Source organism: Bacillus cereus group sp. BfR-BA-01522 (assembly GCF_022662635.1).
Lineage (GTDB): Bacteria > Bacillota > Bacilli > Bacillales > Bacillaceae_G > Bacillus_A > Bacillus_A cytotoxicus.
This window is the reverse complement of sequence record NZ_JAKUDY010000007.1, coordinates 172,355-215,005: the sequence shown is the minus strand read 5'-3', so window position 1 is coordinate 215,005 and position 42,651 is coordinate 172,355. Positions and strand designations below refer to the sequence as shown.

The following is a 42,651-nucleotide window of genomic DNA, read 5'->3' as shown; positions in this document are numbered from 1 at the left end:
GAGGGAAAAGGCTTCGCCATGGCTGGAGTAGGAAATGTCTCAGGGGGAGGACAGTATTCTCTGAAAGAGGCTTATCAGTATATGGAGAGTAAGGTTGTTAAGGGTACGGGTAAGGATACCCTAGAAGTAAAATTCACAAAGGAACAGCTTGCTACTAAACCATCATATTCACCTGTTCCAGAGAAGTGGATGAAAAAAGGTGGGACTGTGAAAATAGATGAGGATGGAACTTGGGTATATACAAATAAAAAAGGACAGACTGTAAGGTATCCTGATGGTTATCCGGATTTCACTGAATATGCGCATCCAACTGTTAAGCCGGTAGAAATTGAAATTGCAAGTCCAACGAATCGTCCATCTGATTATAAAAATGCTAATATAGAGGCGGGTTTGAATAAAAATTCTGATCCGCCGGTACCAGCGCTAGATAAGCCAACTGTAGGATATATATGGCATCACCATCAAGATGGAAAAACAATGATTCTTGTGGATAAAGATATTCATAGGGAATTTACTCATGCTGGCGGAGTATCAACTGTTAATGGAAAATAAATTAAGGGGAGGATATTAATATGGTGAAAATCGAAAGCTCACATAAGAAACTTTCTATAGAAGAGATTGAGAAGTTTGAAATAGAAAATGGAGTGAAATTAACGGAAAAATATAAGAAATTTTTACTTCAATGGAATGGCGGATACCCAGAACGTAGTATATTTAATATTTCTGATGAACTTGGGAAAAGTGTTTTGAATGTATTTAATGGAATTGGTGATATGTATGATAATTTAGAGAAAGTTATAGATATATATGAGTTTAGGCTTGCTAAGGGCTTTATTCCAATAGCAGATGATTCAGCTGGTAATGTTATATGCTTAGGTACTGAAGAGTCCTATTATGAAAAAATTTATTTTTGGGATCATGAGAAAGAACCAGAAGATCCTGATGATATGAGTAATATGTATTTTCTAGCAAATGATATTGATGAATTCTTGGATAATTTATATGAAGACGATGATGAATAATATAGAATTGTTAGTATAGATAGGTTTAATGTAATTAAGTTTTTAAGTTATATTTTATACACAAGAATGAAAAAGCTCGTGGTGTTAAAATAAATATACACAGGCATAAAAGACAAATGAACAAAAAAGAACTTATTTTTGAAGTGGAAAGAAAAATGTTATGAAAAGTACGGACTCATGATGGTTGTACCGTCATGGAGTACTGTGTGCAATGATAGAATAGAAAAAGAAGTACGAGCTTAGGCGAGATGACATTTTACTGTGCGACGAATATAAAGACATGGAATGTACATAAAACTAACGAACTCGTACAAACTCGTAAGTTTTAATATAGTATTTGTCATGATGTACAAAAGGTGTCATACTGTTACTACAAAACTTACAAATTTACGCAATTTAAAAACATATGAACTGAAAGCACTTGATTGTCAATTAAAGGAAACAAGTGCTTTTTTGCGTTTTAGCGTAGAAATTTAACAGAGCAATATAATTCTATAAGTGCATTAAGTGTTAAATTTTTATTGTTGTTTTATAGATTGTAATGGCTATCTACAGTGTACGACGATAGTAGAGGAAAAAATAAAGGGTTGTGTTACTTTTTGAAGTCATCGTAAAGTACGTTTTAACGGATGGAGGTTATGCACACGAACAGGTAAACGTTACGGGGATTTTAATTGCCGTAACGGGAAGGAATTGAATATGGAAGAGAAAGGAGTTGGTTATGTACGAGTTTCAACAGAAGAACAAGTACGTGACGGATACAGCTGGATGTATCAAGTAGAAGAAATTCAGCGGAGCGACAGTAGATAAAGATGGATTAACAGTTGAACGTGAAAGTTTACAAGAGCTATTGTCGGATATGACGTATCATCAAGTGAGCATGCCTATGGTGCCCCGCAAACCATTACGACAAAAAAGAAAAAATAACAGTAGATGACATTTTCAAAGACTCACTGGCCTTTGATCACGTACTTCGCGCGCAGTATAAAGAAGTCAAAAAGCAAAATCCAGATGCGAAACTAAACTACAAAGAATATCGTCAACTAATCCCATCTATGCGAGGATTCGAGTATACCTCTATAGAAGACGAACAGAAAAAATTAGAAGCATGGCGTGATGTAGCAATCAGCGGAGCGCTGATCATCACGACAATCTTCTGTCCACCGCTCGGAATCGCAGCTTCAGTTATATACGGTGGTCTCCAAGTAAAAAGTGCCATCGAAGGGGAGGACTGGGGAACGCGCCGAAAACTAAGCAAAGAAGAACAAGTAGAAGCTGGCTTCTTCGGAGCACTTGACCTTGTCCCAGGACTCGGTTCAGCAACAAAAGCATTCAAAGGAACACTCGACCTTGGATCCCTGGCAAAACTCACAAAATGGAAAGAGGGAATCGCTGACTTCCATCCAAATATGGGGAAAAATGTGGTACAATCGTTAAAGGAGAATGAGACGTTAAAGAGTGCATTACATACATGGAAAAAAACGAAGGTCCCCGTAGCAATCAGGTCAGCAGACACTGGAATGGGAATAAAAATTCCTCATATAGAACATGCAACTGTTGGAGAAATAGCAGAAAACTTTGCAAGAGTGCGAGCAACCGCTAAAGAGGATGCTTATCAACTTGCGAAGGGGAATGGTGGTTCGGGAGTTAAGGGTACGGGTAACGCTAGTAAGGCTGCTGATGATGTAGTTAAAGATGGTAGTCACTTTTTAGATGAATTTAAATTGAAACCTAATGTGAAATATGAAACGAATGGATATCTGTATCAAACGGATGAACTAGGAAGAATTGAGAGAGCTTCTGGAGAATTAACGTTAGAGATGGGAGAACGTAATAGTAAGCATCAGTTAGCTGCTGGGGGGGAAAATAGAGTTAAAGCTCCTAGTACTCAAGGAGATCATGGTGGACATTTAATCGGTACGCAATTTAATGGATCTCCACTAATTGATAATATAGTTGCAATGAATGGTAATGTTAATGTAAGTGCTTATAAAAAATTGGAATCTGCTTGGGCAAAAGCTTTAAGAGATGAGCGGAAAGTTATAGTTGATATTAGACCTGTATATGAAGGGAATTCTGTAAGGCCTGTTAGCTTTAACATAAAATATAGAATTGATGGAGAAAAATTTAAAGCCAGTTTGAAAAATGTATATGGAGGAAAGTAAATGAATACAGAGAACTTGGAAAGTATTTATCAAAAAGTAGCTATACAGTTAAACAATATTATTCCAGAACCATGGGAAAAAGTAATGGTATATTCAGAAGTTGATGAATATAGTGATTCGACGGTATTTTTCTACTATCCAAAAAATAAGCAGGAACCAATATACAGTTTAGATATTGAAGATATGGAAGGAATTGATGAAGATGAGATTGATCATCAATTAAATAATCTTGACAGCATCTTTAGAGAATTATGGGAAGAATTTAAAAGAAATAAGCAGGAACCTTGGACTAATTTAACATTTGAGTTATATTCTACTGGTAAGTTTGATATTGAGTTTGATTATACTATATTAGAGGAAGAAAATAATTATAATCATTATGAGAGATTAATTATATGGAAGTATAAGAATTTGGGTATTTTCCCTGATGAAAAAAGAGAAAGTGATGTGAAATTAATTAGAGAATATATTAATACACAAAAATGATCTCTACTAGGGTTATAGATATAAGGTGTTTGAAAATACATACTCCATGATGGTTGTACCATCATAGAGTATTATGTGCAATGATAGAATAGAAAAAGAAGTACGAGCTTAGGCGAGATGACATTTTACTGGGCGATGAATATAAACACATGGAATGTATATTAAATTAACGAACTCGTACAAACTCGTAAGTTTTAACGTAGTAGTTGTTATGACGTATAAAAGGTGTCATACTGTTACTACAAAACTTACAAATTTATGCTGCTTAAAAACAAATGAACTTAAAGCGCTTGATTGACTACTTGAGGCAACAAGTGCTTTTTTTGTTTTAGCGTAGAAATAATGTGGTACAATCGCTTAAGGAAAATAAGACTTTAAAGAATGCACTAGATGCTATGAAAAATACTCCTATTTCAGTAGCAGTTAGGATGGTGGATACTGGAATAGGAGTGAAGCTTCCTTATATAGAATCTTCAACTGTTGGAGAAGTAGCTGGAAAGTTTTCAAAGGCAAGTACGATAGCTAAGGATGACGCTTATCAACTTGCTAAGGGTACAGGTAATAGAGAGGCTGAAGTTCCACCTGCTTTTAGACAAACTGATTTTGCTAGTTCTTATGAGGCAAGGCTTAATCAGACACCTGCATTAGAGAATCCAAAGGTTGAATTTGAGGGAATACGGGGTGAATCTAAGTGCATACTTAAGCCACCACCAGACCGTCAATTAAAACAAATTTTAGATGAAGTTGGGATTGAGGGTATTCAATATAAAAATGCAGTTCCTGACTTTTCACCAACAGCAAAGGCACAAGTTGAAATCAACTATATGCTTGGAGGAAAAGGAACTTATGGAGGGAAAGCCAGACGAGCTAATTTTGTTCAATCAGACCAAAAATTAGCTGACCAGATTAATGGTTCACCTGAATTAGCAAGTCAATTTGGGATGGAATCTGGTAAAATCAGTGCAAGAGATATAAAAAAATATCGAGAAAAAAATAAATTAACATGGCATGAATTAAATGATGTTAAAACAATGCAACTCGTGCCAACAAAAATAAATAGTGAATTCGAACACTTTGGTGGTGTAGGGGAAATAAACGCAGGAGCTTTTAAACCTGGAGGGTTTGCTAATAAATAAAAAGAGGAGATTTTAAAATGACTATAAACGATCCGATTTTTGGTGAACTTGAGTATGAGTATGGTTGGACTAAGGATACCATTATTCGTTTTTTTGGAAAAGAATCTGAGATATCTTTGATGATAGATGGTGAAGAAGATGGGGAGTTTGATGAAGAGCAGTATATGGCATATCAAGCATTAATGCAGAATTGGGAGGATTTACAGCCAAGTTTATTGCAATCAATATTAGACTATTACAAACAAAAGCGACATGAACTAGGTTATGATATTGGATTAAATGAAAATTATCCATTAATTGAAACACCTGATCAAATACTAGAAATGATAACTTTAGATGGAATTGTTGTTCCATATGCGGATATTTTTGAAGGGCGAGATATTGGAATTACATTTAACTGTACATGGGATATAGAAAATGGATTAGGGCTTCGTCTATTAAATGAAAAAATAATTGAAGTAGGTTATCAGGATGTTGCAATTTAAAACAGGCTGTTAAAAAGTAAAGACTTATGATGGTTGTACCGTCATGGAGTACTGTGTGCAATGATAGAATAGAAAATAAAGTACGAGCTTAGGCGAGATGACATTTTACTGTGCGACGAATATAAAGACATGGAATGTACATAAAACTAACGAACTCGTACAAACTCGTAAGTTTTAACGTAGTAGTTGTCATGATATATAAAAGGTGTCATACTGTTACTACAAAACATACAAATTTCTGCTACTTAAAAACATATGAATTTAAAGCACTTGATTGTCAATTAAAGGCAACGAGTGCTTTTTTTGTGTTTTAGCATAGAAATAAGTTGGTATACGCATAATTTTATAAGTGTATTAAGTGTTAAATTTTATAGACTGTAATGGCTTTGTACAGTGTATGACACTATTAGAGAAAAAACGACTAAACAATTTAAGGGTTGTATTATTTTTTGAAGTCATCGTAAAGTACGTTTTAACGGATTTACGTTACGAACACGTTATCCGCAAAATACGGGTAAACGTTACAGGGACTCAAATTACTGTAACGGGAGGGGATTTATGATGGGTATAGTTTAGCGTATCAAGTAGAAGAGATTGAACGTTACTGTAACGAAAATAATTTAGAACTACTTCGTGTGTATGAAGATAGAGGATTAAGCGGAGCGACTGTTGATGAAGAGGGATTAACAGTTGAACGTGATGAACTACAAGAGCTATTGTCGGATATGGCGAAAGTATTGATACAACGAGAACTAAAGAAACATGAAGTAGATGTGAAGGCAATTGAACAATCAAGCTATAATATTTACACATATGATCCAAATGACTTTTTAGTAAATGGTATGTTAGAGCTATTAGATCAATATCAACGTCTTGAGATTGCATGAAAGCTAAGTAGAGGCAGAAAGAAGAAAGTGGAACACGGTGGATATGCAGGGGGGCGGTGTGATGTTTGGTTATAGAGTAAAGAAGGGACAGAAAGTGTTAGAAGTAGATGCTAATAAAGCAATTATTGTACGCAGACTATTTGAATTAAGACGCTTTTGTAGGCACTGGTCGTTAGCTCAATTGGCAGAACGACTGAATAGGGAAGGCTATCGTACAGAGAAAGGGAAGCGGTTTACGAAAGTACAAGTGAAACGCATGTTAAATAGAGAGAACTTTTATCGAGGGGTGTATACATACGGGCAAATACAAACAAATGGGAAACATCCGGCAATTATATAACAGTCGTACTTAAAAAAATCGCTCATTTTACTATACATACTTTAAGATCTGAGCAATAGCGAATCGAACGTTCTGATATTTTTACCACATTTTCATTCTTTTCTAGTTGTTTCCGTTGTTGATCATGAAAAATCATTTTACTCATGTTTTGTACCGCACTTATATCGTTGTATTCATTATAACGAGGTTTGCTTATAAACATACACAAAAAAAAACGAATCATGGACTTTTTTAAGTGTCCATGATTCGGGGTACAGTTCATTAGTAGAATAATGACCACTTATTTTTTAGCTTCAAAAAAATAAACAAACGGTTTTTCTTTATTTTTTTCTTTCACTATAACAGCTTCATCTTGTTGTTCGGATTTTATTGTAACTTGAATTTTAGCATCTTTAGGTAACTTTTCTAACATACTTTCAGAAACGACTTGTGTATAAGCAAGTAATTCTGATTTACCATTAAATTTAATTACAGTATCTAAAGTGAGCGTATCTAATTTCTCATTATTATAAGTTACAACAGCTTTAACAGGATAATAATCTTTTTTATAGAATTCACTTATGGCATCCTTAAATTCATCTAATTTTTTCTTATCGGTATCATGTGCTTTTTGAAACTCATCAGAAGGATAAATAAACTTTTGTTCGTGCATACTAGTCCATTGTGATATATTTTTTTCATTTTGTTGTACGGTTGTACTAGAAATAAACACACCTGGTTTTATAGATGTTGTTGGTTCTTGTTTGAATACAGCAAATGTGATAGGAACATTTTTGAAATTTTTATTACTATGAATAAGCTGTAAAACATGATTTGACATTTCGGTTGCTTTGGTCATAGCCTCCTCATTTGAATGATCAGCAGTCATAGCTAAACCTATTATGATGCCTGCTAAACTTAATTCTCCTGCATCTTTTCTTGTAAAATAATCATGCTCTATAATGTTAGATACATATGGAACTTCTTGCTTTTTAAGTAATTCATGTATCTTTTTTTGAGAAATAAATTCCCCTCTTTGTAGATAATGAGTTTCTCTATCGAATTGTTTCGATGCAATATGAAATAAACCTTCTTCAAAGGCAGTTACATCTAACTTGGAATTCGTAGCCTGGTTGATTTCTCCGCCTAAAATCTGTTCATTCAAAGGAATAACAGTTTTGAAGTAATTGTCAGAAACATTATACTTTGGAATGATTTTTTTTTCTTGATGCTTTTCAGTTACTACCTCTTCTTTTTTTGTACTTATACTACATCCGCCTATTGATAAGCTCAAAGAGACTAATAGTATTGGTAAAAATCTTTTCTGCATATTTTATAACCACCTTCAAAAATGTAACACTTTCTATATTATAAACTAAAATCTTAATGAAAGGATTAGAAAAAACAAATATTATTTCGTAAAGCTGATGTGAATATTTGAGGTTGTATAAATGAAGTAGTAAGAATCATATCATCATTTTAAAATGACATAGAGGAGGCAGGGGAGGAGATACATGAAGTATATACATATAAAACATGGTAACAAAATCATTAAAGTTAAAGGTATAGTCACTCGGAATGACGAAAACGATCTTTATAAGTAAGGAGAAAGAAAAAACCCTGTAAAGGGAACAGGGTTTTACAAAGATTTTTCAGTTAAGGGAACATATGACCTGGCAATGATATTATATCATGTGTCAGTATTATAGACTTGGAGATGTTTTGTCAATTTTAAGAACAAAAAGAATCGTTGCGGGATTTATTGGTTTTTATAGTTCTAAAGAGTTGAAATTAAGACCAAATCCAGCGGTCATCCTGTACATTTGATGTTTTCGTTTCATTGATTTTTTCCATATTTACTTCGTCCGTTTCAAACTGATCACTTCTGAACCATTCCATGATGTTTTTTACTTTTACTGTATCGCCAACGTTAAATTTATTATTCGATGTTAAGGAAACATGTACTGTCAAAGGTTTTCCTTCCTTGTTTGGGTATGTAACTACTACAAAATCTTGTGATTTATTTATATCATAAAGGAAGTTATAGTGTTTTGTAATTGTACCAATTATATATGCTGGTGTGCCTTGTTGATCGTAATGAATTCCTGGAGTGAATGAATCATCTTTGTTCACTTTTTCCACTGCGTTTGCTCTCATATATGTAGCCATATTTCTCCATAGTGTACCAGTTGCTTTTACTGTATCACCTACTTTAAATGTATGAGTCGGGTTGTCCAGTATAATTTGAATCATATAATCCATATGGTCATTATATTCTTTAGACTGAATATAAATTGTACCATCTACTACGTCGACAATCTGCCCTTGAATTGTATCCAATTCAACAGAAGCTGCACTAGCTTTTGGAATTTCTAAACTTGATACATTTACACCTGCAAGTGTTGTAAGTCCTAATGCACTAGCTAAAATCACTTTTTTAATATTCATTTTATAACCTCTCTATTCGTGTTGTATGTGAAGGTGGTTATGTATTTTCACCAACCTGTAATCATTATAGTTACAACGAAAAGGAATATCAACTATATTTTTTTATATCACTAAATTTGAAGGTCAAAATAAATTGTTACAAACGAGAGGATGCAGCTCCTTTTGATGATTCATTGTACTTTGTCAATATAGAGGTGAGCTTTAAATTTGCAAGATGTAAAGAGGACTACTTTTTAGGCTAACAGCGTATCTATATGGTCTTTTTAGTACGATTATGAGTAAATATCCTACATGTTTTTACTCAAAATAAATTTAATAAAAAATAAGCAAGTTTTGTAATTTTTTACATATATTTTAGTGAAAGGCCTTTCACCATTTTATCACCTAGGGGGCAATCATAATGAAATTTTTGTCTTACCTTACAGCGGTTTTGGTGATTTTAGGCGGTTTAAATTGGCTAGGTGTGGCTTTGGATTATAATGTAATTGAGAATTGGTTTGGCTCTATGCCAGCCCTTGTTGATACAATTTATTGGTTATTTGGTCTTTCTGCTCTTTATCAAATTTATGACCGGTTCTTTACGAATAGTTAGCAATTTTTATATAACTAGAGTGTTAGGTAGAAGGAATAGCCTAACACTCTTTTTGCATGTTTATAAAATCTTCTGCATCTGTAAACGATTCCAATGCGTCTTAAGTTATAATTAAGCAAAATGAATTGACTGAATATTCGATACGGGTTATAATTCAAAAAGTTTTAATAATATCGAATGTAAGGAAGTAGGAGGTCATCTAGGTGATGGAGCGGGGGTATAATTTTTCAGCGGGGCCGTCAATGCTCCCTTTGCCAGTGTTAGAAAAAGTGCAAGCGGAGCTTTTAAATTATAATGGGACAGGCATGTCTATAATGGAAATGAGTCACCGATCTTCATATTTTCAAGAGATTATCGAAGAAACAAGTAGTCTGCTTCGAGAATTAATGTATATTCCAGATTCATATGATGTTTTATTTTTACAAGGGGGAGCATCTTTGCAATTTTCAATGGTTCCACTGAATGTAATGAATAAGCATAAAAGAGCTGGATATGTATTAACAGGAACATGGGCTAAAAAGGCATTGCAAGAGGCGAAAAAAGTCGGCGAGGCTGTTATTGTAGCTTCTTCAGAGGAAGATAATTTTACGACAATTCCTTATATAAGTGCTTCTATGATTCCTTCAAACTTAGACTATCTACATATTACAACGAATAATACAATTGAAGGAACAAAGTATACAGAAATACCACAAGTTGCAACTATTCCGCTTGTCGCTGATATGTCTTCTAATATTTTATCGGAAGAATATGATGTGAATCAGTTCGGAGTGATTTATGCAGGAGCACAAAAAAATCTAGGACCTGCTGGATTAACCATTGTAATTGTGAAAAAGGAGCTAGTGGGGAAAGCAAAGGCTTTTTGTCCAGTTATGTTAAACTATGAAACTTATAGTAAAAATAATTCTTTATATAATACACCGCCGTCCTTTAGTATTTATGTGACAAAGCTCGTGTTAGAATGGTTAAAAGAACAGGGCGGGGTATCTGTAATGGAACAACAAAATAGAAAGAAAGCAGCACTTCTGTATCAATTTTTGGATGAATCACAATTATTTACCTCACCAGTTGATCCGAAATATCGTTCCCTTATGAATATTCCTTTTACAACACCATCGGAAAAATTGAATGAACAATTTTTACAAAAAGCAAAAGAAATGGGACTTGTAACATTAAAAGGGCATCGTTCTGTTGGTGGTATGCGTGCAAGTATTTATAATGCAATGCCGATAGAAGGGGTGAAAAAATTAGTAGCGTATATGAAGACCTTTGAGTTAGAGAATAGATAGGGGGATGAGGATATGTTTCATATTCAAACATTGAATCAAATTGCCGAAAAAGGTTTACAAGTTTTTGCAGCAGAACGATATAACATCGGACAAAGGATAGAGCATCCTGATGGAATTTTACTTCGCAGTTATTCTTTACATCAAGAAGAGCTTTCAAAGAACTTAAAGGCAATTGCAAGAGCCGGAGCGGGTGTAAATAATATTCCTATAGATCGATGCACAGAAAAAGGGATTGTTGTATTTAATACACCGGGTGCAAATGCGAATGCAGTAAAAGAATTGATACTGGCAAGTTTCATTCTGTCTTCTCGAAATATTATAAATGGAGTTAGTTGGACAAAGGGATTAGAGGGAAAAGAGATTCCTCAGCTTGTCGAAGCAGGAAAAAAACAGTTTGTTGGATCGGAAATCGCCGGAAAACGATTAGGAGTGATTGGTCTTGGTGCAATCGGTGCACTTGTTGCGAATGATGCGCTATCTTTGGGAATGGATGTTGTCGGATATGACCCTTATATTTCAGTGGAAACGGCATGGCGTTTATCTACACATGTGCAAAGAGCGTTTAGCTTAGATGAAATTTTTGCGACTTGTGATTATATTACATTACATATTCCGCTTACAGAGCAAACGCGAGGAATCATTGGAGAACATGCGGTTCGTATGATGAAAAAAGGTATGCGTTTATTCAATTTTTCAAGAGGAGAGCTTGTTGATGAGACGGCCTTAGAAAAGGCTTTAGAAGAAGAAACGATCAATCATTATATGACAGACTTTCCAAATGAGAATGTCATAAAGATGAAAAATGTAGTTGCAACGCCACACCTTGGCGCTTCAACATATGAATCAGAAGAAAATTGCGCTGTTATGGCTGCGTGCCAATTGCGAGATTATTTGGAAACAGGAAATATTCGGAATTCAGTTAACTATCCGAATGTAGAACTTCCGTATGTTGGAAAAAAACGGATTACGATTATGCATCAAAACGTTCCGAACATGGTTGGACAAATTACAGGGTGCTTAGCGGAGCATCATATTAACATTGCGGATATGATTAACCGTAGTAAAAACTCTTGGGCATATACAATGATTGATATTGATAATGGGATGGATGATAGAATGAAGGAAAATATTGTTGAGAATATAAGGAGAATTACAGGTGTTGTAGCCGTTCGAATGATTGTATAAAGGGGAGAGGAAAATGGCGACAATTCGACCATTTCGGGCTATTCGTCCGGTGCAAAATAAGGCGGCGCAAGTTGCAGCTTTACCATATGATGTATTAAATAGTACAGAAGCAAGAGAAGTGGTAAAGGGAAATCCATATTCGTTTTTACATATTGATAAGGCAGAGATTGACTTATCAATATCGATTTCCCCATACGATGACAGTGTATATGAAAAGGCAAATGAAAATTTACAGCGTTTAATCCGAGAAGGGATACTGATGCAAGATGAAGAGCCGTGTTTTTATATTTATCAGTTGACGATGCAAGGAAGAAGGCAAGCTGGGCTTGTTGTTTGTACATCCATTGATGAGTATATGGATAATACAATAAAAAAACATGAACGAACTCGTCATGATAAAGAACAAGATCGCATTCGTCATGTAGATGCATGTAATGCAAACACGGGACCGATTTTTTTAACATATCGTGCAAAGGAATCGGTCACAAAATTACTGGTAGATTGGCAAGAACATCACGCACCGGTGTACCGATTTACTGCAGATGATGGGGTTGAGCATGTAGTATGGAAAATCGCAGAAGCCGATACTATTGCTGCATTGATACAATCTTTTGAAGAAATCCCTGCTTTATATATTGCGGATGGACATCATCGCTCGGCATCCGCTGTTCAAGTAGGGCTCATGCGTAGAGAGGAACATCCCAATTATACAGGAGATGAAGAGTTCAACTTCTTTTTATCGGTGTTATTCCCTCATGAGGAATTATCAATCTGGGATTATAACCGTGTTGTAAAAGATTTAAATGGCTTAACCGAAGAGCAGTTTTTACAACAAATTTCCCAATTTTTTTATGTAGAAATAGCACATACATCGCCACTGAAACCAAATAAGCGACATACATTTGGCATGTATATGAATCGAGTATGGTATCAGTTAACTGCGAAAGAAGAAATATTTGACGCTCAAGATGTTGTGAAACGTCTAGATGTCGCGATTTTACAGGATTATGTATTAAGTAAAGTATTGCAAATTCATGATCCGCGCACAGATGCACGCATTGACTTTGTTGGGGGTATTCGTGGACTAGAAGAACTCGAGCACCTTGTAGATAGTGGCCCGTATAAAGTTGCCTTTTCATTATATCCAACGTCAATGGAAGAGTTATTAGCAATCGCAGATGCTGGAGAAGTGATGCCACCAAAATCAACATGGTTTGAACCGAAACTTCGTAGCGGGCTTTTTATACATTCATTAGAATAGAGTAGAGAAGACTCACTCATCATATAGAACTGTACTCTGAATAATAGGCTTTTTTTCATGTCTATGATTCGAGGTACAGTTTCATTTTGTTAAGGGGTGTCTTCGCTGCTCTATTTTTATCCCGCTATTTTAGGGCAGTAAGACTCCCGCCTCAAAGTTCAAAGAATAGCCAGGAAGATAGGTAGGACTGCCCGTAACAGCCGGATTGGTGAGGGCTCATAATCAGTGGGGGATGAAGAAAACCCCCACTGATTAAAGTCTCACTGTATTACGGTTACTTCTATTTGTTTTGAAAGATAGTTATGTTACATTTCTATTCATACTATTTCATTTAAAGGAGAGTATTTCTTAAAATTAGAAGTCTTTTAATAATATATTTAAAGCTTTTGATTTGATTCGTTCGTACTCCATAGCTCCAGCTAGTTCTTCAGCAAGTAATGGTGTTTTTCGAACGTATTTTTCACGAATTACATCATATAATTCATATGGAAATAGCATATCTATAAACATGATTTTTTTTTGCTCGGCTGTTAACGGAGAGACAGATTCATACGCGTTAATCATAATATGAAATTGATCTTCGTTCCAAACACCGGTTGTATCTAATAATGGAATAATCATTTTCCGTAAATCGCGAATCGGAAGATCATAAGAAACTGTATCTAAATCGATTACCCAAATTTGATTGTTCGGGGCTAGTAAAGAGTTTCCAGTTCCGTAATCTTGATGACATAAGTTCGGGGCTGATTGTAATTGTTCGGTCCATTGTCCATATTCAGATTCTAATAATCGTTGATAGGTGTGTTTCGCTTCTGTAATAAAAGGGGTAATTTCTTCCAAGTACATTTGTGAAAAAGGATCATCAATTAATGTTGCAGATAGATTTTTCCAAATTTCCATCTGTTGAAATCTCTTAATATAATGATTTGGCCAACGTCCTAGTTTTGTAAAGATAGGTACCCCTGGTGGTGGTTTGTAGCCGATAGACGCTAAATGAAAATCTGCTAATCCCTTCATAATCATTTCAAGGTCTTCTTTCATTGTCAATTCAAATGGTCTTCCTTCAATCCAATCGTAAACAACAAATAGAAATGGACTGTGTTTTGTATAAAGCTGATTCTTTTTATTTGGAATGATACTTGGAACATGCATGCCCTTTTTGGCAAGGTAATCTTGAGCATGAATCGAAAATAAAGCTTTTTTTTCAGGGCGGTGAATTCTTTTTAAGCAAAATGCTCCATTTGAAGTATGAATTTTCCATACTAGTGCAAGTTGTCCACCTTGTATTAACTCAATTGTAGTTGGATCAATATCCCAATGTTTAATCATAGTTTCAGCTAACGCTACTAACTTTTGTTCTTCCTCAGGTGATAATGTATCCCCCTCTTCCTGATTGTAATTCTCCAAATATGTCACCATCCTTTTTATACTCTCTTACTAATTTATGGTGCATGACCACTTTTGTGCTAGCCGTTTGCCTTTAAGTAGAAAAAAGGAATGCTTTTCCTAATTTTGGTTATAAAAATCGAAATTTATCTAAATAATTCACATTCGTAAGGCGAAGTTCGTAACATATGTTGAAGGGAATTGGATTTTTATCAAAAAGGAGGGGTTTGGATGAAAATTGCGATAATATCTACTGAAAAGTTACCGGTGCCAGCTGTACGAGGTGGAGCTATTCAAATTTATATAGATTCTGTCGCAACCATTATTGCCTCAAAGGGGAAAAATATAACAGTTATTTCAATAGCAGATCCAGATTTACAAACTGAGGAAACAAAGCAAAATGTACGATATATACGTTTCCCAGAAAATGAATACCTTCCGAATATAATTGAGCATTTGAAAAAAGAAAAATATGATGTGATTCACCTGTGTAATCGTCCTAGTTGGGTTTCATTGTTATATGGAGTGGCACCACAAACAAAATTCGTATTAAGTGTGCACAATGAAATGTTTGCACATGAAAAAATAAGTGATAAAGAAGGAGAAGTATGCATTTCAATTGTTTCAAAGATTGTTACAGTCAGCGATTATATAGGAGAAACGATTACTTCTCGCTTTCCAACAGCAAAATCTAAGACGCAAACAGTATATTCAGGTGTAGACGTGAATCAATATGATCCCTCCTGGACAACGAATGGAAAAGAACTTAAACATTATGTACAAAAAGAGTTACAGTTGCAAAATAAAAAAATTGTTTTGTTTGTTGGACGTTTGAGTAAAGTGAAAGGTCCTCATATTTTATTGCAAGCTCTTCCGAAAATCATTGAGCAGTATCCAGAGATTGTAATGGTTTTTATCGGTTCAAAATGGTTTGGAGATAACAATGTAAATAATTACGTGAAACATTTATATACATTAGGTGCGATGTTTAAAAAAAATGTAGTATTTATTAAATTTGTAAAGCCAAAAGATATTCCAACTCTTTATGCTATGTCGGATATTTTTGTATGTTCTTCCCAGTGGCAAGAGCCACTTGCTAGAGTACATTATGAGGCAATGGCTGCTGGGTTACCAATTATCACAAGCAATAGAGGTGGAAATCCTGAAGTAATTGAAGAGGGAAAGAATGGCTATGTTGTTGATGATTTTGAGAACCCCGATGCGTATGCAGAAAAAATTATTCATCTATTGAGTAATGAAAACAAAAGAGAACGTATGGGGAAATATGGACGTTTAAAAGTTGAGAAAGAATTTAGTTGGGATCGAGTGGCTATGAATTTATTAGAAGTGTATAAGGGAGTTTTATAGTTTTTAAGAGGAGATGAAGAATGTTGGAAGAAACACCTGCATTAGAGCAAGAGCATTTAAATAAGGTACTAGGTTTTTATCCATTTGAAATTAATAATATTACTCTACAATCAAGTAGAAGTGGGAGAACAATTTGGGAAGTAGAAACAGAGGAAGGGGTGAAAATATTAAAACAAGCACAAATGAAACCCGAACGGATGTTGTTTATTGCTGGAGCACATTTACACCTTCTTCAAAATGGACTACCAATTACGCAAATTCATAAAACAAAAAGGGGCGGGTTTTGTATTGGATCGGGGGAGTATGCATATGTATTATATGATAAATATCAAGGAAAAGAAGTTATTTACTATAATAAAGAGCAATTAGAGAAGGTGCTTATATACGCTGGAAAATTCCATAAAGCATCGGAAGGGTATATACCACAAATAGAAAGTAAAACACGGAGTCGGTTAGGGAAATGGCATAAACTATATAGATGGAAATTACAAGAGCTAGAAGGTAACAAAAGAATTGCCCAATCTTTTCCTAATGATATGTTTTCAACTATGTTTTTAGAGTACGTTGATAAAATGTTAGCACGTGGTAAACGAGCTTTACAAGAAATAGATGATCCATTTTATAACCAATGGACAAAAGAAATTATTACAAATAAGAGTTTTTGCCAACAAGATTTCACTTTAGCGAGATTTACAGAAATAGATAATGCGATTTTTATGAAAGAACTACATTCTATTACACATGATTTACCAGTGAGAGATCTGCGAATTATTTTAAATAAAGTAATGAAAAAAATGGCAACTTGGGATATAGATTTAGCGATTCATATGCTGAGTGCATATGATTTAGAAAACAGTTTATCAGAAAAGCAATTTCGTATATTATGGACTGATTTATCTTTTCCTCATTTATTTTGTTCGATTGCACATAAATATTATTTAAAACAAAAACGCTCTTGGTCTGATGAAAAATATATTTGGGCGTTACAAAATGTTATTGCGCTTGAAGATTCGAAGGAGGAATTTCTACAACAGTTTTCTGATATTTATCGTGAAATCAAGAGTAGAAATGGAGGGGAAATAAAATGAAGCCAAGGCAAGAAGAAATAGTAATCCCTATTTTAAATTTAGATAAGTTTGCTTTTTCTCCACCAGGACCAATGGGTTGGGCGCTTTCAGAGTACGAAAAGGCGTTAGAAGAACAAGATAATATTGTATTAGATGAAGCATCTGTAATAGAAAATATAATGTCTATAAAAGAGATAGAGTTAGTGGAATTTCCGACAGTTAGCTTGTTAGATTTAGAAGAACATAATACGAAAACAACGCAAATTACTAGTGAAGTAATTGAAGAAATAAATAATCCGAAATCTCCCTCAATAACTAAGGAAATCGTTAATCCAATAAACGAAGAGGATATTCAAAATACTATAAAGCTAGAAGGAAAACAAAATACTGTAGTAACGGAATTAAAAAAGCGAAACGAAGAAATTGAAATGATTGTACCCAAGCCACTATTAAATGGTCCGTGGATAGCGAAAATAGTAAAAAATAAATCGGAAAAAGAATAGCAAAAAGTCCGCATATAAATCAATCTTTTTATGTATTTTTAACATATTATATATAAATCTGTAAAAAGGAGTAAATGACATGGAAGAGGTAAAAAAAGCAAAAATAAAAATAGATTTTGAGAATGAATTTACTGTTAATTCAGAAGAAGAGATACAGAATGTATTAAAAGCTTTAGCTGAAGTAATTCAATCTGGAGCACATTCTGGTATAGAAGTTGAAATTGAATATATCGATGGAACAGAAGTAAGCTTTACGGAAGAAGATGAAGAAGACGAAGAGGAAGAAGATGAAGAAGACGAAGAAGATGAAGAAGACGAAGAAGATGAAGAAGACGAAGAAGACGATGCTTAAAATAAATCCCCCTTTGAGAAGGGGGATTTATTTTATACTACGATGTTAAAGGAAAATAATATTTTAGATAATTTGAATTTTAAAAGAGTATTTGAATTTAGTGGTAGATAAATTAATAGAAGTTGCTGCTTGTTTATATACTTGTTTTAGTCTTTGAGCTGTATGCATAAATGTGAAATTTTTTTCAACAACGCAACGGCCATTTTTAGCAATCCAGTTCGCGAATTCTTGTTGAGATAATAGAGCATTAGTCAGCCTAGTAAATTCTGCTGGGTTATTATACTGTTGTACTAACAATCCGTTATATTCATCTGTTATAACTTCTGCATTTCCGCCACGATTTGTTGTAATGATGGGAATGCCAGCTGCCATTGCTTCGTAATGAACACGTGCTAACGGTTCATTCCATTGTGAACTACAAATAAATATATCTCCCATTAAAAAAATGTTATGAATTTGATCTGCAGGAATAAATTTGGTGAAAATCACATGTTCTTTAACAGGGCGGGCAAGTTTGTGTAAATCTCTAATATATTTATTCACACTATTATCACTAAACCATTTTCCACCCACAATGACTAGAACAGTGTCTTGGTGTGCTTGAATAATTTCTTTCATAGCTTGAATGAGAATATGGGGACCTTTATTTTTTGTTAATCTCCCTACAAATAAGATGACTTTCTTATTTTGTATAGCATATTTTTTACGAAATTTATTTCTGATTTCTTGTCCAGTTGGTGTCCAGATAGAAGGGGAGTGTGTTAAATCTACTCCTGAGTAGACAATCGAAATTTTTTCTTCGGCTTGAGGGAATCTTTCGATTACTGTTTGTTTAATATAATTACTAACAGTTACAATAGCAGTAACCATTTCGATAATAAGATTTCCTTCAGAGAGTGTCATCTTGTGTTCTGTAAACATATCGTTATGAAGTCCAAGTACAAATCGACTGTTGGGAGAAGCTTGTTTATATAGTGGTATATTTTTAGGGCGATTAAATACATGTATAATATCAAAATTTTTAGTCGGGAGTATTTTTATAATTTGTTGTTCATATTCCTCTTGAGGAAATCGGATGTAATGGATACTCCCCTTTGTTTCTTGTTTTGGCAGAATGGGGTCTGAAATAGAGAAGATAGTAAGTTCATGCTCTTGACTAATATAAGGGGAAACACCATCAATCATCATTTGAATAGCACCGCCTTTTACGGCCGGAGACGGTAATTTTTCTGTACATATATATGCGATTTTCATAAACAAGCCTCCTTAATATAATTGCTTCATATACTCATATTCTGCTTTTAATCCATGAAATAATGAAACCGATGGGGAATATTGTAGTAATGATTGTGCTTTAGATATGTCTGCCCATGTTTGTTTCGGCTCGCCGGGTACACCTTTTGAAAAATTCAGTATTGCACGTTGACCTACAATTTTTTCTAACATAGAAATAATATCTAAAATCGATGCTTGCTCTTTTCCACCAATATTTATTACTTCACCAATTATATTTTTTCTTGTTTTTAAAGTAGCTACTGTTCCTTTTATACAATCATCGATATAAGTGAAATCGCGTGTTTGTGTTCCATCACTAAATATGGTAAGAGGTTTATTTTCTATTAGTTGTTTTATAAATCTATGAAATGCCATATCTGTACGTTGTTTTGGACCATATACTGTGAAGTATCGTAAAATAATAGTTGGTATATGAAAATTTGTATGATAAATATGACACAAGTGTTCTCCGCTTAATTTGGTCACACCATACGGAGAAAGTGGAATCGGTAATAAATCTTCAGAAACTGCACCAGATTTTTCACCATAAACAGAAGATGTTGATATATAAATAAATTTATCTAAGTCTTTGTTTTTACATGCTTCAAGTAAATGTTGCGTAGCGAGTATATTATTCGTAACGTAGGGATGGAAATCTTTCCCCCAACTTGTTCTGACCCCAGGAATAGCAGCTAAATGATATACGGCACTGACATCTTGTAAAATTTTTGATAAGTTTGCACTTAAAATATTTTCTTGTATAAATTCAAAACGTGAGTTTGTTATGAGAGAACGGATATTATTGATCTTTAATTGCATCGGAGTAGGGCCAATAAAATGATCTATTCCGATTACGGAATAGGATTTATCTTTTAGTAATTCTTCACATAAATGAGAACCGATGAAACCAGCTGCTCCAGTAACAAGTATTTTCATGAGCGACCAACTCCTACATAGCGTAATCTGGATTTCTCTATTTCCTCTTTAGTAAGGCAGTTTCGTCCATCAACAATTAGGTCTCCTTTCATCGCTTGTTTCACTTGTTTCCAATTCAGTGATTTAAATTCGTCCCATTCCGTGGCAATAACAACACAATCAGAGTTTATAATAGAGGGTTCTAATTGCTCATGTTGGGTAACGTACTTATTTAAATGGATAGGAAGAACGGCTTTTGGATCATAAGTGTGAAGATCGTAGCCAAGAGGCACTAATTTTTCGAGAAGTGTTATTGCAAGTGAATTGCGAATATCGTCCGTATGTGGCTTAAAGGAAATCCCTAAAATAGTTATTTTTTTTGCAGATTGTTCTATACAGTTTTTGATTTTTTCAATATAGAGATCTACTTGTGTAGAATTAATGGATTGGACTGCTTGTAAAATAGGGACAGTGACTTGCCTATCAGTTGCTGTATAGATAAGTGATTGCAAGTCTTTTGGAAAGCATGATCCACCATACCCCAGTCCAGCTTGCAGAAAATGAGGATTAATTCGAAAATCATAGCCAATCCCTTTCGCTACTTCAACAACATCAATGTGGTATACGTCACAAATTCGAGCAATCTCATTTATAAAAGATATTTTTGTAGCTAAAAAAGCATTTGCTGCATATTTAATCATTTCTGCTTCATCTAAACCAGTCCAAAAGAACGGAGCATGAATATTTTTATATATTTTTTTCATGATCTCAAATGATTTTTTATCATTTTTTTGAACCCCTATAATTGTTCTATCCGGAAAGAACATGTCATGTACAGCAGAGCCTTCGCGAAGGAACTCAGGATTAGAAACAACATTAAAAAGGGATGGTGAAACACCTTTTTTAATGAGTGTTTCATATAAATATTGATTTGTGCCTGGTGGAACTGTACTTTTCGTAATAATTGTTTTATATGATGTTATAGCCGGAACTAACGAATCAATAACAGAGTAGAAATATGTTAAATCTGTTTTTCCATTTGATGTTGAAGGAGTTCCTACGGTGATGATAATAACTGAGGAGAGTTTAATAGCTTGATCAATCTCATGACAGTATTTTAAACGATTACGATTTTTGTGAATAAGTTCTTTTAAATCTGGCTCGTAAATGGGACACTCTCCTTTTTGAAGAGAACGAATTTTATTTTGATCCTTATCTACACAAATAACATGGTGTCCTAAATCAGCTAGTACTGCTGCTGATGTTAGCCCCACATAACCAGATCCTATAATGCATATATTCATATGATGTCCACCTTTCTAAAATGAGTACCCGTTAGTATAGTATATTGATGGAGAAGTATAATTGGTGACATATAAGGAGGCCCTATTTGTACAAGTGAAAAAGTAAGGGGTAAAAGCCTTTTTAAATTTTGTGATGAGCAGGTAAGAGGAATATTGAATATAATATGATAAATATGCAGAAGGAGAGAGGATAGTGATTAAAAAAGCAATCATTCCAGCTGCAGGTTATGGTACGAGAAGTCTTCCAATTACCAAAGTAGTCCCGAAAGAAATGTTTCCAATAGGGAATAAACCTGCGATTCATTATATTGTAGAAGAGGCTGTAAAATCAGGGATTGAGCAAATATTAATTGTGGTTTCAAAAAGAAAAAATTTAATAGTTGATTACTTTGATCATTCATTAGAGTTAGAAGCTTTCTTAGAAAGAGAACAAAAATCTTATTTATTAAAGAGTTTTGTGATTCCTGACATTCAAATACTATATACGAGACAGCCGTACGCGAGAGGCCTTGGTGAAGCGATAAAATTAGGTGAAGCATTCATTGGTAATGAACCTTTTGCTGTACTTTTGCCAGATGATATTATCATTTCGGATAAAAGTACTGCTTTAAATCAATTAATTAAGATATATAAAGAGACAAAAAGTAGTGTAATCGGCGTCCACACAGTACCAAATGAATTTTTAGATAAGTATGGGGTTGTGAAAGGCGATATGATAAAAGAGGGGTATATGGACATTACAAATATTGTTGAAAAACCAAAAATAAATCCCCCATCTAATATGGCGGTTATTGGAAGGTATGTTTTTACACCTGATATTTTTTCTTTGTTACAAAATGTGCAGCCTGGTGTCGGAGGTGAGTATCAACTAACCGATGCAATTCATTCTTTAATTGCTATCCAAAAAGTATATGGGAAAATTATCGATGGGAAGCGATTTGATATTGGACAAGAAAATGATTATGTTCATCTTCTTAATTATATACATGGAAAAAATAGAGCAAACACGAATTAAAAAACACTTATTCATGTAACAATTTATAAAGAAAGGGTTTACAGAAGTTACTTTGTTCTTTTTATTTTTCTGTAATGTATTTAGATTAAACATAGTAAAAGTACTCTAATTCTAGCGTAGAGAGTGTATTGATTTGAAAGAGGCTGATAGATTTATTTTTATACCAATATTCCAAAGAATGGGTAAATAAATCTTAGACCACTTTGGACAAACTTGTGTGTAGGGTAAAGCAGTAGCAGGACTAATCGACTTCATTCAAAAAGGAAAGTTTAAAAAAGAAGACAACATTTTATTCGTACATTCAGGTGGTTCACCAGCTTTGTATGCGAATACTTCTCTTTTTGTATAAGTAGATAAAAAGGAGGCATCGGAAATTTCCATGCTTCCTTTTTTTATGTACATGATTTTAAGTGTTTTCAGATGCAATGACAAGATTAAGTAAAATGAAAAAGGGTAGTATACGATAATAATAGTGAAACCGAAACATTACTAAAACTTGATTTTTTGGTTTCTTTTAATTACTATCGCTCCGTCTCAAAAAATTCAATCCATTCTCCATCAGGACCAGCGAAGAATATGTAACGTGTTCCGTCTGGCAATGTTTCAATTTCTTCTCCTAATAAAAAAGTTACTTGTAAATGTTTTAGCCTTTGAATTTCATCTTCTAAGGAATCTACTTTAAAGCAAATGTGATGTACTTTTCCTTCTGTTGGAAGAGAAGCGTTATAGCCTTCAATAAGTTCTAATATTGTTTCTTTTGATTCTTCTGCACCTAAAAAAGCAAGTTTTAGATTGGGATCGGGATGTCCCATACGTTTCAGCAGTTGTAATCCAACTACTTCTTTGTAAAAGGAAATCGAAGTTTCTAAGTTTGCAACCATAAGACCTACGTGTTCAATTCTTCTTACTGGCATATAGAATCCTTCTTTCTGAAAATTTTATATATATCATAATATGGAATGTTAAGAAAATAAGCAAGATATAAATCTTACAAATATTAGTGTGATATATGATATAGTGAGAAAGTATGTTTGGAGAGAAGGAAGGAGACGATTTTATGAATACAACTCAGCAAACTCCTTCATTAACGGAAACGATGAAAGAGTGGCATCAAGCGTTAGCTTATGAAATTAAACATTGGAAAACGATAGGTGGAAGTAATATTTCTATCATAAATGGTCGTTTTTTATATACAGATTATGAAAATACAGTTTACGTATTTCAGCTTATTTCGGAGGTCAGCTTACCTGAAGGTTCACCTATTCGAATTGAGTTCGACGGCGAGGAAGCGACCGGGGAAGTATTATCAGCACATGGGTTAGAAATAGAATTGAAATTAAATGATTATATTCAAGGTGAAATTAGAGAAGCTGTTTTATACAGTGAACCGTGGCAACTGTTAGAACAACTTCAGGAGCGATTAAAAGAAGCGAGAAAAGAAAAGCAGAAGCGTCAACGTATAAGACGTTTATTAGATGGAACGAACACGCCGAAGCATATTGAAAAAATGAAAAATCCGAAAAATGAATTAGCGTATCGAGCGTTTTACAATGCGACAACATACGTTTGGGGACCACCTGGAACAGGAAAGTCGTATAATTTATCACGGATTATTTCTGCTCATTATCAAAAAGGAAAATCGGTTCTTGTATTAGCGCATAGTAATGCGGCAGTGGACGTGTTAATGAGTGAAGTTACGAAGCAAATTGAGAAGAAAAATAAATGGACGCCAGGAGAAATTGTTCGTTATGGTTTTAGCCAACATGAACATATACGTAATCACGAGACATTACTTGCTTCAAGACTTGTAGAAACGACAAATGGTTCATGGGGGGAAGAAAGACTTTATTTAGAAGAGATGCGCCAAGATTTGCGCGAAAAAATACTATCTTATAAAGCGACTGCTTCTGATAAGAAACGCATGCAAGAAATTGAAAGTGATCTTCGAAAACAGAGAGCGAAAATGAAAGAAGTAGAAAGAGAGTATATTGAAAATGCACAAGTAATTGGTGCAACATTATCAAAATGCGCAATTGATGCGCTGATTTATGAACGTACATTTGATCTAGTTATAGTAGATGAAGTCAGTATGGCGTATGTTCCGCAAATTGCTTTAGCAGCTGCACTTGGAAAACGAATTGTCATCTGCGGAGATTTCTTGCAGTTGCCGCCAATCGCAATGGCGAACCATGAACTTGTTCGAAAATGGCTTTGTGAAGATATATTTTATCATGTGGGAATTGTAGAATCTGTCAATCAATCTGAAGCGCATCCGAATGTATATATGTTGCAGGAACAAAGACGGATGCATGCGGATATCGCGAAATTTACAAATTCATTTATATATAAAAATAGAGTCTATGATCATCCGTCTGTTTCAAAGCGTAAAGAACTAGCAAAGTTACAACCGTTCGCAAACGAGGCAACTGTTTTATTTGATACGAGCCTAATGGGGGCTTATTCTTTAAAAGATGCTGCTTCCGGATCGCGTTTTAATATGATGTCTGGCTTAGTGGCGATACAAATGATTTTAATTGGAGTATTAGATGGTGTTCAATCAATTGGTGTTGTGACGCCGTACCGAGCGCAATCTCGCTTTTTATCAACAGGTATAAGAGAGATGTTGCAAAAAACGAAATATCGGAATGTACCAGTTTTAGCAGCAACGGTTCATAAATTTCAAGGTTCTGAAAGGGATATGATAATATTTGATACGGTTGATAGTTACCCGCAAGAGCGCCCTGGTGTGCTATTTTTTGATCACAAAAATCATCGCCTTGTGAATGTAGCCGTAACAAGGGCGAGAGGGAAGTTCATTCAGCTGTCAGATTGTCAATATATGCGTAAAAATCTTTCAAGAAAACAAGCATTATCACAGTTAACCGCTCATATAGAGCGCCACGGAAATGTGTATGATCGCACAACATCACGTCAAATATGGGAGCGGAAAATTACGAAGCGCTTACGTTGGTTTATGGAAATGAATCTAGAGGAACCAAAAGGGGTACTAAAAGATATTTTGACGGCAAAACGAAAAATTGTTTTATCGTTGCCAAGTACAAGGAAAATTGATAAGAGAGTATGGCAAGCGTTAATGCGTACGAATGCACAAGTAACGATTTATAGTGATGGTTCTATTCCGCTAAAAAATGTAAGAGTACAAAGACAAAATAAATCGTTCCCGTTTTTAGTCATTGATGATGAAATCTTTTGGGCAGGAGCTCCGTTAACATCGCAAATGATGTTTGAAGGGAGTCCGGAATTTCCGTATATATGTGCAAGACTGGAAGCACCAGAAACAATTGGTGTATTAACAGGATTTTTAGATATTCGGTAAAATCAGATAGGAATTCCTTGACATTTACTCGGAATAACAATAGAATAAAAATAATTTAATGTAATTTTGTGAAAATTCTTATCTCGAGAGGTGGAGGGACTGGCCCTATGAAGCCTCGGCAGCGGATTCTTTATGAATACTGTGCCAATTCCAGCAAGTAATAGACTTGAAAGATAAGAAAGAAGCGTAGTTTGAATGTATATGCGAAAGCCTCTTTCTATCTTTTAGGAAAGAGGCTTTTTTACGTGTAAATAAAAGGGGGAGTAAAGGAAATGGGAATAACAAAAGTAACATCACATCGTAACATCATTCAAGAGAGTATTGAAAAACATAAAGAAAAGTATATTCAAACAAGTCATGCTATTCATGCGAATCCTGAAATCGGTAATCAAGAATTCTTCGCATCTCGAACGTTAAGTTTACTACTCGGCAGCGCGGGATTTCAATTGCAACACAATATCGCTGGACATGAAACAGGATTTATTGCAAGAAAAAGTTCAGGAAAAGCAGGGCCTACCATCGCTTTTTTAGCAGAGTATGATGCATTGCCTGGACTAGGTCATGCTTGTGGTCATAATTTAATTGGAACAATTAGCGTGGCGGCGGCGATTGCTTTATCAGAAACGCTTGAAGAGATTGGCGGTGAGATTGTTGTGTTTGGCACGCCAGCGGAAGAAGGGGGACCAAATGGAAGTGCAAAAGCTAGCTATGTGAAAGCGGGATTATTTCATCATGTTGATGCGGCGCTTATGATTCATCCTAGTGGGAAAACAGCAACAACAAGTCCGTCTCTTGCGGTAGATCCACTTGATTTTCACTTTTACGGGAAATCAGCGCATGCAGCAGCTTCACCGGAGGAAGGGATTAATGCATTAGATGCCATCATTCAATTGTACAATGGCATTAATGCACTTCGCCAGCAGCTACCTGCGGATGTGAAAATTCACGGTGTGATTACAGAAGGAGGAAAGGCTCCAAATATTATTCCAGATTATGCGGTGGCTCGTTTCTTTATTCGTGCAGCAACGCGGAAAAGATGTACAGAAGTGACGGAAAAGGTGAAAAATATTGCACAAGGAGCGGCATTAGCTACCGGGACAACAGTAAAAATAGATCCATTTCAAAATGAAATTGATGAGTTGCTTATAACAAAAACATTGAATGAAGTAGTTGCTGAAGAATTAGAATCGCTTGGAGAAAACGTGCATCGAAAAGAAAGATTTGGTATTGGCTCAACAGATGCAGGGAACGTCAGTCAAGTTGTTCCAACCATCCATCCATATATTAAAATTGGCCCAGACGATTTAATCGCTCATACAAATGAGTTTAGAGAAGCAGCTCGTTCTGAATTGGGAGATAAGGCGCTCATTACAGCTGCGAAAGCGCTCGCTTATACAGCATATCGTTTAATGACGGAAGAAGGAACGCTTGAGCAGGTGAAAGAAGAATTTAAAGAAGTGAAGAGAAATCAATAAAAGAACGGGAAAGAAGTTTGAAGGCATCTTTAAACTTCTTTCTTCTTTTGTAAAATATGAAATCAGCACAAAAGGAATCGAGTAGATTCATGAGAAAAAGAGAAAGAGTACGTACAGCGGGATTGTGTTGCTTATCATCCGAAGTTAAATGTTTTTTACGAAAAGCACGGATATAAATATCGAAAAAGGGTGAAAAAATAACTTTTCATCCAAAAGTATTTCTTATCATTCATTCTCTTATATCCTTTCAGTTGTTATTCAAAATATTACAGTAAAAAAGGAATATAAAATGTTTATGCGGAATATTTAGAAAACTAGGAGGTGTAAGAGAAATGGGGCAAATGGAATTAGAAAACAAAGTCTTAAAAGCTGGTGTAGGGAAAGGAATTATTGTTCGTTTTATTTTTGCTAGTTTTGTGGGAGTATTTATGTTTTTTGTGCCTGTAACAATGAATGGTACTTCATCTATTATGATTGACCATATTGTATCATGGATTCGATCAGCCGCTTCATTAGCTGTACCGTACTACGCTTTCGGTGTAATGGTAATTGGTGCGATTTATCCTTTTTACACGAAGAAATGGAAGGCATCATTTGTGGATATTTGTTTTTCTTTTTTGAAAGTGATTGGAGTTATATTTGGGGCATTATATTGTTTGAAAGTCGGACCAACTTGGTTTTTTGCGCCGGATGTAGGCCCATTTTTGTATGAGAAGTTAGTTATATTAGTAAGTTTACTTGTTCCAATCGGTTCGGCATTTTTAGCACTATTAGTAGGATATGGCTTACTTGAATTCATCGGTACGTTTTGCCGACCAATTATGAGGCCATTATGGAAGACACCAGGGCGCTCTGCGATTGATGCGGTTGCTTCTTTTGTCGGAAGCTATTCGCTCGCTCTTCTCATTACGAATCGTGTTTTTAAAGAAGGAAAGTATACGATAAAGGAAGCGGCGATTATCGCAACTGGTTTTTCAACTGTATCTGCCACATTTATGATCATCATTGCAAAAACATTAAATATTATGTACATATGGAATTTATATTTTTGGACCACGCTTATCGTAACATTTATTGTAACCGCTATCACAGTCAGAATCCCACCACTTCGAACAAAACCAGATACATATATTACAAAAGAAGGATTTCCAGAGCCGATTTATAAGGAAAGGATGTTTGCACGCGCTTGGGAAGATGCGCTGGAAGTTTCGAAATCAGCACCGAGTCTACTGAAAAATATTGCAATCAATTTAAAAGATGGGTTCATTATGACAATGGGAATTTTACCATCTATTATGTCTGTTGGATTAATCGGAATCTTATTAGCAAAATATACACCAGTGTTTGATTGGATTAGCTATATATTTTATCCATTTATGTTATTGATGCAAGTTCCAGAAGCTGATTTGGCGGCGAAATCAGCTTCTGTTGGAATCGCTGAAATGTTTTTGCCATCTTTGCTCGTAACGAGTGCACCGCTCGTCACGAAATTTGTTATCGCAGTGGTCTCGGTATCTTCTATTCTCTTTTTCTCAGCTTCAATTCCTTGTATTTTATCTACAGATATTCCATTAAAGGTTTCTGAACTTATCATTTTATACGTAGAAAGAACAATTTTAACTGTACTCATTATTACGCCAATTGCCTATATATTGTTGTAACGAAAGGCTCACCAAAAGTGGGCCTTTTGAAAGTATTTGAAGGGAGTTTTACATATTTTCGCTATTTTAGGAAAGTCCAACTGCTAAGAGTTAACTATCAGTGAGGAGGAAGGAAAGCTTCATTGATTAAAGTTTCTCTTATTGCATACGCCTTTGAAGAACTGAAAAGGCTACGCCGTACAGATTAAGACAAATGCACGAAATACAAAAGCGCAGCGTGCTATTAAAGAGGGAATATTATGAAATGAAAGATAGCTATCAAATGGCTATGTAAGAGATGCGGTTGTATATAGTATCATTGTGAGGGAATGCCGCTTATAAAAGAACAGCTTCATCAAAAATTACATGCATATCAATAATGATACAAAAGTATATACGCCATAAAGGCAGAATGTATACCTTTTTTCTTACAAAATGGTATCTTCTTTTAGATACTTTTGTTTCATCATTCCCTTCTATAGAAAAATTCGTTACAATGGAGTAGTATGAAATACAATTTGTAAGTGTTTGATATGTAAAATGCTCCATAAATAAGAATGAATAAACAATCCTCTATTTGAATGAAAACCCTTTACTGCACATAGGCTAAAAAGTGCCTTCTTTCAAATAAATTCAAATGAAATAATTTACATATATTTTTTAGAAGTATGGATGATGCGCGGAGGCTAGTACAAATGGAACAAAAGAAGAAAAGTAAAAAAAGAAGAGTGTTACAAGTATTCTTGCTTATGATTAGCTCTATGATTCTCTTTGTAAGTTATGCAGCTTACGATATTTGGAGCTATCGATTTAAAACAGATAAGGTGGATACAGATGCTGCTGTTGTACTTGGAGCAGCTGCTTGGAACGGAAAACCATCTCCTGTATTTCGTGAACGAATTAACCATGCGATCTCCTTGTATCAGAACGGTAATATTAAAAAAATTATTTTTACAGGTGGAACAAAATTTGAAGCGGAACTGGAAGAAGCTCGTACTGCGAAAGCGTACGCATTGAAACGTAATGTAAAAGACGAAGATATTTTAATTGAAACAAAGTCACGTTTTACAGAAGATAATTTAAAAAATGCAAAACAGGTTGGTATGGAGCATGGATTGCAAACATACACGATTGTAAGTGACCCTCTTCATATGAAGCGAGCGATGCAAATTGCCAAGCATATAGGGATGGATGCATACGCGTCCCCGACACCTACGTCAGCATATAAGTCGCTAGATACAGAGATTCCTTTCTTTTTTAAAGAATTATGCTCCTATATTGGTTACATGACTTCTTTACCGATACGTGCATTAAAAGGAGAGTAGTATGAGAGAATTTCCTATCTTTTGATGGGAAGTTTTCTTATCGCTTTAAAACATTGTATTTTTATCGGAATAATGTAACAATGATTGTGGGATTTCATATAGTAGTTGAGAGAATGACAGTATGGAACTTTTATCCCGCTATTTTAGGGCAGCCCGATTGGTGAGGGCTCATAATCAGTGGGGGATGAAGAAAACCCCCACTGATTAAAGTTTCACTTTATGAATAGTATACGGTAGAAAGAGAAACGATTTTTTGATTATTTACATATAAGAAAAAGAAGAAAGAGTATACTTTCGCCAACGAATAGAAATTTTCGTTTCAATAACTCGAAATAAAGGGGATAGTAAGATGACAATTTCATTTGTAGAAACAGAAGAACAATCTTTATGGATTGAAAAGATACAGAAGTTTCTTCCAAAGTTTCAGGAAAGGGAGTGTGAACTTCGTGAATTAGGCTCTTTTCCGTTTGAGAATATAAACGAGTTAAAAGATATCGGTTATACAACTTTAACGCTTCCGAAAGACTGCGGGGGACAAGAGATTTCGCTCTATGATTTTGTTTTATATCAAGAGAAAATTGCAGAAGGAGATGGAGCGACTGCTTTATCAATTGGATGGCATCTTGGTATCGTGAAAGAACTTACGGAAAATCAATCTTGGAAGCCGGATATGTTCGCATGGTTTTGTGAGGAAGTGAAGAAAGGTGCCCTTTTTAATCGAGCCGCGACAGAACGAAAGACAGGAAGCCCGACACGTGGCGGGCGACCAGAAACGTTAGCGGTGAAAAAGGGTGAAAAGTGGATTATAAACGGAAGAAAGACATTTACAACGATGGCGCCAATGCTTGATTATTTCATTATTTCTGCAAGTATTGAAGGACGGGAGGAGATTGGAGAGTTTGTCGTTCCAAGAGCACAAAAAGGTGTTTCCATTGAAGAAACATGGGATAGTGTTGCGATGCGGGGAACAGCGAGTCATGATCTCGTATTGCGAAATGTAGAAATTTCTGATAAATATTTTACGGATATAAAAGGATCGCAATCAAAACCAAAAGGAGTGGGATGGTTACTTCATATACCGGCATGTTATTTAGGAATTGCACAAGCTGCTCGGAACTATGCGCTCCGGTTTGCTGAATCGTATCAACCGAATAGTTTAAAGCATCCAATCAGCTCACTGCCCAATATTAGAAGATTAGTAGGAGAGTTAGAACTTGAATTGATGCAAGCTCGTATGTTTCTATATCAAATAGCAAAAAAGTATGATGAAGTTGATGATAAGCAGTCCTTACAAGCAGAATTAGCAGCGGCGAAATATATTGCAACGAATGCAGCAATTTCCGTTGTTGATAAAGCGATGCGCATTGTTGGTGCGAAAAGTTTATCAGAAAAAAATCCATTACACCGTTATTATTTAAATGTGAGGGCAGGATTACACAATCCACCAATGGATGATGTGACAATCTCATTGATGGCTAATTCTGCTTTTCACTCAATAGGATAAGAGAAAAATAGGCATCTAAAAAGAGGGGAATACATTTGTCCTTTTTAGATGCTATCTTTTATTAAGAGTGCACTTTTACATGAGGGATGATGGTATCATAAAGGTAGTGGGAAGAAGTTAGTTTAATATGCTACGATTATTCATCCTTTTTGATTATAAGGATTTAAAAATCTTTCTTTTGCAATATCATTTTGATGTTTTATTAGAGAAAGCTATGTTTCTGCATAGTACTCCTGTATAATAGGAATGAAAAAGTACGAAACGAGGTATGTTCATGCTGGAAGTCATTGCAACTTGTCTAGAAGATGTGAAACGAATTGAAAAAGCTGGCGGAAATCGAATAGAACTGATTGCAGCATATACGGAAGGTGGATTGACGCCTAGTTATGCATTGATAAAAGCGGCGGTGGAGGCAGTAAATATACCTATTCACGTTATGATTCGTCCTCATGCAAAATCATTTATATATACACAAGAAGAAATTGAATTAATGAAAGAAGATATTCAAATTGCACAAAGCCTTGGGGTAGCAGGGGTTGTACTCGGTGTACTAACGGAAGAAAACAAGATTGACGAAGAGAAACTAGCGGACTTATTGTCTGTGGTGGATGGAGTAAATGTAACGTTTCACCGTGCTATCGATGAGGTAGAGGATCTAGTAGGAACGGTAGAAATATTGCGAAAGTTCGATAAAGTTACGCATATTTTAACTTCTGGTGGTACTGGATATATTGTAGAAAATATTCCTGTTCTTGCTGAAATGAAAAAAGCAAGTGAGGAAGAGATCGAGCTAATTATTGGGAGCGGTGTGACGCGAGAAAATATCGAGAAATTGCTACATGATACAGGAATTAAGCAAGTGCACGTAGGTACTGCTGCTCGCGAAGGAAAATCTTGTTTTGCTGAAATTGATCAAAATGCAATTCGAAGTCTATTAAATGTAATAGTATAATGATAGGAGAGTAGCGAGAAAATGGAAAAAGATAAGAAGAAAGATACAAAAAAAGAATTGATTTCATGGATTAAAACAATAGCAATTACATTAGGACTTGTTTTTATTATTCGAGAAGTTTTATTTATTCCTTCACTTGTACAAGGTGAATCGATGATGCCAACTTTAGAAAATAATGAACGTGTTCTAGTGAATAAAATTGGATACAATATAAAAGGATTAGAGCGTTTTGATATTGTTATTTTCCATGGAAAAGAAGGTTATGATTTAGTGAAACGAGTAATTGGCTTACCTGGTGATACAATTGAATATAAAAATGATGTTTTATATGTAAATGGAAAACCAGTTGATGAACCATATTTGGCAAAGTATAAAAAGAAAGCAAATGGAATATTAACACCTGACTTTACATTAGAACAAATTACAGGAAAAACGAAAGTGCCGAAAGGACAAGTTTTTGTATTAGGGGATAACCGTAAAGTTTCAAAAGATGGTCGTATGTTTGGATTTATTTCGGAGGATGAAATTGTCGGAAAAGGCGAAGCGGTCTTTTGGCCAGTGCAACATATAAGAGCATTATAAAAAAGCAGGAGTCTTTGACTTCTGCTTTTTGTTTGCTTTACTGAAATAGATTCAGAGAGTAATCTTTGTGAAATTTCAAGAAATATTGTATAAATTGAAAGAATGTTTTATAATTTCAAATTATACGTTTATTTCGAAAGATGGGATTGTAGTTCCATTTTTCAGAACTTAGGGGAGTTAAGATGAGTATAAACAAAACAGCGATAAAAACCATGGATATTTTAGCATTATTTTATGAACATGAAGAGTTAACATTAACGGAGATGGTTCAGCTTGCAGGAATGCCAAAGACAACGGTGCATCGTTTAATTGGATCGCTTGAAGAAATGGAATTTTTACAGAAAACAGTGAGAGGAAGCTATCGGCTCGGTTTTATATTTTTACGTTTTGGACAACTTGTGTCAAAGCGATTATCTGTACGAAATATTGCCAAACCGCATATGAAACGACTAAGGAATCGTCTTGGACAAGCTGTTAATTTAATTATTCAAGATGGCAATGAAGCGATTTATATTGAAAAGATAGATGGAGATAAGCCTGTTCGAGTCTATACAGAAATCGGGAAACGAGCACCTTTATATGCTGGAGCATGTCCACGCATTTTATTGTCTTATTTTTCAGAAGAAGAGCAAAAGAAATATATAGAGGAAACGAATTTAGAACGATTTGCAGATGGAACAATCGTTCATAAAGAGCGATTGTTAGAAGTGCTGCGTGCTGCAAAGAATAAGGGGTATACAATAAGCTATTCTGAATTGGAAAATCATACTGCGGCTATTGCAGCACCAATATTGGCAGCTGATGGGGAAGTAGTGGCAGGAATTAGTATCTCAGGATTAGCAATCGAGTATAACGAAACAACGATTCCGAAGTTTATTACAGAAATACAAGAAACCGCACAAAATATTTCAAAAGAACTTGGCTGGAGGGAAGAGAAAGAAGGGGCATGATGAAATTTTCAGCATTGGGAGATCAAGCAGTAGTTGTGACATTTGGAGAAAGAATTCGTATAGAAGTATATAAGAAAGTGCAAAAGTTATTTCAATTATTAAACAAAAAGCCATTTATAGGAATGATTGAGTGTGTACCATCTTTTACATCTTTAGCGGTTTATTATGATTTGTATACAGTTTGGAAACATAATGAAAGCAATGCAATGCCATATGACTACATATGTAATTATATCCGTGATTTGTTCTTAAGTTGTGAGAAGACGATAAGAAAAGTAGAGGATTCTATTTTCATACCTGTTTGTTACGGTGGACAATATGGTCCGGATTTAGAAGATGTTGCCGCATATCATAATTTGCAGGTAGAGGATGTAATCCGCATCCATAGCGAGGTAACTTATTTTGTTTATATGCTAGGCTTTACGCCGGGGTTCCCATATTTGGGCGGGTTACCGAGCGAGCTAGAAACACCAAGAAAAGAAACACCATGTTTACAAATCGCACCAGGTTCGGTCGGAATCGGCGGAAGTCAAACAGGCATCTATCCATTAGAAACACCAGGAGGTTGGCATATTATTGGCCGAACACCTATTTCTTTATTTCAGCCACATGAAAATCCGCCTACATATGTACAAAGTGGAATGTATTTACGATTTATCCCAATAACAGAAGAAGAGTATGTAGCTTTAGAGGGAGATTAGACATGAATGTAGAGGTTTTACATGCTGGAATGTTTACAACTGTTCAAGATATAGGGAGATATCATTATCAACAATATGGTGTTCCTGTTGGCGGTGCCATGGATCGGATGGCATTGCGAATTGCAAATATATTAGTGGGGAATAAAGAGAATGAAGCAGGATTAGAAATTACAATGATGGGTCCAAAACTGCTTATTAAAAAGACAACGTTACTTGCAATTGGGGGAGCGGATATAGGGGCTGTATTAAATGGGGAGCCTATTCCATTATGGCGGCCGATTGTAGCAAAAGAAGGAAGTATGCTTTGCTTTAGGAGGGGGGAATTTGGGTGTAGAACATATGTTGCATTTGCAGGTGGAATCGATGTAGCATGCAGTATGGGAAGCAAAAGTACATATGTGCGTGCTTCTATAGGAGGAATCGAAGGAAGAGCGCTAAAGGAAGGGGATCAGTTACAAATTGGAATCCCTTCCTCTGTTGCAACTTGTATGATAGAGAAATTGTTAGATGAAAAAAGAATATATACGCAATGGGGAGTATGTAGACATATACTACCAAAATATAGTCGTTATCCAGTCATTCGCATTATAACTGATTTTGAATGGAATGAATTTAGTAAAGAAAGCCAGGCCTCCTTTTTTACAAAGGAATATAAGGTATCTCCTTATGCTGATCGCATGGGGTATCGTTTGAAAGGTGAGCATTTAAAGAGAATAGAAGATTATGAGGTTTTATCGAGCGCTGTAACATTTGGAACGGTTCAAGTGCCACCAGGTGGACAACCTATTATTTTAATGGCTGATAGACAAACGACGGGTGGATACCCGCGAATCGGAAATGTTATTTCCGTTGACTTGCCTATTTTAGCACAATTAAAGCCAAGTGATTATGTTACATTTGTCCAAACTTCCATGGAAGAAGCAGCGGCGCTTTACATAGAGCAAGAAAGAAATGTAAGGCTATTACAAAAGTTTATCAATCTACAAGAATAGGAGAGGAAGAGAGGAATGATTTCTATTGATTTAAATTGTGATTTAGGAGAAGGATTTGGAGCATATCAAATTGGAAATGATGATGCCATTCTTCCGTTTGTTTCATCTGTAAATATCGCATGTGGTTTTCATGCAGGTGATCCATCTATTATGCGACAAACAGTTGAAAAAGCATTGCAACATGATGTGGAGATAGGTGCTCACCCTGGTTTTCCGGATTTAATTGGATTCGGTAGAAGGATAATAGGAGTGTCACCAGATGAAGTATATAACTATGTTGTATATCAAATAGGGGCGTTAGATGGATTTGTAAGAGCGGCGGGAGGAAAGATGCATCATGTAAAACCACATGGCGCGCTCTATAATATGGCTGCTACTAACTTAGAAATTGCAGAAGCAATTGCAAGAGCCATTCATGATATAAATCCAAAGTTATATTTGTATGGCTTAGCCAATAGCGCATTTATACAAGCTGTAAAAAAATACGAATTACGTCTTGTACAAGAAGCTTTTGCCGATCGTACCTATCAACCCGATGGGACATTAACGAGCCGTACCGAGAAGTATGCGCTGATTAAAAATGAAGAGACGGCAATCCATCAAGTGTTACAGATGGTACAAGAAGGTAAGATAAAGGCTATGGATGGAACGGTTATTACGATGCATCCACAAACGATTTGTTTGCATGGTGATGGTGAGAAAGCTGTGCAATTTGCGGAGAGAATATACAGAACATTTAGGCTAAATGGTATTTTTGTTTGTGCACCTAAATAATACAAGGAGATGATAGAGATGGTGAAGTTAATAGGGATATTGCTTGTTGCTGTAGGATTTTTATTTCGCTTAAATACATTGCTAGTTGTTATGGTAGCAGGAGTTGTAACAGGTATGGTGTCGGGGATGAGTTTTTATGAGGTTATAAGCATGTTTGGAACATTTTTTATAGAGAACAGATATATGTCTATGCCTATTTTGTTGACTCTTCCGGTGATCGGTATATTAGAGCGATATGGGTTAAAGGAACGAGCAGAAGCATTGATTACGAAATCGAAAGGAGCTACAACTGGGAGAGTACTTATGTCCTATTTTACCATTCGGGAAGCTTCAGCGGCAGTAGGTCTTAATATTGGTGGGCATGCACAAACAGTAAGACCCTTAGTTGCACCGATGGCAGAAGGGGCTGCGCAAGGACGATATGGAAAGCTTCCTGAAACATTGAAAGAGAAAATTAAAGCGAATGCGGCGGCAGCGGAAAATACAGCATGGTTTTTTGGGGAAGATATTTTCATCGCAACGGGTGCTATTTTATTAATGAAAGGTTTTTTTTGACTCTGTAGGAATGCATGTAGGTGTTTGGGATATGGCACTATGGGGAATTCCGACGGCTCTTTCAGCCTTTTTTGTCAGTTGGGTTCGATTTAGACAGTTTGATAAACAAATTGCAGTTGTTATGAAAAAAGAAAAACAACCAAGTAAGGAGGTAATGTAGAGTGAGCCTTATTACGCTAGATACAATTTATTATTTGTTAGGATTTATTGTAGCTTTTATAGCTATTCGCGTGGCATTTGATAAACAGCATCCAAATCGGATTGGCTCTAGTTTATTTTGGGCATTATTTTCTATTACATTTCTATTTGGAAAAATAATCGCTCCTTTTTACATTGGTTGTATGGTGTTAGTGATGGTTATTTTAGCATCTATCAATAAAGTAACGAAATCAAATGAGAAAGAAGCTCCTACTGAAGAACGTGTAAAACAGGCAGAAAAACTTAAAAATAAAATCTTTCTACCAGCAATTTTAATCCCGATTTTTACAATCGTTGGTACATTGACATTAGGTAAAATGAAATTTGGAAATGTGTCTTTAGTAGACCCTGAAAAAGTAACATTAATTGCATTAGCATTAGGAGCATTGCTTGCTTTCGCTATGGCAATGGGAATTACAAAGGCGAAAATGACGGCGCCTGTACAAGAAGGAAGTAGACTATTACAAGCTGTCGGCTGGGCTGTGATTTTGCCACAAATGTTAGCGGCGCTTGGTGGGATTTTTTCAAAGTCAGGTGTTGGACAAGTTGTTTCTGATTTAGTTGGTCAAGTGTTGCCGACAGAATATCCATTTATTGCTGTGATGGCGTATTGTTTAGGGATGATGTTATTTACAGTTGTAATGGGAAATGCCTTTGCTGCTTTTGCTGTAATTACAGGTGGAATAGGGCTGCCTTTAATCGTTCAAATGCATGGCGGTAATCCGGCTATTATGGCAGCACTTGGTATGTTTGCAGGATATTGTGGAACATTGTTAACGCCAATGGCAGCCAACTTTAATATTGTCCCAGCAATGTTATTAGAGTTAAAAGATAAAAATGCAGTCATTAAGGCACAAGCACCGATTGCTATTACTATTTTTGTAATCAATATGTTAATTATGTACGGACTTGTATATCACTTTTAATAGGGAGTGTTGTAGATGAAAACGGTATTGTTAACAGGGTTTGACCCTTTTGGAGGAGAAAAAATCAATCCTGCGTGGGAAGTAGCCAAAGCATTACATGAAAAAGAAGGAAATGGATATAAGGTAATTAGCAAACAGATTCCAACAGTATTTCATAAGTCAATCGAACAGCTAGAGTCATATATAGATGAGTTTAATCCAGAACTAATCATTTGCATTGGACAAGCTGGAGGAAGGGCTGATATAACAGTAGAGCGTGTTGCAATTAATGTCGATGATGCAAGGATTCCAGATAATGAGAATTATCAACCAATCGATGTTCCAATTATAGAAGATGGGCCTGTTGCATATTGGTCGACACTTCCTATAAAGGCGATTGTAAAGAAACTTCGGGAGGAAGGAATACCAGCTTCTGTATCACAAACTGCTGGTACTTTTGTTTGTAACCACCTTTTCTATGGACTGATGCATCGATTAGCGATAAAGAATAAAAGTACGCGCGGTGGCTTTGTACATATTCCATTTCTTCCTGAGCAAGCTAGTCTTCATGCTAATCAGCCAAGCATGTCGCTTTCTACGATTATAGCGGGTATCCAATTATTAATTGAAGTTGCATTACAAGTGGAAAAAGATATTGTAGAGTGTGGGGGAACTACACATTAAGACAATGATAACTGGTATAATGTAGAAAGAAATCTACATAGAGGTGAGAGTTATGCAACAATACGAAGAAGTTCGCTCCATTCTAGAAAATGCAAAGAAAATAACGGTATTAACTGGCGCAGGTGCAAGTACAGAAAGTGGAATACCTGATTTTCGCTCAGCAAATGGATTATATGCGGATGCAAAAGTAGAAATGTATTTATCGAGGGGATATTATAATCGCGATCCGAAAGAATTTTGGAAACATTATAAAGAGATTTTTCAAATTCGTACATTTCATCAATATAAGCCGAATCGTGGACATATATTTTTAGCAAAGTTAGAAGAAGAAGGAAAAGATGTGACTATATTAACACAAAATATTGATGGCTTACACCAATTAGGTGGTAGTAAACATGTAATCGATTTACATGGAACATTGCAAACAGCGCATTGTCCGAAATGTAAAACGAAATACGATTTACAATATATGATTCATCATGAAGTACCGCGCTGTGAAATGTGTAATTTTATTTTAAATCCAGATGTTGTTTTATATGGCGATACACTGCCACAATATCAAAATGCACTTCAACGTTTATATGAAACGGATGTATTATTAGTTATGGGAACGTCCTTAAAAGTACAACCAGTTGCATCATTTCCGCAAATTGCAAAGAGAGAAGTAGGAGCAACAACCATTTTAGTAAACGAGGAATTAACGGGGCAAGAACATCATTTCGATTATGTATTTCAGCTTAAGATTGGTGACTTTGCAAAGAGAATGTAAAAAATTCACGCACTCCTTTTTCAAAAGCAAAATTAATAGACGAAGTGAAAACAGTAGAATATCTCATCTATCTTTCTAGCGAAATCTTACGCCGATGAATTCAAAGGAGATTAAATGGAGGAGAAGTTACGAATGCATTCGCACGTGCGGAAAACAAGGTGAATTTCGAGAACGAACAATACAAGGCCAGTTGCAGCGTGCCAGCGTATTAAAAATAATCTATGTAATCAGCATCTAGAATACTGTGTATCTGCCTCAAGTTATTGAACATATGAAGAAGATTGGTGAATACCGAGAAGAGTTGCTTCCTCATATCACAATGGCTGGGAGCATATTAATTTTCTAGGTGCATACAACCTTGCTGCTGTCAGCACCCCCTCATTCATTAGGATATAAAAATGCCCTGATTTCCTGCTTATCGTAAGGAAATCAGGGGGTTATCTCTCAAAAGATACCTTAGCGTATGCTAAGATTCTTTCAACATAAAGATTGTTGATAACTTGTACGTGTCAGTAATATCATCTAGCTGTAGAGTGCCGAAAAAAAGTAACGAAAGAGAACCGCAACACTGCCTAAAACTAGGACGCTTATCACATCCACAAACACACAAAATGAAGAAGCCTTCTTCATTCGTTGTTGCTCTTTAATTTGTTCAGCAATAGCTGCAACATGAATACACTCCATATATAGGTCGTTAGCATCTGTTTTTTTCACGCTAACTTTTATACTTGTATACTCAAAATTCCTTTGATTTGTTTTTTGATGGCAAAACATGTTTCTCTATTCTTTCATATAGAGTAAGAAATTGTTTGATAAAAGAAGATTTTGGTACTAACCAATACGAAAATAACGCTGAAACACATCCTATTAAAGACCCTATTGCAACATCAAAAGGATAATGAACTCCTACCCAAATACGAGAAATCGCTACACAAAATGCAAGGATAAGCCATAACCATCCAGTCTTTTTACGAACAAGCCAAAACGAAAAACAAATCGAAAAAAAGAGAATCGTATGGTCACTAGGGAATGAATTATCTACAGCATGGTCGACAAGTTTATTAACATTAGGCAATACTGCAAACGGTTGATAATTCAAATGAAATTTCCCTGCTATTTTTCCAATCACCTCAGCAATCACAAAAGCAACCATCGCTTGAATAACCATCATCCTACTTTTTCTGACCCCGGTAAACCAATAAGCTATAATAATTAAACCAAAAATATATACCATATATTCTGCCAAAAATACCATGGCTGAGTTTAGGAATGAATATTGTTTACCTAAATCATTAATTGCTCGAAAAATATCAATATTGAATTGAGAAAAAGACATTTTCAAATCCCTCCTTTATAGTAAGGTGTTTAACCAATTGCTCTATCCCTTCATTACATGAATAGTTTTGATTATTGTATCCATCTAAAAATACCAACCTTCTTGTACGCTTATAATTTTATTATAGGAAAAGAGGTTTAAATGGGACTTAACTACTTCTTAATTATTTCTTAACTATGTGAATGTACTGTTTCTTCCTCTAACATGACGTTTTCACTTAAAAAAATAAGCGGCATACGTACGTATATTTCGACTAACGTTTTTAAATGCGAGCTGAGAAAACGTCATCTTCCTTCCTCTCCCATACTTTTTTACTTTCATAAAAATAGGTATCACCATGAGTATGACATCTCCTTCTTATTTCTTCTTTTTCACTATAATAAAAAAAGAAAAAGGAAAACATCGAACTTTCTTACATACATTCGTGTATTCTTACAGCTTTGTCATTTTGTAAATGTGTTCATCACCTTACCTTTCGCTATTTTCAAAAACTCTTGTAACTCTGGGTTTATATTCGTCTTTCGGTATACAATGGCTAGTTCCGCAACAATTTTAGAATCACATATTTCTTTGTAAGCAACTTCTGATTGATATAATGTATTTGCAGACACCTATCCGCTGTTAATTCAATAAGAAAAATTCTATATTTCTAATACACGTTTTTGATCGAGCTTTAATTTAAACCTACAAAGAATTAAGGGAAGTACCCAAAACGACCGTTAATGCGGGATAAAAAATATTACGCAAACTCAGGTCCAAAAATAAAAAAGCCTAACATACTAGTCATATATAATATGTTAGGACTCTTATATTTTAGGTTTCTTTGAATTTCGGTCTTGAGACGTACGATTTCCGCGTTTTGACATCAGGCCCCTTTTATTAAGAGGGAAAAAGTTTTTTGTATTTTAAGAAGTATGTTTAAATAAAACATATGAAATGGGAAGAGAGGTATAACGAATTATTGATTTAAAAATTATTTAGAATACGCTATTTGACAAGAAATAAGTATATCCTGTAAATGAAAATCATTAAAAGAAAGGCGAGGGGAAGAGAGGAAAAATACCAGCAAACATAAGTATGCTTGCTGGTATGCATTTATTATAGTTCACATTTATCAAGTGGAACGATTTTAGTTTTCTTTACAAATTTATAACCAAGCCAAATGATAAGGAAGAGTGGAAGTCCAATATAGGAAACGAGTACACCGTTCCAATCGATAGATTCCCCCATAAATGCGCCATAGTTTTGTCCCAAAATAACGATTAGGCAAAGTGTAAAGGCGAAGATTGGACCAAATGGGAACCATTTTGCTTTATACGGTAAATCATTTAAGTCTTTTCCTTGGGCAATATATGCTTTACGGAAGCGGTAGTGACTAATAGCGATTCCGATCCAAGCAATAAAGCCGGACATTCCAGATGCGTTTAATAACCAAACGTATACAATACCATCTCCGAATAATGAAGCTAAGAATGCTGCGCTACCAACTAATGATGTAGCGATTAAAGCATT

Annotated in this window: 38 protein-coding genes, 5 pseudogenes and 1 riboswitch (1 of these 44 running past the window's edge); of the genes and pseudogenes, 34 read left to right on the top strand and 9 right to left on the bottom strand. The window is 35.2% G+C overall.

Features of this window, described 5'->3' with window-relative positions; translation table 11 throughout:
• Positions 1 to 18 precede the first annotated feature (18 nt).
• From MR059_RS12930 to MR059_RS12895, 8 genes and pseudogenes are all read left to right on the top strand, one after another.
• A complete protein-coding gene (locus tag MR059_RS12930; protein ID WP_396021800.1) occupies positions 19 to 552 on the top strand; it encodes an HNH endonuclease in 534 nt (177 codons plus the stop codon).
• 20 nt (positions 553 to 572) lie between these two features.
• Entirely contained in the window at positions 573 to 1,022 is a 450-nt protein-coding gene (locus tag MR059_RS12925; protein ID WP_242161829.1) for an SMI1/KNR4 family protein, read from the top strand.
• 699 nt (positions 1,023 to 1,721) lie between these two features.
• Positions 1,722 to 1,914: pseudogene (locus tag MR059_RS12920) on the top strand (recombinase family protein); the annotation flags it as partial.
• A gap of 163 nt (positions 1,915 to 2,077) precedes the next feature.
• Positions 2,078 to 3,187: a DNA/RNA non-specific endonuclease gene (locus MR059_RS12915; RefSeq protein WP_242161828.1), complete on the top strand. Its 1,110-nt coding sequence runs from the start codon at positions 2,078 to 2,080 to the stop codon at positions 3,185 to 3,187.
• Positions 3,188 to 3,673: an immunity protein YezG family protein gene (locus tag MR059_RS12910; protein WP_012094551.1), complete on the top strand. Its 486-nt coding sequence runs from the start codon at positions 3,188 to 3,190 to the stop codon at positions 3,671 to 3,673.
• Positions 3,674 to 4,191: 518 nt separating this feature from the next.
• On the top strand, positions 4,192 to 4,809 hold the full coding sequence (locus MR059_RS12905) for an HNH endonuclease (protein WP_109090162.1): 618 nt from the start codon (positions 4,192 to 4,194) through the stop codon (positions 4,807 to 4,809).
• A 17-nt stretch (positions 4,810 to 4,826) separates the two neighbouring features.
• A complete protein-coding gene (locus tag MR059_RS12900; protein WP_000154329.1) occupies positions 4,827 to 5,294 on the top strand; it encodes a DUF6985 domain-containing protein in 468 nt (155 codons plus the stop codon).
• A 554-nt stretch (positions 5,295 to 5,848) separates the two neighbouring features.
• Positions 5,849 to 6,521: pseudogene (locus tag MR059_RS12895) on the top strand (recombinase family protein).
• A 280-nt stretch (positions 6,522 to 6,801) separates the two neighbouring features.
• Here MR059_RS12895 and MR059_RS12890 read toward each other — a convergent pair.
• Both MR059_RS12890 and MR059_RS12885 read right to left on the bottom strand, forming a co-directional pair.
• Positions 6,802 to 7,830, bottom strand: coding sequence for a CamS family sex pheromone protein (locus tag MR059_RS12890; protein ID WP_048724393.1), 1,029 nt, complete (start codon positions 7,828 to 7,830; stop codon positions 6,802 to 6,804).
• A gap of 461 nt (positions 7,831 to 8,291) precedes the next feature.
• The gene (locus MR059_RS12885) at positions 8,292 to 8,948 is read right to left on the bottom strand and encodes a F0F1 ATP synthase subunit alpha (RefSeq protein WP_012094545.1); all 657 of its coding nucleotides are present in this window, start codon (positions 8,946 to 8,948) and stop codon (positions 8,292 to 8,294) included.
• A gap of 400 nt (positions 8,949 to 9,348) precedes the next feature.
• Between MR059_RS12885 and MR059_RS12880 the strand changes: the two genes are divergently transcribed.
• From MR059_RS12880 to MR059_RS12865, 4 genes are all read left to right on the top strand, one after another.
• Positions 9,349 to 9,540 carry a DUF378 domain-containing protein gene (locus tag MR059_RS12880; RefSeq protein ID WP_012094544.1) on the top strand — a complete coding sequence of 64 codons (192 nt, stop codon included), beginning with the start codon at positions 9,349 to 9,351 and terminating at the stop codon, positions 9,538 to 9,540.
• Positions 9,541 to 9,746: 206 nt separating this feature from the next.
• Positions 9,747 to 10,829, top strand: coding sequence for a 3-phosphoserine/phosphohydroxythreonine transaminase (gene serC, locus MR059_RS12875; RefSeq protein ID WP_012094543.1), 1,083 nt, complete (start codon positions 9,747 to 9,749; stop codon positions 10,827 to 10,829).
• Between the two features lie 12 nt (positions 10,830 to 10,841).
• Positions 10,842 to 12,014, top strand: coding sequence for a phosphoglycerate dehydrogenase (locus MR059_RS12870; RefSeq protein ID WP_242161827.1), 1,173 nt, complete (start codon positions 10,842 to 10,844; stop codon positions 12,012 to 12,014).
• A 13-nt stretch (positions 12,015 to 12,027) separates the two neighbouring features.
• Positions 12,028 to 13,275: a DUF1015 domain-containing protein gene (locus MR059_RS12865; protein ID WP_242161826.1), complete on the top strand. Its 1,248-nt coding sequence runs from the start codon at positions 12,028 to 12,030 to the stop codon at positions 13,273 to 13,275.
• A 354-nt stretch (positions 13,276 to 13,629) separates the two neighbouring features.
• Here MR059_RS12865 and MR059_RS12860 read toward each other — a convergent pair whose 3' ends face one another.
• Positions 13,630 to 14,694 carry a CotS family spore coat protein gene (locus tag MR059_RS12860; protein WP_041809801.1) on the bottom strand — a complete coding sequence of 355 codons (1,065 nt, stop codon included), beginning with the start codon at positions 14,692 to 14,694 and terminating at the stop codon, positions 13,630 to 13,632.
• 198 nt (positions 14,695 to 14,892) lie between these two features.
• Here MR059_RS12860 and MR059_RS12855 point away from each other — a divergent pair, with 198 nt between their 5' ends.
• The 4 genes from MR059_RS12855 to MR059_RS12840 all read left to right on the top strand — a co-directional run bounded on the left by MR059_RS12855 (position 14,893) and on the right by MR059_RS12840 (position 17,951).
• Positions 14,893 to 16,029: a glycosyltransferase family 4 protein gene (locus tag MR059_RS12855; RefSeq protein ID WP_012094539.1), complete on the top strand. Its 1,137-nt coding sequence runs from the start codon at positions 14,893 to 14,895 to the stop codon at positions 16,027 to 16,029.
• Between the two features lie 23 nt (positions 16,030 to 16,052).
• The gene (gene cotS, locus MR059_RS12850) at positions 16,053 to 17,117 is read left to right on the top strand and encodes a spore coat putative kinase CotS (RefSeq protein ID WP_277927686.1); all 1,065 of its coding nucleotides are present in this window, start codon (positions 16,053 to 16,055) and stop codon (positions 17,115 to 17,117) included.
• Complete coding sequence (locus MR059_RS12845) at positions 17,114 to 17,599, top strand: hypothetical protein (protein ID WP_012094537.1); 486 nt, start codon at positions 17,114 to 17,116, stop codon at positions 17,597 to 17,599. The genes cotS and MR059_RS12845 overlap by 4 nt, the downstream gene beginning before the upstream one ends.
• A 79-nt stretch (positions 17,600 to 17,678) precedes the next feature.
• A complete protein-coding gene (locus MR059_RS12840; protein ID WP_242161824.1) occupies positions 17,679 to 17,951 on the top strand; it encodes a hypothetical protein in 273 nt (90 codons plus the stop codon).
• 63 nt (positions 17,952 to 18,014) lie between these two features.
• Here MR059_RS12840 and MR059_RS12835 read toward each other — a convergent pair whose 3' ends face one another.
• Genes MR059_RS12835 through MR059_RS12825 form a run of 3 tightly spaced genes read right to left on the bottom strand, consistent with a single transcriptional unit; the run spans position 18,015 to position 21,445 of the window.
• Positions 18,015 to 19,205: a glycosyltransferase family 4 protein gene (locus tag MR059_RS12835; RefSeq protein WP_242161823.1), complete on the bottom strand. Its 1,191-nt coding sequence runs from the start codon at positions 19,203 to 19,205 to the stop codon at positions 18,015 to 18,017.
• Between the two features lie 12 nt (positions 19,206 to 19,217).
• Positions 19,218 to 20,162, bottom strand: a complete 945-nt coding sequence (locus tag MR059_RS12830; protein ID WP_242161822.1) for an NAD-dependent epimerase/dehydratase family protein — start codon at positions 20,160 to 20,162, stop codon at positions 19,218 to 19,220.
• Positions 20,159 to 21,445, bottom strand: coding sequence for a UDP-glucose dehydrogenase family protein (locus MR059_RS12825; protein ID WP_012094533.1), 1,287 nt, complete (start codon positions 21,443 to 21,445; stop codon positions 20,159 to 20,161). Before MR059_RS12825 ends, MR059_RS12830 begins: the two co-directional genes overlap by 4 nt.
• Before the next feature lie 193 nt (positions 21,446 to 21,638).
• On the opposite strand from MR059_RS12825, the gene MR059_RS12820 reads away from it, so the two are divergent.
• Both MR059_RS12820 and MR059_RS12815 read left to right on the top strand, forming a co-directional pair.
• Positions 21,639 to 22,460: a UTP--glucose-1-phosphate uridylyltransferase gene (locus MR059_RS12820; RefSeq protein ID WP_012094532.1), complete on the top strand. Its 822-nt coding sequence runs from the start codon at positions 21,639 to 21,641 to the stop codon at positions 22,458 to 22,460.
• A gap of 223 nt (positions 22,461 to 22,683) precedes the next feature.
• Positions 22,684 to 22,809: pseudogene (locus tag MR059_RS12815) on the top strand (D-cysteine desulfhydrase); the annotation flags it as partial.
• A gap of 172 nt (positions 22,810 to 22,981) precedes the next feature.
• Here the strand turns inward: MR059_RS12815 and MR059_RS12810 are convergent.
• Positions 22,982 to 23,374 carry a VOC family protein gene (locus tag MR059_RS12810; RefSeq protein ID WP_012094531.1) on the bottom strand — a complete coding sequence of 131 codons (393 nt, stop codon included), beginning with the start codon at positions 23,372 to 23,374 and terminating at the stop codon, positions 22,982 to 22,984.
• Between the two features lie 113 nt (positions 23,375 to 23,487).
• Here MR059_RS12810 and MR059_RS12805 point away from each other — a divergent pair, with 113 nt between their 5' ends.
• From MR059_RS12805 to MR059_RS12730, 16 genes and pseudogenes are all read left to right on the top strand, one after another.
• Positions 23,488 to 25,797 (top strand): AAA domain-containing protein, encoded by a 2,310-nt coding sequence (locus MR059_RS12805; RefSeq protein WP_012094530.1) that lies wholly within the window; start codon positions 23,488 to 23,490, stop codon positions 25,795 to 25,797.
• A gap of 75 nt (positions 25,798 to 25,872) precedes the next feature.
• A riboswitch (SAM riboswitch) is annotated at positions 25,873 to 25,977 on the top strand.
• 92 nt (positions 25,978 to 26,069) lie between these two features.
• Entirely contained in the window at positions 26,070 to 27,272 is a 1,203-nt protein-coding gene (locus MR059_RS12800) for a M20 family metallopeptidase (protein ID WP_242161821.1), read from the top strand.
• A 332-nt stretch (positions 27,273 to 27,604) separates the two neighbouring features.
• Positions 27,605 to 28,933: a YjiH family protein gene (locus MR059_RS12795; RefSeq protein WP_242161820.1), complete on the top strand. Its 1,329-nt coding sequence runs from the start codon at positions 27,605 to 27,607 to the stop codon at positions 28,931 to 28,933.
• Between the two features lie 674 nt (positions 28,934 to 29,607).
• On the top strand, positions 29,608 to 30,237 hold the full coding sequence (locus MR059_RS12790; protein ID WP_012094526.1) for a YdcF family protein: 630 nt from the start codon (positions 29,608 to 29,610) through the stop codon (positions 30,235 to 30,237).
• A gap of 349 nt (positions 30,238 to 30,586) precedes the next feature.
• Positions 30,587 to 31,741: an acyl-CoA dehydrogenase family protein gene (locus MR059_RS12785; protein WP_012094525.1), complete on the top strand. Its 1,155-nt coding sequence runs from the start codon at positions 30,587 to 30,589 to the stop codon at positions 31,739 to 31,741.
• 274 nt (positions 31,742 to 32,015) lie between these two features.
• Positions 32,016 to 32,693 (top strand): copper homeostasis protein CutC, encoded by a 678-nt coding sequence (locus tag MR059_RS12780; protein ID WP_087095040.1) that lies wholly within the window; start codon positions 32,016 to 32,018, stop codon positions 32,691 to 32,693.
• A gap of 21 nt (positions 32,694 to 32,714) precedes the next feature.
• On the top strand, positions 32,715 to 33,275 hold the full coding sequence (lepB, locus tag MR059_RS12775) for a signal peptidase I (protein WP_012094523.1): 561 nt from the start codon (positions 32,715 to 32,717) through the stop codon (positions 33,273 to 33,275).
• 182 nt (positions 33,276 to 33,457) lie between these two features.
• The gene (locus tag MR059_RS12770) at positions 33,458 to 34,225 is read left to right on the top strand and encodes an IclR family transcriptional regulator (protein WP_012094522.1); all 768 of its coding nucleotides are present in this window, start codon (positions 33,458 to 33,460) and stop codon (positions 34,223 to 34,225) included.
• Complete coding sequence (pxpB, locus tag MR059_RS12765) at positions 34,225 to 34,926, top strand: 5-oxoprolinase subunit PxpB (RefSeq protein ID WP_012094521.1); 702 nt, start codon at positions 34,225 to 34,227, stop codon at positions 34,924 to 34,926. Before MR059_RS12770 ends, pxpB begins: the two co-directional genes overlap by 1 nt.
• Before the next feature lie 2 nt (positions 34,927 to 34,928).
• The gene (locus MR059_RS12760) at positions 34,929 to 35,918 is read left to right on the top strand and encodes a 5-oxoprolinase subunit C family protein (RefSeq protein WP_012094520.1); all 990 of its coding nucleotides are present in this window, start codon (positions 34,929 to 34,931) and stop codon (positions 35,916 to 35,918) included.
• Between the two features lie 15 nt (positions 35,919 to 35,933).
• Entirely contained in the window at positions 35,934 to 36,692 is a 759-nt protein-coding gene (gene pxpA, locus MR059_RS12755) for a 5-oxoprolinase subunit PxpA (protein WP_012094519.1), read from the top strand.
• Positions 36,693 to 36,710: 18 nt separating this feature from the next.
• Positions 36,711 to 37,407: pseudogene (locus tag MR059_RS12750) on the top strand (DUF969 domain-containing protein).
• A gap of 1 nt (position 37,408) precedes the next feature.
• Entirely contained in the window at positions 37,409 to 38,371 is a 963-nt protein-coding gene (locus tag MR059_RS12745) for a DUF979 domain-containing protein (protein WP_012094518.1), read from the top strand.
• A 15-nt stretch (positions 38,372 to 38,386) separates the two neighbouring features.
• On the top strand, positions 38,387 to 39,034 hold the full coding sequence (gene pcp, locus MR059_RS12740) for a pyroglutamyl-peptidase I (RefSeq protein WP_012094517.1): 648 nt from the start codon (positions 38,387 to 38,389) through the stop codon (positions 39,032 to 39,034).
• A gap of 52 nt (positions 39,035 to 39,086) precedes the next feature.
• A complete protein-coding gene (locus tag MR059_RS12735; RefSeq protein ID WP_012094516.1) occupies positions 39,087 to 39,803 on the top strand; it encodes an NAD-dependent protein deacylase in 717 nt (238 codons plus the stop codon).
• 47 nt (positions 39,804 to 39,850) lie between these two features.
• Positions 39,851 to 40,199: pseudogene (locus MR059_RS12730) on the top strand (Tn3 family transposase); the annotation flags it as partial.
• 340 nt (positions 40,200 to 40,539) lie between these two features.
• Here MR059_RS12730 and MR059_RS12725 read toward each other — a convergent pair.
• Complete coding sequence (locus MR059_RS12725) at positions 40,540 to 41,139, bottom strand: undecaprenyl-diphosphatase (protein ID WP_012094515.1); 600 nt, start codon at positions 41,137 to 41,139, stop codon at positions 40,540 to 40,542.
• A 1,098-nt stretch (positions 41,140 to 42,237) separates the two neighbouring features.
• Positions 42,238 to 42,651, bottom strand: partial view of an amino acid permease gene (locus MR059_RS12720; protein WP_012094513.1) — the 3' portion only. Its footprint extends 1,053 nt past the window's final position; only the last 414 of its 1,467 coding nucleotides appear in the window; the start codon falls outside the window, past its right edge; it ends in the stop codon at positions 42,238 to 42,240.

What these genes read in the sequence shown, in the direction of transcription:
- MR059_RS12930 (WP_396021800.1), top strand. Translation starts at nt 19, where the DNA reads ATGGCTGGAGTAGGAAATGTCTCAGGGGGAGGACAGTATTCTCTGAAA.
- MR059_RS12925 (WP_242161829.1), top strand. Translation starts at nt 573, where the DNA reads ATGGTGAAAATCGAAAGCTCACATAAGAAACTTTCTATAGAAGAGATT.
- MR059_RS12915 (WP_242161828.1), top strand. Translation starts at nt 2,078, where the DNA reads ATGCGAGGATTCGAGTATACCTCTATAGAAGACGAACAGAAAAAATTA.
- MR059_RS12910 (WP_012094551.1), top strand. Translation starts at nt 3,188, where the DNA reads ATGAATACAGAGAACTTGGAAAGTATTTATCAAAAAGTAGCTATACAG.
- MR059_RS12900 (WP_000154329.1), top strand. Translation starts at nt 4,827, where the DNA reads ATGACTATAAACGATCCGATTTTTGGTGAACTTGAGTATGAGTATGGT.
- MR059_RS12890 (WP_048724393.1), bottom strand. Translation starts at nt 7,830, where the DNA reads ATGCAGAAAAGATTTTTACCAATACTATTAGTCTCTTTGAGCTTATCA.
- MR059_RS12885 (WP_012094545.1), bottom strand. Translation starts at nt 8,948, where the DNA reads ATGAATATTAAAAAAGTGATTTTAGCTAGTGCATTAGGACTTACAACA.
- MR059_RS12880 (WP_012094544.1), top strand. Translation starts at nt 9,349, where the DNA reads ATGAAATTTTTGTCTTACCTTACAGCGGTTTTGGTGATTTTAGGCGGT.
- serC (WP_012094543.1), top strand. Translation starts at nt 9,747, where the DNA reads ATGGAGCGGGGGTATAATTTTTCAGCGGGGCCGTCAATGCTCCCTTTG.
- MR059_RS12870 (WP_242161827.1), top strand. Translation starts at nt 10,842, where the DNA reads ATGTTTCATATTCAAACATTGAATCAAATTGCCGAAAAAGGTTTACAA.
- MR059_RS12865 (WP_242161826.1), top strand. Translation starts at nt 12,028, where the DNA reads ATGGCGACAATTCGACCATTTCGGGCTATTCGTCCGGTGCAAAATAAG.
- MR059_RS12860 (WP_041809801.1), bottom strand. Translation starts at nt 14,694, where the DNA reads ATGGTGACATATTTGGAGAATTACAATCAGGAAGAGGGGGATACATTA.
- MR059_RS12855 (WP_012094539.1), top strand. Translation starts at nt 14,893, where the DNA reads ATGAAAATTGCGATAATATCTACTGAAAAGTTACCGGTGCCAGCTGTA.
- MR059_RS12845 (WP_012094537.1), top strand. Translation starts at nt 17,114, where the DNA reads ATGAAGCCAAGGCAAGAAGAAATAGTAATCCCTATTTTAAATTTAGAT.
- MR059_RS12840 (WP_242161824.1), top strand. Translation starts at nt 17,679, where the DNA reads ATGGAAGAGGTAAAAAAAGCAAAAATAAAAATAGATTTTGAGAATGAA.
- MR059_RS12835 (WP_242161823.1), bottom strand. Translation starts at nt 19,205, where the DNA reads ATGAAAATCGCATATATATGTACAGAAAAATTACCGTCTCCGGCCGTA.
- MR059_RS12830 (WP_242161822.1), bottom strand. Translation starts at nt 20,162, where the DNA reads ATGAAAATACTTGTTACTGGAGCAGCTGGTTTCATCGGTTCTCATTTA.
- MR059_RS12825 (WP_012094533.1), bottom strand. Translation starts at nt 21,445, where the DNA reads ATGAATATATGCATTATAGGATCTGGTTATGTGGGGCTAACATCAGCA.
- MR059_RS12810 (WP_012094531.1), bottom strand. Translation starts at nt 23,374, where the DNA reads ATGCCAGTAAGAAGAATTGAACACGTAGGTCTTATGGTTGCAAACTTA.
- MR059_RS12805 (WP_012094530.1), top strand. Translation starts at nt 23,488, where the DNA reads ATGTTTGGAGAGAAGGAAGGAGACGATTTTATGAATACAACTCAGCAA.
- MR059_RS12800 (WP_242161821.1), top strand. Translation starts at nt 26,070, where the DNA reads ATGGGAATAACAAAAGTAACATCACATCGTAACATCATTCAAGAGAGT.
- MR059_RS12795 (WP_242161820.1), top strand. Translation starts at nt 27,605, where the DNA reads ATGGGGCAAATGGAATTAGAAAACAAAGTCTTAAAAGCTGGTGTAGGG.
- MR059_RS12790 (WP_012094526.1), top strand. Translation starts at nt 29,608, where the DNA reads ATGGAACAAAAGAAGAAAAGTAAAAAAAGAAGAGTGTTACAAGTATTC.
- MR059_RS12785 (WP_012094525.1), top strand. Translation starts at nt 30,587, where the DNA reads ATGACAATTTCATTTGTAGAAACAGAAGAACAATCTTTATGGATTGAA.
- MR059_RS12780 (WP_087095040.1), top strand. Translation starts at nt 32,016, where the DNA reads ATGCTGGAAGTCATTGCAACTTGTCTAGAAGATGTGAAACGAATTGAA.
- lepB (WP_012094523.1), top strand. Translation starts at nt 32,715, where the DNA reads ATGGAAAAAGATAAGAAGAAAGATACAAAAAAAGAATTGATTTCATGG.
- MR059_RS12770 (WP_012094522.1), top strand. Translation starts at nt 33,458, where the DNA reads ATGAGTATAAACAAAACAGCGATAAAAACCATGGATATTTTAGCATTA.
- pxpB (WP_012094521.1), top strand. Translation starts at nt 34,225, where the DNA reads ATGAAATTTTCAGCATTGGGAGATCAAGCAGTAGTTGTGACATTTGGA.
- MR059_RS12760 (WP_012094520.1), top strand. Translation starts at nt 34,929, where the DNA reads ATGAATGTAGAGGTTTTACATGCTGGAATGTTTACAACTGTTCAAGAT.
- pxpA (WP_012094519.1), top strand. Translation starts at nt 35,934, where the DNA reads ATGATTTCTATTGATTTAAATTGTGATTTAGGAGAAGGATTTGGAGCA.
- pcp (WP_012094517.1), top strand. Translation starts at nt 38,387, where the DNA reads ATGAAAACGGTATTGTTAACAGGGTTTGACCCTTTTGGAGGAGAAAAA.
- MR059_RS12735 (WP_012094516.1), top strand. Translation starts at nt 39,087, where the DNA reads ATGCAACAATACGAAGAAGTTCGCTCCATTCTAGAAAATGCAAAGAAA.
- MR059_RS12725 (WP_012094515.1), bottom strand. Translation starts at nt 41,139, where the DNA reads ATGTCTTTTTCTCAATTCAATATTGATATTTTTCGAGCAATTAATGAT.